Source organism: Limosilactobacillus reuteri, from assembly GCF_034259105.1.
GTDB lineage: Bacteria > Bacillota > Bacilli > Lactobacillales > Lactobacillaceae > Limosilactobacillus > Limosilactobacillus reuteri_G.
In genome coordinates this window covers 950,685-1,008,355 of the sequence record NZ_CP139478.1, presented here as the reverse complement: position 1 = coordinate 1,008,355, position 57,671 = coordinate 950,685, and the positions used below count along the sequence as shown (strand labels likewise).

The window sequence follows — 57,671 nt, the reverse complement described above, 5'->3', positions numbered from 1 at the left end:
CGGTGTTCTTGTCAACCAAGGCCACAAACGGGTTCATATGATGAGAACTAGAATTTCGGCGGCTAGAAAATTCTGTGATTCCCCGACGCAATTCTTGCCGTTCAGGTTGTCGTTCAAGAGCATATTGTCCTGGAACGGAGATAACGTCATAATCATGTTTAGTTAAATCCAGTTGCATTGAAGCAATCTTTTCAATTCGTAATTCTTGATTGCTTGTGTTTACTAACCGTGCATTCCGTGTAATAACCGGCCGTTCGTTATAGATAGTGTACGAAAGAATAAGCTGCGCGCCACTTGTTTCATCAACTAAAGTAACTTCCAACGTTTCTGCTTCTTTATCACTTTTAACATAAGATGCAGGTAACCCAGCTAACTTGGGCTTTCCCGGTAAAATCTTATAAGACTTATAACGGAAATCAGTCAGTCGTGAACCATTTTCTGTTTTGATAATAATTGCAGGTACGCGATAGTCTCCGGTATTATTTCCCGAATATTCCTGTAATAAATCATCTTTCGAATAAGTCCGGTCCATCGATCCAGGAAGGTTCCCTGAAAACCCACGATCAACTCGTGGATATCGACGTTCACCATGGTAGTTGCGAATTGCCGGTCCAAAGTAAAGGTGACTGAGGATATTTCCCTCTTCTACTGAAAATAAATAGGAAATTTCTTTATTCTTTAAGTGAAAAACACGTTGTTGTTCATCAAATGTAATCATTCGTTGTGGCCCCTTTCTTGAAATCGATTCTATAATAAACGTTTAGTTATTTTTCGTCAAGCGCTTTCATTGCTTATGTAACAACAATGGACCGTCATTATTGGTTACTAAACGTTTACTAAAAATATGTTATGCTAGAAATTGATTAAAGGGAGGTTTTCCTATGACTGGTATCAGAAAAATAGCGCGTGAGGCTGGTGTATCTCCTGCCAGCGTTTCACGTGTCTTAAGCAATGATTCATCTTTTTCAGTAAGTGAACAAACAAGAGCACGAATTAAAGAAGTAGCAGCAAAGTATAATTACCATCCCCACCTAAACAGGGCCGTTACTCCGCCGTCAACTCCTCGTTCAATCCTAGTACTTACAACTCATTCGCTCGAAACAGAAGCTCATGACCTTTATTTCATTCAAGTCCATGATGGAATTATTCAGGAAGCTTCCAAGCAAAACATTCAAATCAAAGCTTTTGTTCGTTTTCCCAATAAAGACTTTCAATTTACTGACGCTCAAAAATATGATGGCGTAATTGTTGCCGGAGTTTTTACGCAAGAATTCTACGCTAATTTAGCTAAAAACAATCCCCATATCGTTTTAATTGACGACTATCGATACCTCCCCGCTTACGATATTATCCGTAATTCGTATTTTGAAGCTACTCAGACCGTTCTTGATCAGTTACTAGAAAATGGACATAATAAAATCGCCTTTATCAGTGGAAATATTCATCCCATGAATAATAATGGCGAAACGACAGACTCGTATCAAGATATTCGAGCTAAGGCCTATTTGATGTGGACAAAACTTCATAATATTTCTCCATTGGTTGCCCTTAATGGGTGGACTCCTAAAGATGGCTTTGACAGCATGAATATTCTTTTGAAAGGTAATTTTCAGGCCGCCTTAATAGCCAGTGACCAACTAACTATCGGCGCATATCGAGCCATTAAGCAACATCAGCTTAAAGTTCCCCAAGACCTTCAAATTATTAGCTATAATGATTCGGATATTGCTGAATATTTAGTTCCGTCCCTTTCATCGATCAATCCAGCAAGTTTTTCAATGGGGACAATAGCAGTTCAAAGACTGGTCCACCGTCTGAATAATCCGAATGATATCCCTATTCATATTAATTTGCCCGCCAAAGCCACTTGGCGCGAAAGTTCAGAAATTAATTTGAATTAGTGAAACGTTTTATAAGTAAAAAGAGAGTAATTGTGCTTGTGATACCGTTTTCTAAGGTTTATACTCAAACATGGTTATCAGATTGATAAACGTTCACTTTAATTAAATGAGGTTTTTGATTATGTTATTAGGAAGTATTGAAGCTGGCGGTACTAAGTTTGTCTGTGCTGTCGGTGACGAAAATTTTAATGAAATTGATAAAAAAATCATCCCTACAACCACCCCCGAAGAAACTTTAGGGGCTTCAATTGAATTTTTTAAGCAGTACCCTGAACTAGCTGCACTTTCAATTGCCAGTTTTGGACCAATTGATACTAATCCGGCTAGTGAAAAGTACGGTTATATTACTGATACTCCTAAAGTTAAGTGGCAAAATTGCAATTTTGTCGGCACAATGACTGATGCCCTCAATATTCCAGTCTACTGGACAACGGACGTCAATGGTTCGGTTTACGGTGAATATGTCAATTTAAAAGATAAGTATGATAATCCGGCCTTGGTTTACTATACCCTTGGAACTGGCGTGGGTGCTGGAGCAATTCAAAACGGCCGCTTTATTGGTGGAATTAGTACCCCTGAAATGGGCCACGTTCGCTTACAACGCCACCCAGCTGATCTAAACTTTACTGGTATCTGCCCTTACCACCACGATTGCTTGGAAGGATTGGTAGCTGGACCAACTTTCAAGGCGCGGCTCGGTATTAGCGGCGAAGATGTTCCTGATAATCACCCTGTTTGGGATATCATGGCATATTACGTTGCACAAGCGGCGGTTCAGGTAACTGCCATTTTACGTCCACAAAAAATTATCTTCGGTGGAAGTGTTTCGCGCCCAGCCTTTCTTGAACGGGTTCGGAAGCAATTTGCAATGTTATGGAATGATTATCTTCCGGTTGGATCACTCGATGAATATATTGTCAACCCTTCTGTTCCAGGAAATGGCTCTGCTACTCTCGGCAACTTTGCATTGGCTAAGCACTTAATCGAAACAAATAAATAACCGTCATCGGTCACTATAATGCAAAAATGACTAAGGGACTGTGACATAAGTTAAGTTACTTTCATAAAAAGTAAATACGCAGTACAACAATGGCCTCCAACGTCCGGCAAAAAAGCCGAACGTTGGAGGCCTATTATTGCTTGCGGGGGCTCCCAGAGGCTAGCTTCGCGTCGAAAAACGAAGTCACAAGTGACTTCTGTCTCGCTCCCTAGTCATTTTATTTATTTCCAAAGATAGTTCAATAGACCCGCTTTAGTCATCCCGTTTGCTGTCGTTTCACGCAAGACTGATGCTGAATTAATTAAAGCCTCTTGTTCACGTGAATCTAATGGCAATTCTACTACTTTTTGAATACCGTCTTTATCAATTACAGCCGGTGTCCCGAGGTAAATATCCTTTTCTCCATATTCACCATCTAAATATGCACTGACGGGTAATACTGTATTTTGGTCATATAAAATTGCTTTCGTTATTCTTGCCAAAGCAGTCGCTACTCCATAATATGTTGCGCCTTTCCGGTTAATAATTTCATAAGCCTTATTACGTACTTCTTCTTCTAGTTTTAATAATTCTTGCTTTGTTAACCCATTAGCTAAAACATAATCCATTAAAGGCGTTCCACCGATTGTCCCACAAGAATAAGCAGCAAATTCTGAATCCCCATGCTCCGCTAACATATCAACATGAACATCTCGGGGATCAATAGCTAGCTTTTTACCAATCGCTACTCTTAAGCGTGCTGAATCAAGAGAAGTTCCCGAGCCGATAACTTTATGTGCTGGAAAGCCAGAAATTTTTTGAACAGCATATGTCAAGATATCGACTGGGTTGGCAGCAATTAAGAAGATTCCATTAAACCCGGTATTAACTACTTCTTGAACGATTTCCTTCATAATCTTTAAGTTACGTTCAACTAATTTAAGCCGTGTTTCACCTGGCTTTTGCGCAGCGCCTGCACAAATAGTAACAATATCAGCGTCTTTACAATCTTGATAGCTACCAGCCTTGACCTTTACTGGGGCAGTAAATGGCGTTGCGTCTTCCAAGTCTAGTGCATCCCCAACGCTTCGCTCACTACTCTTATTTATAATAACTAATTCCTCAGCTAAACCTTGCTGGATCACGCTAAAAGCATACGCGGACCCCACAACTCCATCACCAATTAAAACAACCTTTTGATGTTCTTCTATCGCCATACTTCTTTTTCTCTCCCTAATTAAATTTTACATAAAAAGATGAGCATAAATAGGAACCAAAATGTCCATTGCTAACGAAACGATAACAACTGCCACTGCGGCCATTGCTCCTTGAATTGACCCTAGTTGAACCGCCTTAGCAGATCCAACAGTGTGACCAGCAGATCCAAGACCAAGACCAGTTCCGACCTTAGAAATTTTCTTTAGTCTAAAGACCTTAATCAGGAATTCGGCAAGGGCATAAATAATAACTGCATTTAAGATACATGCCATCGCTGTTACCGCGGGATCACCACCGATTCCCTTTGCAATTGGCATCGCAACAGCGGTAGTAGCTGCTTGGGGAAGCATAGCGGCGGTTGAAACACGGGAAAGAGCAAATAATTTAGCTGTTCCTTGAATCAAAAATAATGAAATGAATCCACCCACAAATAATGTGAGAACTACATCAACCCAATATTTCTTAAAAACATCATTCCGACGATAAAGCGGAATCGCAAATGCCATTGTTGCTGGGTTCAGGAACCAAAAAATCAAATTCCCACCTGGCTGGTAAAATTTTTTATAAACTATTGCAGTCGTTGAATTAGCGACCTTGGCCCAGATTGCCAAAATTACAATCCCTAATACCATCCCTACTAACAATGGAGTAAAGAGGAAAAAGCCATTACTAATTTTGAAAAGCCACATCCCAATTAAGTAGACCAGCAATGAAATAAATACCCCGGTAAAAGGTAACGCCAGATTTGTAATAAATACATTAGTCATTATCAGTTTCCCCCTTGTTAGTCTTGAATAATTTATGATGTACCCCAATAAAGAATGCTCCAACATAAGCAATTACTGCTAATAAAATAATTGTCGAAATAATAATAACAATTACATCTTGTAGCCCTTCTTTTTTCATTAAACCAAGGCTCCCAGCAAGTTGAATTCCTGATGGGACAAACAGAAAGGCAATTAAACTAATCATGAAATCTCCAAACTTTTCAACTTGTTCCAACTTAACAATATGGCAAGCTAATAAAATATATAATAAAATCATTCCGATTAATGGTGTAGGAACAACGAAACTCTTAGGAAAAAGATTAGAGATTAATTGTGATACGAATAAAATTGCAGCAAAGATTCCCATTTGAACTAAAATGGGCGCTTCTTTCTTCTTTTCTTCTTTCTTCATAATAATCCTCCTAAACATGATAAATATGTTTAGGCATTAACGTTAATACCATTTATCACAATCTATTTTACTAACTTTTCCCGATTTGTATTCGTTCTCACTATTAAATAACCTAAATTTGCGTTAAAATGCCCTCCAGTTAGCTTAAAATGCCTTACACAAAAAAAGGATTGGTGAAAAGATAAACAATTCACCAATCCTTTTTATAAACCTAATGCTTTTTTGGTTGTATTAACATATGAACGACTTACCGGTAGTTTGCTTCCATCGATTAAAGTCAGTTCATAAGTATGGTTGAAACTTGGTTGAAGCTCTGTTACGCCATTCAAATTGACAATAAAACTACGATGAATCTGTAAAAATTCTGGAGATTTTAATTGGTCATAAATATTAGTGAGCGTCTGTCGACTAATGATTTTATGCTTGTTAAGAGTCCAGATATAAACATAACCTTGCTGTGCCTGTACGTAAAGTATTTGTTTTTTCTGTAAAATAATCGTTCGCTCGTCATTTTGAATCGAAATTCGGGGATTCTGCCTTAATTCCATCTTAGTTTTGGTAGTATCATCATCTGGCGGAATTAATTTTGCAACCCGCATAATTGCTTCGTTGACCCTTTTAGCAGAAAATGGCTTCAAAATATAGTCAACTGCATCTGCTTCAAAGGCATCTAACGCATAGGAATCATAAGCAGTCGCAAAGACAATATGAGGACTATCAGCAAATGATTTTATTTTTTCAGCTAACGCTATCCCATTTCCATCAGATAACTTTATATCTAAGAAAACCATATCTGGGTGTTCATGTTTCACTTGTTCCTCTGCCATAAAAATGCCATCTGCTTCAAGTATTTCTGTAACTTCACTATTTCCCTGAATTAAGTAATGAAGTTCTTCACGAGCAAGCGGTTCATCATCAACGATTAAGACTTTCATTGTCTGCACCTTCCTTAGTGTGATATGGTAAAGAAATTTTGATCTTTGTTCCTTTATTACTACTTGTAATTTGAAGGGCACTATGCTGATCATATAGACCAATTAAGCGCTGATTCAAATTATATAGCGCATTTCCACTTCCCTTTGAAGATGTCAATGGTTCTTTCCCGAGTTTAGGAAGAAGTTCCGGTGCAATCCCTTTCCCATTATCAGCTACTTGAATTTCCAACCGTGCTTCCAGTTTCTTTATTGTTATTTGAACATCATTATGATCTTTACGTGCTCCGAAAGCATGTTTAAGCGCATTTTCAACTAATACTTGAATTGTAAATGGCGGCAAGTAAACATCATTTTCGACTTGTTGATCAAAGGTAATGTTATATTTCTGTGGAAACCTAGTTTGTTCCAGTTCAAGGTATGCATCGACTTGGGTACGCTCCTGTCCCAAAGTAATTTCGGTCTCCCGGGCCCCAATTAAGTTAGCTCGGAAGTAATTACTAAGTTGGAGGAGAAGTTCTCGCGCTTTCTCTTGATCCCGACGTAAAATTGCACTAATTGTATTAATAGCATTAAAAAAGAAATGCGGATTTATTTGTGCTTGTAAAGCTTTTATCTTAGCATCTCGAACTAATTGCGCCTGTACTTCTGCTTCACCCAATGCAATTTGGTTAGCAAAAATCTCACACAGACCGATTGCTAGCTGAATTTCAACCGGTGTTAAATGCCATTGATCAGTATAATACATTTTTAATGTTCCAATAACTTCATTCCCAATTCGCAGAGGGGCAACAATTGCTGCTTCTAAAGGACAATTGGGATCGATACAACCAATCAATTTACTGTTATTTGCGATCTTTATTTGGCCCGTTTTGATCACATTACTAGATAAAGAAGTTTCTAGTCTATTTCCTGGGATATGATGATCATCACCAGCTCCAATATGCGCCAGTATTCTTTGTCTGTCAGTGATACTCACTGCATCAAAATTAGTATATTTTTTAATGATTTTGACTACTTGTTGTGCTGAGCTTTTATTTAATCCTTGACGAAAATAAGGCAAGGTTTCATTTGTTAATTGTAAGACAGAATGAGTTTGCATAGCGCGCAGTTCTTCCTCTTGGTGAAGGTACATTGAAATGATCGATAAGAAAATCGATGTCCCCAGCGAATTAACCAAGATCATTGGCAGGGCAATATATTTAACTAAGACCCATCCCGTTGGACTGAATAGTAAGATAAAAAGCATTTGAATACTTTCCATCAAAATCCCCACAATAAAACCATGCCACGGCGTCATTACCTTAAAATAACTTTTTCGATCATGATACAAAAAACCAGAAAGCGCACCAATCAAAACTGAGCTGGGCACATAAAACCAACTTTGCAGGGGTGCACCTTGAATAATCCGATGGACTCCTGCTACTAATCCTACTAAACTACCAACCCATGGTCCACCAATAATTCCAGCAACTGAAACAGCTAAAATTCGGGCATTGACAATCGAATCATTTGTTGAAATGGCCGTAAGAATGATTTTGTTATGCAACTGGTTATTTGCGTCAATCTCTATTCCAGTCATATTAGCCATAATAGCAAAAATAGAAAAAAGAATCGTTAGTTGAATTTTGGCACTAATGGTTTGATTAAATAACAGGCGGCGAAATAAGGGCACACTAACTAGCAAAAACGCTAGAATAATAATTAAACCAACCCGCTCAGCCATTAAAATTGTTAAATATATCATTTATCCTTGTGTCCCCGTATTTATTACTGGTTGCGTTCCCCGTTCACTAATAATTGCTACCATAATGTTATTGATAATTTGCAAACGTTGCTCATCTGTTAAATCAAGGTTGGCTTCCTTGCTTAGTCGTTCAATTGCTTCTTCAGTAATTGAAACAGCCCCTTCAACGATTATCTTTCGCGCTGATAGGATTGCCGATGACTGTTGCTTTTGCAGCATGGCACTGGCTATTTCAGTTGCGTAGGCTAAGTGGGTTAACCGTGTTTCAATAATTTTGACCCCTGCTACGTTTAGCCGTTCTTGCAGTTCGGCAGTTAACCGCTCTGATACCTCGGTTGGATTTCCGCGAAGGGTAATTGCATCTTGATCTTCAAAACTATCATATGGATATTCACTAGCAACATGACGAACCGCAGACTCACTTTGAATTTGAACAAATTGCTCATAATCATCAACCGAAAAGAGCGCTTTTGCGGTATCGACAACTTTGTAGACAATAACGGCCGCAATTTCGACTGGGTTACCCTTTGAATCATTGACCTTTAAAATCTGGCTATTAAAATTGCAAACACGCAGAGAAACAGTCTCCTTATTTGTAAATGGTACCGTCATAAATAAGCCCGCATCACGAATAGTCCCAATATAATTACCAAAAAAAGTTAAAACTTTGGCTTCATTTGGCTGAATAATTGTCAATGATGTACTAAAAAGAATCACAATCAAGAATAAAATAATTCCAATTGTCAGAAGCACCGGAAAATTACGCGTAAAGCCAACAAACATCAGCCACAAACTAATTAAACCGATAATAATCGCCCCGAGTAACCCGAGGTAGCCGTTAACGTGAAAGGCTGCTTTTTCCTTCATCTCGATAATCCTCCTAATTTAAAAACGTAACCCCTTGGGATAAAAGTTTTTGATTGTTTTACCGACCAATTTTCCAAAACCAGCAGTATGTTCCTCGCATACTAATAAATACCAACCATTCGGAAGGTCAGCATCAATATTGATTACATCCCCATGGACATATTGGTGCCACTGTTCCTGGCTTAGTTCAATGACCCGGTTTGCCTCCTGTGGTAAGCTGGCAAGAGCCCATGCCAACGCTGGTTCAAATCGATTTTTCTTAAAAGTGCCGAGGTGAAGTCCAGGTCGGAGTACATTTAGTCCCTCGATCTTGTCCTCTTCTAATGGCAAATCATAGAGCTGGTTACCAAATAAAATCAATTGGTGTGGTTGATAGTCTGGGAAGACGCTTGTAGCAAACTGGTTAAAGAGTTTGACCTGTTCTTTGTCCGGTTTAACAATCGATTGCTTTTTCCGCTTATTCTTCTTTTTGCGCTTTTTATCTATTGTCTTAGGTTCACCATTTACTAACTTAGCAATGAAATGTCCTTCCCCCTTAAGATGGTGCGGGAATAGTCGAACTGTCTTTTTCAATTCTTCATTGCCATCAGCCCATTCTGGACGGCCATCATCCATTCCGGCCGCCTTTTCGATTGGGATAAGTTTCAAGTCTGGATAGTTATTGAGCAGCCATGAGATATTTTGTTCATCCTCTTCTGGTGCAAAAGTACAGGTCGAATATACTAATGTTCCTCCTGGCTTTAGCATTTTCATTGCGGATGCGAGGATCTTTTGCTGGCGGTTAGCACACTCAGCGGGGTATTCTGGTGACCAATATTCAATTCCAGCGGGCTCTTTTCTAAACATTCCTTCTCCAGAACAAGGCGCGTCAACAAGAATTCGGTCAAAATATTGGGAAAATTGTTTTTCTAAATCTGCGGGACTTTCACTAGTGACAACTGCATTTTTTGCGCCCCATCGTTCCAAGTTTTCGGCCAAAATTTTCGCCCGTTTAGGGAAAATTTCATTAGCAACCAATAGCCCCTGGTTGTTCATTTTAGCGATGAGGTGGGTTGTTTTGCCTCCCGGAGCTGCACACAAGTCTAGCACTCGTTCCCCTGCTTGTGGATTAACCACTTCTCCTACAAACATTGCTGACGGCTCTTGACTATATACCCATCCAGTAACATGGTCTAATGATTTTCCATTCACTTGGCCACAATATCCTGTCGGCACATATGGTACTTTCCCCGTAGCTTTTTCAATTGTTGCAACTGGTTGTCCGTTCTTTAATGGATTCTCGCGAAAACCACTATAACTTGACTGGGCAAGTGCTGATAAAAACTCATCGGCCTCTGCTCCCATTAGTTTTTTGTATTTCGTGACAAATTCATTTGGTAATTGCACGTTATTTTTCGCTCCTCTTTATCGTAATATCTTTATTGTAACGTATTTTTTAGGCTTTTTAAGTCAAAATACTTGGCAAAGCGTTAAGTTTTTGTTTACAATATTATAATTGAATTTTTTATGGAAAGAGAAGTGAGATGGTAATGGATCAACACTTGATTGCGCTTGATCTTGATGGCACAACATTAAATAATCAATCAAAATTAACAAATGAGACAATTACAACTTTACGTGCCCTTGCACGGGATGGTCATATTGTCAGCATCATTACTGGCCGCCCTTACCGGATTGCCAAACATATTTACGATGAAATTGGGATTAAGACCCCGATGGTAAACTTTAACGGGGCCCTAACGCATATACCTCATGAACACTGGGATAAAGAATATGATGTTGAATTAACACGGGAGCTAGCCCTCGATCTCCTAACCCACCGGAAAGAACTAGGAATTAAAACAATTACCGTTGAAAATAAACATCATGTATGGGCTAATCAAGCTAGTAATGATTTACCTGAATTCTTACCAAACAAGTTGCGCGATGATCAAATCCTAACCGCGACTAACTTAACAGGCAATCCAATCGCAATGACAATCCAATATGAACCGGAACACCAAGAAGAAATCATTAAGGCAGTTAATGAAAAATACGGCGATTTCGTTGAACCACGAGTATGGGGGGGCCCTTACAACATCTTAGAATTGATCCATCGTGGCACTCATAAGGAGTCAGGAATGTTTTATATCGCTAAGCAGTACCAAATCGACCGGCAAAATATTATTGCTTTTGGTGACGAGCATAATGATTTAGAAATGCTTGATGCAGCTGGACATGGCGTTGCGATGCATAATGCCATTTCTGAGCTTAAAAGTATTGCTAATGATGTAACGCCAATTGATAACGAGCATAATGGACTTGCAAAATACTTGCGGGATTATTTCAAAGTTACAATATAAAAAGCTAGGAAGAGATAGTTTAAAACTACCAATTCCTAGCTTTTTACATAGTTATTCCTAGTCAACTAGTTTTCCAACAACAGGGATACCTTCAAGGACTGATTCCAGATGGATAGAACGAGGCATCACTGAAGTTAAATCACGACCAGCAAGGTTTCCATGGTGTTTACCATCCTTCCATTGCGGAACGTTAGAGACATCGTAAACAACGCCTTTAACGGCAACGTATGCGGGATGTCCATTTCGACCATCGAACTCAGCGAGCTCGGTTGTTGTAAATGTTTTTTCTGCCATCAATGCTTCACCTTTCTCTGATTCAAGAATAGCTAATAATTACATTCTAGATCAAACAATCCGTAAATGCATTAATTATTAGATGATTATTATTTTTTCTTCAATCAACTTAATAAAATTGTTAAAATTGGCTTTTTAATTGCTCTTCTTACCTTTTTCACTCTTTTCATAAAATAATTTATAGATAAAAAGATAATCTTTATTACATTAGTACAAAAAATTGGTATAATAAAAGGTGAAGGTGATTCTGCAATCACTTTCGCCAACATACTTCTACTGTGGACCATTGATGTTGTCATGTCATCAATGATCCTCTTTTATTTTACAGCATTAGTTTTATTCTGCAATAAATTTTCACAATTATTCCAGCCGTTTATTGAAACTATTTCAGCAAGTGTAAAAAATAACTTTTGGATCTTGATAATTATTAGCAAAAAGAAGATACTGAAGAAGAGATAACTTTAAGAATTAAAGCAGGTTTATTGATGTATAGAGTACTTGTGGCGGATAATTATCCCATCATTCGAATGGCAGTTAAAAATCTGGTTGAACAACTAGATAATTTTAAAGTAATTGCTGAAGAAACAACCGGAATAGATGCCTCATTGCGGGTTGAACAAGGTGACATTGATATCATTATTATGGATTTAGCGATGCCTCCTGGTGAAAATGGTCTGATTACAATTAAAAGAATTCATGAACATTTCCCTAACACCAAAATTATTATTTTTTCTTCTCGTAGTGAACATCAATACATCAATCAGGCAATTTATAATGGCGCAAATAGCTATATACTTAAAAGCTCCTCACTGAAAGAACTATTTCACGCCCTAAGACACGCTATTAATGGCGAAAAATACTTAGACAATAATATTATGGTAACAAAGAAAGATTTACTAGTTATCAAGGGCGGTTCTCCGCACTTCGATTTAGGAAATTACATTGCTCTTTCAAAGCGTGAGCAAGAAATCTTACCGTTAATTGTTCTAGGATATACTAACAAAGAAATTGCTACTAAGATGTTTATATCTCCTAAAACTGTTGAAGCCCATAAGACAAAGATTATGCAAAAATTAAACCTTGCTTCACACGCAGAACTTCTCCACTATGCAGTTAAACATCGGTTAGTAGATCTAATCGAGTAGGAGATAATTGATTAGTTCAATTATCGACCTCTCACACCACCGTACGTACGGTTCCGTATACGGCGGTTCGACAACTTAATCACATTGAATTGACTGGAGCGTCTTGGACATATTCATAAGTCCGAGTTGTTCCAGTTTTCTATTAGTTAGAGAATAGCTCAAGGTCTTACTATGTGCAGTTCGCCAGTAGCCCTTTCGGGTACTAGCGAAGACATATGCATCACGCTGGGACAGCCCCAACTTCTGTAAGTTAGTTACCTTAGTTTTAAACTTTTTCCATTGCTTCCAAATATACTGCCTTATTCGGACCCTCAACCACTTGTCAAGGCGTTGAATAAAGTTAGTTAGTTTCCCAATTGAGTAGTACTGAAGCCACCCACGCATTTTTCGATGAATTTCTTCAAACATTCTTGTCAGAGATATTCCACGATTACGTTTAGTTAATAACTTCAGTGCTTTCTTTACTCGTTGTTGCGATTGTTTAGCTGGACGGGCGTAGGCCCCATTGTGGTCTACACCCAACGAAAAGCCAAGAAACTTCAACCGTAGCGGGCTACCGACTTTGGTTTTATCTGGGTTCACTTTAACTTTCAAGCGCTTTTCTAGAAACTGGGTAATGCTTCGCATTACTCGTTCTCCGGCTCGTTGACTTTTAACATAGATGTTACAATCATCCGCATAGCGCACAAAGTGGTGACCACGTCTAGTCAACTCTTCGTCCAACTCATTTAGATAGATGTTCGCCAGTAGTGGTGACAATGGCCCTCCTTGTGGGGTTCCTTTTTCACTCTTAGCGAAAAGCCCATGGTCTAAGACTCCGCTAGTTAGAAACTTACGAATGAGTCTTAGTGTCCATGGGTCATCAATATATTGTTGGAGATACTTAATCATCAAGTCATGATTAACGTTATCAAAATAGGCTTTTAGGTCTAAGTCGACAACTCTTCGATAACCTTGATTATAAAGATCTACTACTTTTGAAATAGCGTCATGGGCCCCACGGTGGGGACGGAAGCCAAAGCTATTATCAGAGAAAATACGCTCAAAGATAGGCGTAAGAATTTGGGCTACAGCTTGTTGAACCATTCGGTCCACCACCGTTGGTATTCCAAGTCTTCTTACTCCACCATTAGGCTTCGGAATTTCTACCCGTTTGACTGGAGCTGGTTTATACTTGCCCTCACGCAAACTAGCGATCAGTTCCGTCTTATTTTCTCTGAGATATGGCAGAAGGTCATTGACTGTCATATCGTCAACGCCTGCTGCTCCTTTATTTCTCTTAACTCGCAAATAAGCCTGATTAAGGTTATTGCGATCCAAGACCAGGTCTTGGATAGTGACACTCATACCTTTACCTTCACCATAACCGGTACTACGCGCCCTTGTGTACTTTCGGTTTTCCAAACCTATCCTCGACAAGCGGTCAGCTTGTTGTTCTGTTTTCTGCGATTGTCGCACCTGATTACACCTCCGATATAAGTTACAAGTTATTGTCGTTCAGTCCTTCATCTGATTATTCAAACTACTATGACCTCGGCTGACTTCTGGCTTACTCAACACTGCATCACTGCACCGCTTGTTTCTGTGGAAATTAAACTTATTCCTCTTGTCGGAAACGTGTAGGCCAGATCTCCCCGGGTAAGAATATTAGCTTTCGTACCATGTCATCGTTAGCTTTACTGAGACCAACTTCGAGTAGTATTGGACTTCAACTTGTCTAGCAGCCTTATCCAGTTAATTCCAGCCTTATAGCTACTTCTTGTTCATCGATGCAGTACTTTGCCTTAGACTTCCTTCAGATTCCACCTCACGGTGGACACCCTTGTCCTCAGCTCATGGTTCCGACTACTACGGCCCATAGCGGACTTTCACCACCTAGCTAATACCCATGCCGGGCGCACTAGATAGTGGGAGCGAGGCGGAAGTCACCTCTGACTTTTTGCCTCGCTCCCTTTATTTTCATTTATTACTAATCGTCTTATCAAAGTTATTTAACAGAGCAGCTACTTGAACTTCAACAACATTATTTTTATTGAAGCGAGCAAATACTTCTGCTTCAGTTAAAAGGCGGCGTATTTTTTTCGAGTTTTCTCCTAACTCAATTGCATTATTTGCTTCTAGTAATTTAATTCGTGGTAAGAAATAGGTAACATGATTGCTAGCACAGATCTTTATCGTAGCCTCCAAAACTTGGTTACTAACCTCTAGCCGCTTATTTAATGAATGGTACTCGGCAGCGTAGTACATCATCGTTACAATCCGTAGATAATAATTCCGATCAACACCCGCTAAGTCTTCATCAGCCTTTGATCTTAAGAATGCAATAACCTTTGAGAAAAAGAAATCAGCATGTTCCATTGAATTTTGCCGCGCATATAAGATCCCTGATCCTAAATATGCTAATGGCGAAAAGATTGTCCGATGTTGCTCATCCAGTTCATCTAAAATCTTAGTAAAGTTAAAGAGACTTGTCGATGCGTTATTATTAGTTAAAGTATAAATCATCCCTTTTAAATAATAATATTGCATCCGATCTTGTGGCGGTTTTAACTCTTCAAGCCGAATCTTCTTAAGGTTACTAACTGCCTGAGGAAAGTGTTCAATCATTAAAGCCAATTCAATCTGGTTAAGCAGACTTCTCATATAACGAATTGAGGATGTATTGTCTTTGCTTAAATCATCAATCGTTAGTCCTAGACGGTCGCAAAGCTGCGCCAGAATCGTGAGTGATGGTACTTGACCATTGCTTTCAAACTTACTTAAGGTCGACTGGGTACAAATCCCCTTGCTTAAGGCAACTTGTGAATAGCCAAGCCTCTTTCGTTGATAAACAAAGCGTTTAATATCCATGTCTGACCTCCTATATCTAGCCGTGAATTCCTAATGCAATTTTAGCAAACCTGCTCATTCTTGACAAATCCCAAACCGGCTCCCACACAAGATTAATATTACATTTAGTTACACCTTCAACAGAAGTAACTGCCTTGGTAATGTCGCGGTTCAAAATATCGCCTAATGGACAGCCCATTGTCGTTAAAGTCATTGTGACCGTACATTCACCATTATCATCAACCTTAACATCATAAATAAGGCCAAGGTTAACGAGGTCAATTCCCAATTCTGGATCAATAACTTCTTCCAACGCATCCATCACTTTATTTTCAATTGGGGAAAAGGGGGTATCTTTTTCGTCAGCCATAAACGTTCCTCCAAACTTATTTGTTAATTCAATTAACCAATTGAACCTTCCATCTCAAAACTGATCAAACGATTCAATTCAACTGCATATTCCATTGGCAATTGCTTCGTAAATGGTTCCACGAAGCCCATAATAATCATTTCAGTTGCCTTTGCTTCTGAAATTCCCCTGCTCATAAGATAGTAAAGTTGTTCTTCAGAGATCTTAGATACTTTAGCCTCATGTTCCATTGCGACATGGGCATTGTCAATTTCATTATATGGAATCGTATCTGAGGATGATTGGTCATCCATAATGATCGTGTCACATTCAACGTGGGCTTTAGAGCCATCAGAGTGCTTACCAAAGCGGACTGTTCCGCGGTAATCAGTTGAGCCCCCTGTCTTAGCAATTGATTTTGAAACAATCGAACTAGATGTATTTTTAGCATTGTGGATCATTCGTGCCCCTGAATCTTGGTGGATTCCATTGCTGGCAACTGCGATGGAAAGCATGGTTCCCCGTGCTCCCTCACCATTAAGGTAGACGCTTGGGTACTTCATCGTGACTTTTGAGCCAAGGTTCCCATCAACCCATTCCATGGTTGCATTTTCTGCCGCTGCAGCCCGTTTTGTTTCTAGACTATAAACATTATCCGACCAGTTCTGAATAGTTGTGTAGCGGCAGTAAGCATCCTTGCAGACGTTAACTTCAACAACCGCAGCATGGAGACTATCAGAAGAGTAATTGGGAGCAGTACATCCTTCAACATAATCGACACTTGCCCCTTCATCAACAATAATCAAGGTCCGCTCAAATTGTCCAGAGTTTTCCGCATTAAGCCGGAAGTAAGATTGAATTGGCGTCTTTGTCTTAACGCCCTTTGGTACATAAATAAATGAACCACCTGACCATACTGCTGCATTTAGGGCCGCAAATTTATTATCAGTTGGTTGAACTAATTTACCAAACCATTTCTTAAATAATTCTGGGTATTCTTTTAAGGCTGTATCTGTATCAGTAAAAATAATCCCCAGCTTTTCAAACTCATTTTTCATATTGTGATAAACAACTTCAGATTCATATTGAGCAGATGAACCGGCAAGGTATTTTCGCTCTGCTTCTGGAACCCCTAATCGATCAAAAGTCCGTTTTAAATCTTCGGGCACATCATCCCAGTCGCGAAACTTTTTATCGGTCATCTTTTGGTAGTAAAGCATGTTCTTCAGGTCTAATTCTGATAAATCTGGCCCAAATTTTGGCATCGGTAATTCTTTATAAATCTTGTAGGCTTTAAGCCGGTAATCTAGCATCCATTTAGGTTCATGCTTAGCAGCTGAAATTTTGCGGACAGTTTCTTCTGTCAGCCCTCTCCCAGTTGAATATTCCGGCTCAACGTTATCATGAAAGCCGTATTCATACTGGTCATTATTATTTATAATGCTTGCTGCATCATTACTCATTATTTTCTTCCTCCTCGCTATCCTTCAACAGTGCTCGTTGTAATGCCCACCATGAGAGCGTGGCGCACTTTATTCGAGCTGGGAATTCCATAATACTGGTAAGAATCCGGGCATCCCCTAGTTGATCCAAGTCAGCTTCTGAATGTTCTTTACCGATTGCCATATCAGAAAAAGTCTTTGCCATCGCAAGGGCTTCTTCAGTTGTTTTTCCCTTAACAGCGTCGGTCATCATGCTTGCTGATGCTTGACTAATGGTACAGCCATCACCAGTATAGGCAATATTTTTGATCTTGTTATCTTCTACTTCGACCTGAAGATTAATCGTATCTCCACAAGTAGGATTATGAAGGGTCATTGCATTCGTAGTAGTTGCTAATTCTCCCTTATTATGTGGATGATCGGCATAATCGAGAATCACTTCACGGTATAAACCATTTAACTTAGATAGTCCCAATGTTAAAGAACTCCTTTGTTTCTTTGATTGCATTAATTAATTGATCAGCATCTTCTTTAGTATTGTAAAAATAAAAACTGGCACGAGCGGTTGCCGTTACTCCCAAGTCTTCCATGAGTGGCTGCGCACAATGGTGACCTGCGCGGACTGCAACCCCATCCATATCAAGGGCCGTAGCAACATCATGGGGATGAAGGCCTTTGATGTTAAAGGCAATTACCCCAGTATGCTTTGCTGGCGATTGCGGACCATAAACCTCGACATCTGGAATGGCAATTAACTTGGGCAAAACATAGTTAACAAGTTCCTGTTCTTTTTGCACAATCCTATCCATTCCAATACCATTTAAATAATCAATCGCGGCTCCAAGACCAACTGCCCCGGCAATATTTTGGGTTCCCGCTTCAAATTTAAACGGGATATCAGCCCATGTACTCTCATCCCGGTGAACATCATTAATCATTTCCCCACCGTATTGGTAAGGAGGCATCGCTCGTAATAAACTCTCTTTTCCGTATAAACCCCCAATTCCCATCGGGCTCATCATCTTATGACCAGAAAAAGCGTAAAAGTCAACATCAAGATCTTGCACATCGACTGGCATATGCGGAACCGCTTGAGCTCCATCACCAACAACGACTGCCCCATATTGGTGCGCAATCATTGCTAATTCTTTCAAGGGCGTCACTGTTCCTAACACATTACTAGCATGGGCTACTGCCACAATCTTTGTCTTATCGGTAATTTTATTTTTAGCATCTGCAAGATCAAGTTCGCCATCTGGAGTTAATTCAATATATTTCAAGGCAGCACCCTTTTCCTTAGCTAATTGTTGCCAAGGAATAAGGTTACTATGGTGTTCCATGATTGAAATAACAATCTCATCACCAGGTTGAATATTTTGTTCGCCATAGGTTGCAGCGACGAGATTTAATCCATCTGTACACCCTTTGGTAAAGATAATTTCATTAGCACTCGGCGCGTTAATAAACTTTTGCACTTTCTTTCGTGCTTCTTCATAATCCTTAGTTGCACGTTCTGCTAGTGCATGAACCCCTCGGTGAACATTTGCATTATCTTGTTCATAAAAGTTAACAAGTGCCTGAATTACCTGACGTGGGCGCTGAACAGTCGCAGCATTATCAAGGTAGGCTAAGCGTTCATCATTGACTCGCTGATTAAGTGCTGGAAAGTCGGCTAAATAATCATTCGTATTGTTGTCCATCGGCGAGCTTCCTTTCAAGAATCGTAATTAACTTATTCCGTACATCCGCTACTGGGATTGCACTCAAGACTGCTCCTAAGAATCCTCGAATAACCATTCGTTCTGCTTGCGCGCGCGGAATTCCTCGACTCATTAAGTAATACATTTGTTGTTGATCAACTGGGCCAACACTAGCCGCATGTCCTGCCTCAACATCATTTTCGTCAATTAACAGAATTGGGTTAGCATCTCCCCGTGCTTGATCGGACATAATCAATACCCGGTTTTGTTGGTCCGCCTTTGCCCCATGAGCACCATGAATAATTTGCCCAATTCCATTAAAAATCAATTCAGACTTTTCAAGAATGACGCCTCGCTGGTTTATCAATCCGGTGGTATGCTTACCGTGGTTGGTGACGCGGTTATTGACGCCAACTTCTTGGTCACGAGTAGTTACGGCAATCATCTTTGAATTAGCATAACCCCCATCGCCTAGCAATTCGGAATCCATGTCACCAACTGTGTTACCATCATTCATCAAGCCAACTGCCCATTCAACGTGCGCATCCTTGCCAATGTCGGCACGCCGCTTAAAGTAAGTATGGGTATGGGGACCAAATTCATCTAAGGAAGAAAAGTCAATCTCACTATTTTCCTGTGCCATTAATTCAATCATCATATTAGCGGTATTCTCGTGGTCACCAACCGTTGTAAGGTGTTGAATAAACTTAATTCGGCTGCCACGATCGGCAATTACTAGAATATGCGAAATCAAGGGCTCATCTTGAGTGCTGTCCTGAATAATCTCGGCCTCAATTGGCTTTTCAATTTCAACGTTCTTTGGAATATAGAGGAATAAACCGGCATTAAGATAAGCAAGATGATAAGCAGTTAAGAGGTTTTCTTCGGGGTTAATAGCAGTCATGAAGTATTTATTGAAAAGTTCAGGATATTCACGAGCAGCAGTAAAGATATCTGTGAGAATAACCCCCTGATCTTGAAGCTTTTGCGGCAAGTTAACGTGGAGCAAAGTTTGTCCCAACTGGGTTACCTTAATTACTTCATCATCGGCGGCTGGTTTTTCAACTAAGCTGGCATCTGATTCAATCCATTTCAATGGCCGATCCGCAATAAGGGGCCAAGTTCGAAAATCGAACCGTTGCATCCGCGGCAAACGGAGCTTTTCCATCAACTCACGAGCACTAAGCCGGCGATCAATCAATTGCTGAGGTTCATTATTTGCCTTACTAGCAGCAATTATTTGTTCTTTTGCTGAGTTTAATTCTGTCATCAAACTGCCTCCTAGTCTTCATCATCTACAAGTTTGATATCAAGACCTAATTCGTCACGTAAGCCAGCGTAACCTTCATCTTCAAGTTTCTTAGCAAGATCAGGGCCACCAGTTTTTACAATTCGGCCACCCATCATTACGTGAACCGTATCGGGAACGATGTAGTTCAAAAGGCGTTGATAGTGGGTAATAATTAATGAACCAAAGTTGTCGCCCCGCATTGAGTTAACGCCCTTTGAAACCACCTTAAGAGCATCAATGTCAAGTCCAGAGTCAATTTCATCAAGAATCGCAAAACTAGGTTCAATCATTAAAAGCTGCAAAATCTCATTCCGCTTCTTTTCACCACCAGAGAAACCCTCATTAAGATAACGTTCAGTCATGGATTGACTCATATCAAGCAATTCTAAGTTCTTGTCGAGTTTCTTAATAAAGTCCATTACTGAAATCTGATCATCTTCAGGGCGCCGAGCATTGATCGCTGCTCGAAGGAATTCAGCATTAGTAACCCCTTGAATTTCAGCGGGATATTGCATTGCAAGAAAAAGACCTTTGCGTGCCCGTTCATCGACTGGCATGTCAACAATGCTCTCCCCGTCAAGAAGGATATCTCCCTGCGTAACATGATAGTTAGGGTGACCCATGATGGTTTGAGAAAGAGTAGACTTACCAGTTCCATTTGGTCCCATAATTGCATGAATTTCTCCAGTCTTCATCTTGAGGTTAACCCCTTTAAGGATCTCCTTTTCTTCTTTGCTTTCTTCATCTTTAACTGAAACGTGAAGATCCTTTATTTCTAGTGTTGCCATAAAATTCATCCTCCTGACCGAAATATTCCAAAATATTCTCGGTAAATATTCCATAAATATCAATAAATTCTTTACATTCTTATTATATCCGAATAATAAAAAATAAAACTACTCATTTTAATTTATTTCAAGCGCTTTCTCAAGGGGTGATTTAAGTGTATAATGAAGATAGAATATAGTATTTATATAATTTCGGAATATTCAAGGAGGCAGGTAGCAATAATGATTCAGCAAAATTATATTCTTCACTCATTTGACTGTTTAAATACAGCGACTGCCGCCCGATTACATGATATGGGCTTGTGTGAAGGATGTCCGATTAAAGTGGTTCAAAAATATCCCTTTCACGGCCCAGTAATAATCGAAAATGACCACCAACGAATCGGCCTGCGGTACACTGTTTTTACAATGCTTACGGGGGCAAAATAAAATGACAACAGTTGCACTGATTGGAAATCCTAATACTGGGAAAACTACCCTATTTAACTCCTTAACTGATAAGTACGCCTATGTCGGTAATTGGACATGAGTTACAGTCGAAAAGAAACAAGGAACACTTAAGGGAACAGATATTATTATCATTGATTTGCCTGGTGTATATTCACTTGACCCTTTGACAAAAGATGAAGCAGTTGTAACCAACTACTTAATGCATAGTCAACCTAATATGGTACTCAATATTGCAAATGCTAGTCAGTTAAAACGAAATCTGCTATTAACAATCGAGGTATTGGAACTCGGCTATCCTGTCGTATTAGTCCTTAACATGATTGATGACCTTCGCCGATCAGGGTATGAATATGACCTTGACCTGCTTGAAAAAAGTCTAGGTTGTAAAGTAATGACAACAAATGCGCGTGGCCACCAAGGAATTGATCAATTGCGAAAAGAAACTATCAATTGTAATTCGCTCTATCCTACCCAACTAGATTTAGATTATCCCCCGATGATCAAACAGGCAATCAGGCAGGCAAGTACAGCGCTGGAAAGTGATTGTTCTTTTGCGCCCCAAGTTGCGCGTTGGTTAGCGATTCAATTCATAAGTAAGAATAAAGTAATCCGCAAATTTGCCCAGGAAAAAGAGCTAACTCCCCTGCTTTCGCAACAAAAATATTATGATGCGCAAAAGTTTGCTGACCAGATTTTTGAAGTCCGGTTACAGTTTATTGAGGACACACTTGATCAGGCGCGGCATCAACTTAGCAATGGTGGTCAAGTTGAACTAACAAGTCGAATTGACAAAATCGTTACCAACCCGATTCTTGGCTTACCAATTTTTGTCTTAATTTTCTTTATAATGTTTAAACTATCTTTTGATTGGGTTGGCACCCCACTTTCCGATATGCTTGATCAATTTATATCAGGCCCGGTTTCAACTACCGCCGACCAAACCTTAGCTAGTCTCGGGGCAATTCCCGCATTACGGTCGCTAGTCGTTAACGGTATTATTGCCGGAGTTGGAGGAGTTTTAGCCTTTATTCCGCAAATCTTTATGCTCTTTGCCTGTATTTCCCTGCTTGAGGACTCTGGTTACATGGCGCGGGCAGCCTTAGTAACAGACCGGGTTATGCAGATGATTGGTTTAAACGGTAAATCTTTTATTCCATTAATCATCGGTTTTGGTTGTAATGTTACGGGAATCATGGCTGCGCGAACAATTGAACAGCCTAAAGAACGACTGATCACTACCTTAATTATGCCGTTTATGAGCTGTTCAGCCCGCCTACCAATCTATAGCTTATTCGTTGCCGCCTTCTTCCCACGTCATCAAGCACTGATTGTTTTATCGGTCTACTTCTTAGGGATTGTCGTGGCTTTAGCAATGGCAAAATTCTATCAAGTAATCTTTAAAGTAAAAGAAAGTTCAGTTTTTGTAGTTGAACTTCCGCACTATCATCTTCCCCGTCTTGATGTAATTTGGCACGGTACATGGGATAAGGGTAAGGGATTTATTAAAAAAGCTGGGACAATTATTTTTGCCGGAACTGTTTTAATCTGGATATTATCAAGTTTTGGCCCTAGTGGTTTTGTTACTAATTCGGCTAGTAGTTTTGCAGCCGGCCTTGGACACATCCTTGTTCCGGTCTTTAAGCCAATTGGTCTTGACCAGTGGCAGCCAATTAGTGCTTTGTTTACAGGGATCCTTGCTAAAGAGGTTATTACTTCTAGTATGATGGTAATGTTTCATACAAGCAGTAAAGCATTCCTAATCGCTTCACTTGGTCAGTTTATGACTCCGCTTTCTGCTTATACGTTATTAGTCTTTATTCTTTTATATGCACCATGTTTTGCAACGTTAGCAACTATCAAACAAGAAACTGGTTCGACTAAGTGGATGCTTTATTCTGTTGCCTCCAGTTTAGTCGTTGCTTATGGGATTGCATTTATTATCTTTCAAATTGGTCGATTGTTTATTGGGTGATTTAAAATGAAATTAATTATTAACTTTATTATTATTGCTGCAATTATTGCGTTAGCCTTTTACCTCCTTGTTAAGACTTTTCAACGAGGCAAGCAAGGTAAATGTGCAGCTTGTGACTACGATTGTGAAATCAAAAAGCTGGCAAAGAATAAGAAGCAATTATAAAAATCTGGAGACGTGTGGAAGTGGGAAATAATCTCCTCGACAAGGTGGTGGGCTAAACTAGGACGATGATTAGCACGGTACGGGCTGATTAGCGTTCGTACTTAGACTCGAGCCTTGTGACGACGCGAAGCTAGTTCCACGCTTGCTATTGTTCGTAAAAACGAGGCTGGGAGAAAACTTTTGTTTTCTCGGCTTTACAATATCTGGTGTTGATATAGAAATATCACTTTCTATACCAATACTAGATTTTTTGTTTTTAAACTCGCCGTTTGTAAAATTAAGTTAGAAAAATAGAAAAGCCATTTGTGGTAGACTTTTGAATACCCCTAAACAAAAGAAAGGAAACCACAAATGACTTACACCCATCTTACCACAAACGAGCTGACAATCATCGCCCATTCTTTCGTGCAAAAGCTTAAAGCGTACCGAGTGGCCCAAATGATCAACCGTTGCGCCGAAACCGTTTATCGCGTTTATCGTTACCTGGAAACCGGTGCCTCAATTGCTGATTATCAAGATCACTATATGCGCAATAAGCAACGTTGTGGCCGAAAACGTACTCAGTTGTCACTGGCTGAACTCACTTATATCAACGACAAAATTGCCCAGGGGTGGACGCCTGATACCATTATTGGGCGCGCTGAGCGCCCAATTAGTTGTAACCGGCGAACTCTTTACCGGATGTTTGAACGTGGCCAGTTCGGCTTCGATGTCCGTTCCTTGCCGATGCGAGGTAAGTGGCACCCGAATGGCTATGTCGAGCGCCGCGGGAAGGCTGGCCAATTGGGGCGAAGTATTCACGAGCGTGCCAAGGACTTTCCGCACTATGCCACTGAATTTGGGCCCCTTGAAGCTGATACCGTCCAAGGCAAAAAGCACCAAGGGGCGGTAATGACCCTGACCGAACGCCAATCGAAGGTCGAAATTGTACTCAATGTGCACGAAAAGACGGCTAATGCGATTAACCAACACTTAAGTCAGTGGCTTCGGAAATTCCCGCGGCACTTCTTCAAATCGATTACCTTTGACAACGGAAAAGAATTCGCCGGCTGGCGCGAGATTGCCAATCAATTTGACCTTCACACTTACTTTGCTGAGGTTGGTGCTCCCAATCAACGAGGGCTGAACGAAAACAACAACGGTCTTTTACGCCGGGATGGCTTAACGAAACAGCTAGATTTCCGCAATCTTCCTGATGAATTGGTAACCCAACTGATGAGTAAGCGAAATAACCTGCCCCGTAAATCACTAGGCTATCGAACTCCATATGAAGTATTCATGTCTTACGTCACTGATGAGCAACTATTTTCTTTCTAACTTAAATTGACATTTCGGGACTAAAAAAGAGGCATGCCCTCTGATACAATGAAATCGCCAAATCACATAGTAAAGAAGGTAACCTCCATGGATAATGATACAAGGACTCTCCTCAATTTAACAGACCCTCATTTAAATTTTCCTCATCATTGGCTTAAATATAAATCAATTAAAAACGTTCGGGTGGCACAAATATCCTGTACCCTTTCTTATATCCCGCGTGCTTGTCCAAATTGTGGCGTTATTAATCGTGGACAAATCTTAAAATATGGTTTTTATCAAGCTAAATACAAATATGGACAATTTAGGGCTCAACCATTAATGTTGCTTGTTAATACTCAACGTTTTCAATGTCCTGACTGCCATACAACATTTAATGCGACTAGTTATCTTTTTGAAAAGCAACGAACAATTAGTCGTGATTTAAGGCGTGAAATTATTCTTCGGTTAACGCGAATTCAAACAATTAAAGATATTGCCCATGATTTGTTTATCAGTGAAGCTTCGGTCCAGCGGGTCCTTTTGGACCTCGCTGATCAATACAAGCCGAATTTAAACTATCTACCGGAAACACTATGTATTGATGAATTTAAATCAATGCGGAGCGCTAAAGGTAAGATGAGTTTCATCGCTGTTGATGGTGATCGGAGTTGCTTATTTGAACTCCTTGAAGATCGGCGATTACGTAGTTTATTTAAGCATTATCAACAGTTTACACGTGCTGCCCGTTGCCGGGTAAAATATCTGGTAATGGATATGAACGCTGCTTATGATCAACTAGTTAAAACCGTTTTTCCTTGTGCTCAAATCATCTATGATCGCTTTCATATTGCCAAACACCTTAATGATACGATGAATCATGTGCGAATTCATGTCTTCAATCGTTTGCGAAAAGGTGATTCTGCGGAGCAGAAACAAGCTCGGCGCCTTAAACGTTATTGGCGGCTATTTCTTCAAGATCGGGAAAATTTAAGTACAAAAGTTTATTACGAAGGACGTTATTTTAATCGCGTTGTTAATTCCATTATGATCTTAGACTTAATGTTAGCGTATGACCAAGAGTTAAGAGCCACCTATAATTTTATTCAATCCTTGAAGCGTGCTTACAATCAACGTGATTTTACAACTTTCTTTCAATTACTTAAACTCCGGCCAGACAGTGTCAGCCATTATACAATCCACCGTTGTCAAGTTTTAGCGCGCTATAAAGAGGGAATTAAGCGTGGCTTTGAGACGAAGTTCTCAAATGGTCGAACCGAAGGGATTAATAATCGAATTAAAACTATCAAACGAGTTGCCTGTGGTTATCGTTACTTTACGGCATTTAAAACGCGGATTTATTTAATTATTGGCCACCAAATTCAAACTAACTAAAAAGAACCGCCACGAATGACGATTCTAACTAGACCAATTTAATTGGCGAAAATTCATATTTGCGTATCAACACTACTTGACGTAGAGCCGTTTTCTCTCAGCCTCGTTTTTTTACTCATTATTCAATTTTTCTCGTAACATAAATCGGCGAATCTTGCCACTCGCGTTTTTCGGCAATTCTGAAACGAAAATATACTGTTGCGGAACCTTATAGCGCGCCAAATGTTCATAACCATAATTCATTAGCTTGGTTGTAGAAAGACGACGATCACTGACGACAAAGGCAACTGGTATTTGTCCCCAGACAGAATCATTTTGACCAACGACTGCAACTTCATTAATTTGTGGGTAACGTTGGTAGACCTGCTCAACTTCTTGGGGGAAAATATTTTCTCCACCAGAGATCAACATCTCATCTGCGCGGCCATCGATATAGAGGTACCCTTCTTTATCCAGGTGACCAATATCTCCTGTCCGGTACCACCCGTCAATCATTTTAGAAGGCAACTTATCAGGCAGGTTAAGATAGCCCGGAGTTAAAGCCGGTGTTTTCAGCAGAATTTCACCATCTTTACTAAGTTTTAGTTGGGTTGAGAATAGCGGCTGCCCAACTGATCCTAATTTTAGAAGTGCATCGGCTGACCGTAATGCAACAATTTGAGAACATGTTTCCGTCATTCCATAGCATTGAACAACAGGAATTGACCGTTGTAAACATGTTTCGAGTGTTTCCCGATCAATCGTTCCGCCTCCAAGTAACATACAACGAAATGCTGAATTATAGTGCGTATTAGTCTTATTTTGCTGCTGAATGAGCTTTTTCAGCATAAAAGGCACAACCGACATAATGGTGACCGTTTCGTTTGCTAAAATTCGTTCAATTTCTTCAGCACGGAACTTCTCAACCAAGCGAACAGTCATCCCGTAAATTAATCCCCGCATAATAATCGAAAAACCACTAATATGAAAGATCGGCGCTACACACAACCACTTATCTGCGGACGACAAACCTAAATTCAATGCAGAAGAGACTGCTGAATAAAAATGGTTGCCGAAAGTTTGCAAAACTCCTTTAGGCTTACCAGTCGTCCCAGAAGTATACATGATGCTGGCTACCCAGTCTGATTTAAATACCGGAATCAACTCTTCTGGATCAGCATTTATTATCAAGAATGCACTGTAAGACTTAAAAGGATTCGTCATCCCTGATCGCCAGAGAGAATTTTCAACCAAACACAACTGAACTCCACTGTCTTTAATCTGTCGTTCAAGCTCTTCACCAGCAAGCCGCCAGTTTAACCAGACAATCGTGCGACCACTACACATGATTGCTAATGCTAATTTATAGCTCATCAGAGTATTAGTAGCTAGGAGGCCTACCCGCGAACCAGGATTAAGGCGGTCAATTTTTCCCACAAGTACCTCTACTTGTTTTTTTAATTCAGCAAATGACAGGCGCTCATTACCATCATCAATTGCAATCTGGTTCGGCTGAGTTGCCGCTTGCTTTAATAGCCAGTTTTGTGTTTCCATTTAAATTGCCTCTTTTTATGGGAATTTAGGGAACTGGTCAAAATCAGGGTCCCGTTTTTCGTTAAAGGCATCGCGCCCTTCTTTACCTTCATCAGTGGTGTAGAAGAGCATCGTCGCATCACCACCGAGTTGTTGGAGGCCAGCTAGTCCATCAGTATCAGCATTCATCGCAGCCTTAATAAACCGTAATGCCGTTGGTGACTTCTTCAAAATTTCGTTACACCAGTCCAAGGTAACCGATTCAACTTGGTCTAATGGCACAACTTTATTAATCCAGTTCATCTGATAGGCTTCTTCGGCACTGTAGAAGTGGTTTAAGAACCAGACTTCCTTTGCCCGTTTGTGACCGATCACGCGGGCAAGGTAACCAGATCCATAGCCAGCATCAAAACTGCCGACCTTGGGACCGGTTTGCCCAAATTTGGCATTGTCAGCAGCAATTGTTAAGTCACAGACAAGTTGCAAGATATTTCCGCCACCAACTGACCAGCCTTTTACCATCGCAATGACTGGTTTAGGGATAATCCGGATTAAATGCTGCAAGTCAAGGACATTGAGACGGGCAATCTTATCGGGGCCGACATATCCACCGTTACCCCGAACTCCTTGGTCACCACCAGATGAGAAAGCCTTATCACCGGCACCGGTTAGGATAATCACCCCAATTGTGCTATCATCACGACAGATGGTAAACGCATCGATCATTTCTTGAATTGTAACGGGGGTAAAGGCGTTCATTTTTTCTGGACGATTCATTGTAATTTTTGCAATCTCTCCCGCTCGTTCAAAAATAATCTCAGAATAATCTTTAACCGGTTGCCAATTAACTATTGTCATAACTACTCTACTCCTTTTGTGAGGTCAATAATAATGAACCTATTAGAAAATTTAGATATTCAAACTCAATCAGTCACAGCTAACAAATGCGTTATCACTGTTAAAGTAAGTGATAAACTCAAGCAACCTTATGGAATCGTTCATGGTGGGATAAATGCAGTCCTCGCTGAAACCGCAGCTTCCTTAGGTGCCAATCAATGGTTAGCTGATCGTCAACAAGATCAAATAGCTCTCGGAGTTAATATTACCACAGAGCACCTCATTGCGGTATCAAATGGTGAATTAAGAGCCATTGCAACGCCGATTAAATGTGGCCGACGAATCCAAACCTGGCAAGTCGATATCCATTGTAATGATCAATGCACTAGTACCAGTATAGTTACCCTAATCAACCAGCCTCACCCATAAATTTCTGATCAATTCTTTAATTAATATTTGAAAATAAAATTATTTGGAATTATAAAAAATGGTTATGCACCTTTGTTACTATCTTTTTTCGCTTTAACGTTCAATTAATCGTTCTGATTATACAAATTCTGTTATTGTTCTAAAATAAGACATTTGATAAATTAATACCAACGCGAGGCGAACTACGTGATAAAATTAAAACGTTTTATCTTGCCTGAATTAAGGAATGAATCCCTTCTTTTAGGTCGTCAGTTTACCTATTTGGGGAGAAGAAAAATAAATAGGACAAACACTATGATGGGAAGCATGTCGCGTAAATTATAGTTTTAAAGGAGAGCATTTTTGATATGCGCTTCAATGAAGAAGATGAAGAAAAGTACCTTAAGTTGATTAACAATACCCGTCGGGGAAGCAATAAGGACTTTGAAGAGTTATTTCGCCGTTATTGGCCGCTCGTTCGCCGACTGTGGCAACGATATAATATTAGCGGCCTTGAATTGGCAGATTGGGAACAGGAAGCCCGCCTTGTGATGCTAGAAGTTATTCGTTTATACAATAATCAAGGTCCGCGCATGTTTAGCTGCTTTTTTAAGGAATGCTTAACCAACCGGATTCGTGATATCCAACGACAAACTCAGGCTCACAAACGGATCCCAGCAGGCTGTCTTTACGCATTAAGCGATGATTTTGCTGAAACACTTACCGACTTTTTACATCATTCCCCTGATGACATTGTTTATTGCCGGCAGAGTCTTGACCGTTTACTTTGCCATTGTTCTACATTTGAACGAAAAGTACTAGTTTATCTCCATACTGGTTATTCGATAACTGAGATTGCTGGTACCCTTAATTGCTCTAAACGGAGCGTCCAAAGTGCCTTGCATCGTTGCCACGGCAAGCTATTAAAAGTATTAATGAAGTAAGGACTTATAAAGCAAAAATAAGGTGCTGTGACATAAGTTAAGTTACTTTCATAAAAAGCAATGGCCTCTAACGTCCGGTTAAACCGAACGTTAGAGGCCTATTGTTGCTTGCGGGGGCTCGAAAACGAAGTCACAAGTGACTTCTGTCTCGCTCCCTTATTTTTTACGCTTTTCTAATAAACAAACAAGCAATCACTGCAACCAATGCACTGATAACAAGGCCGAAGAAAGCAGCGGAATATGAGCCGGCTGCTTGGACAATCCACCCAATTAAGAGCGGACCAACAAAGCCACCAAGTTGCCCACCAAAGTTAACAATCCCAATTGATGATCCATAAGTTCTCTCCGATAAAATCTGCGCAATGAAACTAAAGATACCAGTAAATGCCAATGATTTAACGAAATAGATCAAGACATCAAAGATCACAACGCCTACTAATGAAGTTGACTTAAAGAGACCGAACATGAAAACCAGGGTCAGGAATGAAGCAATACTAATCATCCACCGTTCATGCTTCTTAAACAAATGCACCATCACAAAGCCAGAAATAAATGCTGCAATACCTCCAGAAATAACTGGTAGTGGTACTAACCAGGCCAAGTTCTTCAAGTTAATTCCTTGTTCTTGTAAGAAATAAACTGGCATCCAGGTTTCAAGGCCTTTAGTAATGATATTCAGGGCAAGCCCAATTATCACAAAAGCCCAGACACGGTGATCAATCTTTTTCCATTCAATCTTGGGACGCGCCTGTCCGTTTTCTTTGCTGCTATTAATTGGCCGTTCTACCAGGTAATAGGCAAGCAAAACAATAAAACCGCCAACCCCAAGCCAAACAAAGGCATTTCGCCAACCACTGCTAGCAATAATTGGCACAATAATTAGTGGAGCTACTGCTGCCCCAGCATAATTCGATGAAATTAAGGCAGAAGTTGCTTGTGATTTCTCACTCTTATCATAATTTTCAGAAATTCGTTTTAAAGCTGCTGCTGGATATGGTCCTTCTGCAATTCCAAATAGAAATCGAATCGCAATCAAGGAAGCAAGGGACCACGCCCAGCCAGTCACCAACGTCATTAACGACCAGGCAAACAGGGAAATAATCACCATTAGTTTACTGCCAAACTTATCAGTTAAGTATCCTCCAGGTATCTGCATTAAAGTGTACCCTAAGAAGAACGCACTAACGGTTGCCCCTAATGCTGCTGCCCCAACATGAAAGTCTTTACCGATGTAAGCAAGGGAAATATTCATCACTGTGCGGTCAGCAAATAAAATCATATATCCTAAATATAGTAGCAGAAAAGATCCCCATCGTTTTGCTACTTTAAAGTTACCTATATTTTCCATAAAATTACCCCTTTAATATAAAGATCTTTTTTATTGTAATTGATCATTTTAGAACTTACCACCCAAATTCTAAGAATGTCCGCTAAAATTAAGAACGTCACTCTTAATATTTTTTTGTTAAAATATTAGAGATATCCTAAAAATGATTGTTAATCCAAGGAGGAATTATGGATTTCTCATTTAAAAAACGACCAGTAAAAAGACTATATGGTGAATATACTATTTTATTCATCTTTTTAGCCTTATGTATTTTCGGAACATATTTAGTTACTGGTCATACTTTTATCCTCAGCAAAGATGCTCTCAACCAACATTTACCCTTACTAGCAAAGTATCGGGAAGCACTGATTAGCTTCGTCCACCATCCCCGCCTAAACTTCTGGTCATGGCAAATGGGGCTAGGCAGTGATACCTTTCAAGTATATTCTTACTATACGATTGGAGACGTTTTCTCTTACCTTGCACTACTTTTTCCCGCGGCAAAGATTACCCTCGCCTACCAGGTAATTAATATTATCCGGATGTATTGTGTTGGCCTCGCTTTCGTCTATTTCGCTCAACACTTTAAGTTTCGTAATAGCGTCATTTTGATGGGGGCAACAACCTATCTGGTCAATTCGTTTTTACTCTATGCCTGTATCGCTCAGCCGTTCTTTACCACGCCATTTATTATCTTTCCTTTAATCGTGGTCCAGATTGAACGGATATTGGAAGAAGGCTCACCCTGGCCGCTTGTTGGTGCCTTTACATGGATGCTAGTAAGCAACTATTACCTTGCTTACGTTTTAGGAATTGGTTCATTCCTCTATCTTGTTCTTCGCGTAGGAACGCATTATCGTCGCACGCTTAATTATGGGAAAACTTTTCTTAAACTTGCTTTTGCAACAATTACTAGTGTCCTCTTATCAGCGGTTTTGCTTGTCCCCGAAATTATCGCGGTCACAAATTCAACCCGGACTGGATCATTATTTGCAAACGGTCTAAAAACCTATCCTCTTTACTACTACCTCTTTTTGCCCAAGTCACTGATTAACGGTGGCCAGTGGTATTTCATGTTCTGGTCTGCTTTAGGGATCATTTCAATTGGTTTTATCGCCCTTGTTTACATTTATTCCCGTCCCCGAAAGTATCCCTTGCTAACGATTAGCCTTGGTCTTGCCTTAATCATGCTGCTAATTCCAGCAGTCGGCTCTTTCTTCAACGGAATGATGTCAGCTTCTAACCGTTGGACGCTCTTGATCTACCTTCCATTAGCAATGGCCGTCTGTATTCTGGCCGAGAACATTCCAACCCTTGATCAAAAAACAATGGCGGTTCTAAGTTGGGCAACAGGGATTTACCTCATTGTCTTGATCGCAACCTTCTTTTTTGAAAATGAAAATGATATTTTTATGCCGGTTATTTTCTTAATCGGCTCCCTAATGGCCATCTGGTTGATCCACTTAAACAAACTGGCTCATCCTTACCGGTGGTTACTAGCGATTACAATGCTTAACGCCGGGGTGAACGCAATCTACGCGGCTTTCCCTTATAATGGTGATTTCTCTAGTAGTATGTTGAGCCGGGGAGAGTATCAGGCAATTACCAGTAACCGTTACGGTAAACTTAATCAGGATTTGAAGAATGATCCTTTTTACCGCGTTTCAACAATTAGCCAAAATAAGATTATTGATGGCCCTAACCTTGATAATGACCTTACTTCCGGATTGCATAACATTGATTCTTACTATTCACTGCAAAATAAATATTTGGGACAGTTTAATACAAGTCTGCAAAATAACCAGTATCAGGCTAACATCCCCATTCGGCAAGCCGATGATCGGACAATTATGAACAATTTCTTTGGGGTTAAATATCTCTTTGTTCAAAGCAATGGTGATAACGCGACAAAGATTCCCGCTGGTTACTTTTTAGATAAAGCAACTGATCCAGTCATCAATTATGATGAAGGACAGCCAAGCAATCCCCAAAGCAAGGATGAGTTTGTACCTACACAGACGATGCGGTATAAAACGAACTATGCCTTCCCATTGCTTTACTGGCAAGACAACTACATTAGCAAAAAAGATTATCAATCACTCTCACCAACTGAAAAAGAACGCGTTTTAGCTACCGGTGTTCTGGTTGATAAGCAAGAAAAGCTCCAAGGAATGAAGGCCGCTAAGCTCAAGACGCATGTCTATCCTCTTAAAAGCGAGTTAGTTTCCAACCGCTTGAATAAGATTAACCCGGCTAAACTGACCTATACCGATAGTGAAGAAACTTATCAATTGCAATTACCAGAGCTGCAAAGTAAAAAAATGCAGCAAAAATTAAAGGGCAGCGAGTTGCATATTGAATTTTCGAAGATTAAGTACACCCCTTTCTCCATGAAAGAACAGATTGCCTACGAACAAGCACATCTCAAGGAAACTGTCCTTAATCCCGGAAATGTTATTAATCAGCGCTATACCCACTATCGCTATTGGCGTTACCACGTTTTAAATGGTTCACCTGATATTAGTTTTAAGCTTAATATCGGCAGTAAGTTTGGAACCGCCACGATTGAACAGGCACGGCAAAGTACCCTTTCCTTGTTTAAGCACGTTACTAATTCGACACTTAATATTGGTTATTATGATGGCAAGCTTCCGACTTCACTCACCTTCCAGCCTTCAAAACTCGGAACTTATGAGCTCAAATACCGGGTAGTAGCAGAAAAAATAGATAATAATTATTATCGTGAAGTTAAAACATTACAACGCCACCGCCTAGAGGACGTTAAATTTAAACGCAACCAAGTTCAGGGAACGATTAAAACGACTCGTCCTGGCGTCCTTACCTCTTCGATTCCTTATTCTACCGGCTGGTCAGTGAAAGTTAATGGTAAAAAGGCAACCACTCTACGAACAAACCAGGCTTTCTTAGGAGTATACTTACCTGCCGGAACTCACCATGTGATCTTTAGTTATGAGTTACCAGGAATCAGATTAGGTGCGTTACTCAGTTCGATTGGACTTGGTTGGACCATTCTTGCCGGAATCATTACGGTCGTCTGGAAACGGAAGCGCAAGTAAAGTAGAATAATTCTTGCATCCCTTTTAAGAGACGCTTAAGATAAAATTAAATCTATCGGCAGGAGAAAAAATCGTGCATAAGAAGTTTACCTACATTGTCTACCAAATTATTATGGCTATCTTAGCCGTTATCTCAATTGGAATGCTGATTGCATATTACGCCAAGCGGATCAATATTGATACCTACCCTTACAATATGATTGACAATGGAATATGGTTAGTCTTCTTTACTGATTACATTATCCGGCTGATTATTTCACCAAATAAACGCGAATTTGTTAAAGATAATGTCTTTGATCTTCTTTCAATCATTCCTGCCAGCAGTTTGTTCTTTCTCTTCCGAATTGGGCAAATTGGTAGAACCTTTCAGATGCTTAAACTCATGCGCATTATGCGGTTAGTTGGTTTTACCGGTCGGCTTGGCGTCTTCTTTGAGCGCAATGAGCTGCTCTACTACTTGTACATTACGATTGCTGTCATAATGGTAGCCGCTGCAATGTTTTGTATCTCAGAGAAAGTCTCTTATGAAACAGCCCTATGGTGGGCAATTACAACTGCTACTACGATTGGTTACGGGGATGTGATTCCTAAGACCGGAATTGATCGGGCAGCCGCGATTGTCTTGATGCTCTTAGAAATTGGTTTTATTGGGATGCTTACCAGTACAATTACTGAGTTCTTTGCCAAAAAAGACGAACGGAAGATTTCCGCCCAGTTAGTCAAAATCCAACATGAAAATCGCCAACTAAAAGCTGAGTTAGACGAAATCAAGCGTTTGATTCAGAAAAATAAACGTTAGCAAATAGGGACTGTGACATAAGTTAAGTTACTTTCATAAAAAGCAAACAAGTACACTAATGGCCTCCAACGTCCGGCAAATGACCGAACGTTGGAGGCCTATTGTTGCTTGCGGGGGCTCCCAGAGGCTAGTCGAAAAACGAAGTCACAAGTGACTTCTGTCTAGCTCCCATTTTTAATTTATTTGTCGATTTAACGAAATCATCTCTAGTAAGCTTTGTGCAGTGATCGCTCCTTCATTACCCGCTTTTAGTCCCGCTCGTTGCATTGCCTGTTCAATGTTATCGGTAGTAAGGATGCCAAATGTAATTGGAATATTGCTCGTTAAGTTAAGATTCATTACGCCGCTAGCAACATTTTGACAAATCAAATCGTAGTGATCTGTTTCACCTTTGACAATAGCGCCTAACGTCAAAATGCCGTCGTATTCCTTTTTTATCAATAATTGTTTCGTCATAAACGGAATTTCAAATGCTCCCGGGACATGGTATACATCAACGTTTTCAAGGTCAAACTTAGCTAACATCTCGGTAGCTCCCTGCACTAATTGTTTAGTAACAGTTTCGTTAAAATTAGCAACAACAATCCCGATTTTTGCACTCTGAACATTAAATTTCCCAGTAAATTCTTTCATGATTAAGCCTCCAGATTCAGTAAATGATGAAATTTATTTTTCTTTGTGATCAAATAATTCTCGTCGTAGTTATTAGGTGCGATTTCTAATGGCATCCGTTCATTGATTTCAATATCGCCAAGTTGTAATTGTGCAATTTTATCGGGATTATTAGTAAGTAGGTTAATCTTGGTTATCCCTAATTGATGTAAAATCGTAACTGCTTGGTCATACTGCCGTTCATCAGGCGCAAAAACTAATTTTTCATTGGCCTCGACAGTATCATAGCCGTGTTCTTGCAAATGATAGGCCCGCAGCTTGTTTGCTAAACCAATTCCACGGCCTTCTTGACGCAAATAAATAATAATCCCGCTGCCGTTTTTCTCAATTCGGCGCATTGATTCATGAAGTTGAGGACCACAATCACAGCGAAGGGAACCAAGAACATCGCCAGTAAAGCATTCTGAATGCAAGCGAACCATTACAGGAGTAGTTGGATCAATATCTCCCTTTATTAGCGCTAGATTATTGCCATCAAACCACCGTAAGCGAAAGTCACCATACTGAGACGGGAGGTGCACCTCTTCTACTGGTTTGCTCGCTAGACTTTGCCGGTATTCCTGAAGTTCTTTGATCGTAATGATGGGTAAGCTAAATTCGGCTGCTTTCTCATGGAGTTCAACTGATCGCGCCATTTCACCATTGTCTTTTAAAATCTCACAGATATAAGCAACTGGTTCTACCCCAGCTAAGCGTGCAAGGTCAACAGCAGCTTCAGTATGTCCATTTCGTTCTAATACTCCATTTTTCTTTGCAACTAAAGGAAAGATATGACCTGGCTTGTAGAAGTCTTCGTTTTTAGCAGTCGGTGCGGCAAGATGAGTAATAGTGCGCCAACGATCAAAGGCTGAAATTCCCGTTGTTGTCGAATGATGGTCAACGCTGATCGTAAAAGCCGTACCAAAAGGATCTGAATTATCAGCAGTCATCTGAGGTAATTTCAATCGTTCAGCTACTTCCGGTGCCATGGGAACACATATCAATCCACGGGCATACTTAGTCATGAAATTAACCTTTTCGGGAGTAGCTTCACTAGCAAGCCCCACCAAATCGCCTTCTGCTTCGCGGTCTGCATCATCCATGACAATTGCTAAACCACCTTCTTGCAAATGCTTAATCGTTGCTTGAATTTTCTTTACATCCATTATTTTCGGCCTCCTAGTACATTTGCGACTACATATTTGCCTAAAATATCGGTTTCTAGATTAACTTCATCCCCTACTTTAAGCGTATCTAAGTTAGTCACGAGTTGAGTGTGCGGAATCAGCCCAACCGTAAACCAGTCGGCACCAGTTTCCATCACGGTTAAACTTACGCCATTAATCGCGACACTTCCCTGCGCTACCACTTGACCATGCAGGCGTTGTGGCAGACTAAATTGCACTTCAATAGCATTTTCATTGACAGTCCGCTTTAAAACTCGTGATAGTTCGTCAACATGCCCCGTTGCAATATGACCTTCTAGTCGTGCGCCAACTTGCAATGAACGTTCAAGATTTACAAGAGACCCTTTTTCCAAGTTTTTGAACGTTGTCTTTTCAAAGGTTTGCGGCATTAATGTCGTCGTAAATTGATTATTATTGATTTCTACGACCGTTAAACATGTCCCATTTACCGCAATTGAATCGCCAAGTTGCACGGTAGTTAAAAAATCATCACTATGAGGTTCAACCACCAATTCAATCGTTTCGCCATCCTGGGTAACTTTTACTATTCGTCCCGTTTCCGCAACTAAACCACTAAACATTTTCAATCTTCCTTTCTGCAATCCTAATATTATTTTCTAAGATTTTAATTTCCTGATGGGTAAAATTCATTGAGCAAGCTAGTTCCATGCCGCTAACACCTTTTTTGCCAAGCATGTGGGGAGCTACGTATGTAATAAGCTCTTCAAATAGGCCTTCCTGTAAAAATGCTTGATGAACTGTCGGGCCACCTTCTACATAAACAGATTGAATTTCTTGTCGACCAAGTTCATGTAAAATATCAGCAATTGACCACGTTTGTCGGTAAAATACCCGCACATCTTTAGCAAACTGGCCTTGTAGCGAACTATTTTCCGTAAAAATCCAAGTAGGTGCCTGCCCGTCAGTCAACAAGTGTAGGGTTGGATTATCTTTTAAACGTCCCCGGCGGTCAAGAACAATTCTTACAGGTGGAAATTCTGTAGGAGCAGTCGTTAATAAAGATGGATTATCAATAATTGCTGTCTGACTCCCAATCAAAATCCCTTGAAAATTACCACGCTCGATATGAACAACTCTTGCCACAGCAGAATTAGTAATCGCCGTTCGTTGACCTTTTTCTGCGGCCACGCGATAGTCAAGACTTACTGCTTGTTTTAAAGTTACCCATGGTCGTTGGTACCGATAGAAGAAATTGTAATGCGGATTTAAGGCTTGGGCTGCTTCTTTAAGGACGCCCGTTTTGACAATAATATTTTGCTGTTGAAGGGTAGCAATTCCTTTTCCAGTGACAAGCTGGTGCGGGTCTGTTTCTGCAATCACAACCCTCGTGATACCTGCGTCAATAATCGCCTGACTACATGGCGGTTGTTTTCCATAGTGATTGTAGGGTTCCAACGTGACATAAAGAGTTGCTCCCTGTAACTGTTTCGGCGTAAGTTTACCTATTGCATCCCGTTCAGCGTGAATTCCGCCATATTCGTGAGTATGACCTCGCGCTAAAACTTGACTATTCTTAACAATAACTGCCCCAACACGAGGATTTTTCCAGGTTTCATTGCCAGCCTTTGTTGCTTCAGTGATTGCCATTTGCATGAAATGAACATCTTCCACTCTAATCATCCTTTCCAAAATAAAAACGCCCTAAGATTTTCTCTCGGGGCGTTAAATGGTTACTAAAAAAACAGCTCGGCAAAATAAAACCGGATAACATCACTGCTATCCGGGGATTTACGTTTAAACTGATTGTGTAATTTTTCATTTTCTTCTCCCATCCAGACTATACTGTCGGTACCAGATTTTCACTGGTTCAACCGTTAACACAAATGCTAACGGGTCACGGACTCCAAGTGTACTTGTTACCGTCGGTTGGGAATCTCACCCTGCCCCGAAGAAAATTAGATTGTTAAATTTACATATAGTGTAACTCTTCACTTTCTTTTTGTAAACAGCAAATTTATTTCTGTGAGAAACTTTGCAGGGTATCCATGATCAATTGGATGAATTTCTCACGGTCAATATCAAGGAGGACTTCAGTATTTTGGGGCTTATCAGTTAACTGATAGTAGTCACAAACCGTCTCTCCCCGTGTAAGATCGCCCTGAGTTTCAACATCTACATTCATTTTGTCAGTACCGAACATAGTAGGATCAATCAACCAAGCAATCGTACATGGGTCATGGAGTGGCGCACCTTTAAAGCCCCACTTAGGATTTTCATGGTACTGTTCAAAGAAGTTTAGGAGACCATAGAAAGCCTGGGCAACTGGATTGTCGATTTGCCCGATTTGCTCAATTTCATCCTTCATAATCTGCGCTTTATGGGTCACGTTCAACGGTGCCATTACCAGAGGCAGCCCAAAGTTCATTACAATTTTAGCTGCTTCTGGATCAACAAAAATATTAAATTCAACTGATGGCCGCCAATTGCCAAGTCCCATTGCCCCACCCATGAAGACAATTTGATCAATCTTTTCTTTTGCCAAGTCGGGATAGACCCGCAAGAATAAGGCTGCATTTGTCATTGGACCGGTAACTACTAAGGTAACTTTCTCATCACTTTCACGAAGAGTTTTAGCGATCAATTCAATAGCCGGAATTGGTTGAACTTTGAAATCGGGATCAGGAAGGTTAGCACCATCTAAACCCGTCTCTCCATGAACTTCCGGTGCAGTTTCAAGCGGCTCGACCAGCGGAGTTTGATTTCCCTGAGCAACCGGGATATCTTCTCGATGAAGTAAGGTTAACATCCGCATTGCATTATTTAAAGTTTTGTCTGGTGTTTGATTACAGGCAGAAGTTGTTACGGCAAGAACATCAAGCTTTGGTGAAGCAACGGCCATCGTTAACGCCAATGCATCATCATGTCCGGGATCACAATCAAGAATTATCTTTTTGGTCATTTGTTATCGGCACCCTTTCTTTGTGAATTATTAGTATAGCGGTTACATTAATTATAACAAATGAACATTATTCCGCTTAATGGCGATCAATAAAAATTTAAAAAGACATAATAAAAGGACCACCTAATCGTGATCCTTTTCAATATAAGTTATAATCTTACGCTTTCTTTACTAAATAAATTGGTAAAGCAATAGCGCCAGCTAAAAGGGCTAAAATAGTAAACTTCTTCTTTGAATGCTTCTTAGGTTGTGTAGTTTTGTTTTCAGTTTTATCTTTCTTCATAAGAATCTACTCCTTTGTTCAAAAACCTATCACTACCTACACTCTTATTTTAGCCCCATTTTGCCTTTACGTAAAAATATATGGGCCAGGTAATTAAAGCAATTATAAATAACCAAACAATTATCTTTTGAAATAAGTTAAGTTTCCAAATATGTTTCATAAGTTCACCTTATTTCTTTTTAAGCCAGCTAAATATCCCATGGCGGTGTGCTTGCTTTTCTTGTGCCTCCGTTAACCGGGTAAGCAATTCAGTCACCTTTGCATCAGTATTTACCTTTTGAGCGTCCCGAGCTACCTCGCTGCTATTATACTTTTGCTGAAGGGTATCACTGTTAAGCCACCGATCAAAATTGGCAACATCGACAATAAAACCGGTACTAGTATATTGATAACTAATCCGATACTTTCGCGGCAAGTATTGGAAGTACCGTTCCATCATCATTGAACCATTATTTCGCGCCGTACTATCTGAAACCTTATTAAAAAGCTGCTTATTAATCTGTGCTTTTAACTGACCATCCTGCTGAATAAACGTTAGATCAGCACCCACTTCCGCCTGGTTAATCAGCATTGTCCAATCATTCCGACCGACAAAAAGTGAATAGTCATAATTATCGTCAAAGTAGTCTTTAATAAGCTCAAACATCCCAAATTGGTCCATCGCTTGTTTCAAGACATATTTGATTGGATAAAGGTAATCCTTCTCAATCTTTTGTTCTGTCTCCGGCGACACATCATTGAAGAATTTTGCAAGTTCAACTTGGCAATAACGATAAAGCTGATCGTTAGCGCGCTCAAGCAAGTCATTTAATTTAGCTTCACGTTCATCCTCATCTCCGGCAAAAGTTGATTCAAAGCTAAGGTACCATAAACGACGCATAATTTCCGGTTTAAGGGAAAATTGCGATTTACTATCACCCTCACGATGATTCATCGTAAAAATAAATGATGGGAGGGGCTGAGTTAAACTACGATTGTTAGTAATTTCTTTAATGAAGCGATCAAAATATGGCCGTGTCGTTAAGTCAGGACTAATATCATCAATCATCATCGGATTAACGGGCCCAGCACTATACATATAATCACTTAAAACCGTTGTAATAGTCATATTGATATTTGATTTTCCTAATGCATAATTTTTAGCATCAAAAACACCGCCATCAAGGAAGTTGCCACTCCCCGTTAGCTTGGCTGCTAGCCGCTTTCCCAACGTCGACTTTCCTGTTCGTCCTTGACCAATCAAGGCTACTCCGAGGGGAACATCTTCGCGCGATTTACTACTTGGTGATAATTCATACATATTCCGGATTTTCCATAGCCAGGGCGCTTCAAATAGGAAACACATGAAATCACATGCCTGCCATCCCTCGCCAACTTCTTTGTAATTATCGTACTCATGCGCAATATCGCTAAATAATTGAAGCTGTTCACGGAGACGGTCACCCGTTAAATTCGATGTTATTAATTCCGACTTTACATTATCGCCAACGCGGGGCGCTTCAAATAACTGACCATTGTTATAAAATAAGACCGGCTTAGGGTAGAGATCTTCTTCACGGGTAATCTTTCCTGAGTTATCATCGTTTCGAGACACATGTTTAACTACTTGAGTAAGGCTGTAAAGTTCTTTCCCGATATTTTCAAGGTTGCGTTTCTTATAGCCAGCATTACCAAAGAGCTTGACAGTTTGGGCAACACTCAACTTTTCTTGGGCTGATAGTTTCTTTAATTCCTCGTCAGAACTATACCGGTTCTTATATCCTTTTACTTCTTCCGCCGGGATAATTACCGCATCTTGCTCACCGGTATCCTTGTTTTTCACCATATTCACCGTATCGGTATAGACATTAACCTGAAGTTGCTCTTTATTTTTCGCCTTAATGAACCCGGCCATTTTCTTTGCGTCCAGATAGGTAGTCGCATGGTGAAGGTTATCATTGAACATCTGGACATGGCATTGATAAAGCGGATCCGTCTGCGTTCCATAGTCACTGTCGAGCTGTTCTAAATTATGATGAATTGCTGCTTCAGTTAAATTCATTGAACCGGCAAATGAGAGATACCGGTCGTCACTTGTCATTAAGTACATTTTGGTATGAATTAATTCTTGCTTTGTGAATAAAAGTCGCAAGCTCCCATCTAAAATTCGCTTTGTAAATTCACTATCAGGGTGTTCATAACCATAATTGACAAATTCAGTCCGGTCATTTAACTGCCTCATCCGTTTGCCAATTGATTCTTTTCCATTATCGCTTAAGCCAAGGATCAAAGTGACCTTATCATAACGCGATAATAGTTGCTCCTCAATAAACTTAATTGAAGAAACAAATGAAACGCCCCTAAATTCGGTTGGCTTTTCAAGATGCTCGCCCGCAAATTTCCAAAAATCAGCATCAGAAATTAATTCTTGTTTAGTGTAATCTAGGATATCTAACATGTGACTCGCCTCCTTTTAGTTAACTTTCAAATTATATCATGAAAAAAAGAACCACCCGCAAGTGATTCTTCGTATAGAAATTAGTTTTTCTTTGCCAGCTTATATAGCAAGTACATTGGCCAAATTAAAGCCCCTGCGACAAGGGTTAATAAAACAATCTTTTGGTTCTTTGATAAGTTATGACATGGACACTTCATATTTAATCGCCCCTTTGTTGATCAGTTAAGTTAATTATAACGCATTTGGGCGATAATGTAAGGAAGCGATTTCAGGTTTAAAGAAGATTTAGTATCTATAAAGCTAACCAAATTACTACTTTTTTCCAGGGTTATCGTTAAATTTTATAAAAGTATAAATTAACTTCTAATGGGAGCAGCGTAAGTTAGGAGAAATATCTACTAGTTTTTCAGGTGGAACTCCTTCTGTGAAAAATAAAAGTTACTACGGAGGAAAAATACCATTTATTAGGTCAGCTGAAATTCATAAAAATAAAACTGAATTATTCATTACTGAGAGTGGATTAAAAAATTCATCAGCAAAGCTTATTAAAAAAGGTACTTTATTATATGCACTATATGGTGCGACAAGTGGAGAAGTAGACGTTTCTAATATTGATGGTGCTATTAATCAAGCGATTATGGCTATCTTTTTACAAAAAGACAATGTAAGCTTTATAAAATATTATTTAGAGAAAAATAAAGATAAAATTATTGCAAAATATTTACAAGGAGGGCAAGGAAATCTTTCTGCAAGTATTATAAAATCAGTTCATATTAATCTTCCATTTACTGAAGAACAATTAAAAATAAGCAATTTAATAAAAAAAGTTGAATCTCTTATTTCTCTCCAGCAACGAAAATTGGAACAGTTAAAACAGCTTAAAAAGGCGATGTTACAACAATTATTTGTTGATAAAAATAGCAAACAACCTAACCTAAGATTTAAAAACTTTAATGGTGAGTGGGAGCAGCGTAAGTTGGGAACAGTAGGTAAAACTCAATCTGGAATTGGATTTCCTACTAAGGAACAAGGTGGTCAAAAGGGAGTTCCATTTTTTAAGGTTTCGGATATGAATAATAACGGAAATGAATTTGAAATGACTACTTCGAATAATTATGTTACTGAACAACAAATTATCAGTAAAAAATGGAAAACAATAACAAAAGTTCCAGCAGTTATTTTTGCAAAAGTTGGAGCTGCTTTAATGCTGAATAGAAAAAGACTTGTTACAGTTCCGTTTTTGATTGACAACAATACAATGGCATATATGTTCGGCAAGAACTGGGATCCATATTTTGGTAAGGTCCTGTTTGATACACTAAATTTACCTAAATATGCACAAACAGGTGCTTTGCCTTCATTTAATGGTTCGGATATTGAAAATATCAAAGTAATGTTTCCCACCCAAGTCGAACAACAAATAATTGGTTGCTTCTTTGAAAGTATTAATGGACTCATCACTCATCAGCAAAATAAACTTACTCAACTAACTACCTTGAAAAAGTATCTTTTACAAAATCTTTTCATCTAAAAAGCGATATCAGTGTTAACTTCACTGGTACCGCTTTTTGTTTAATTCAGTTGAGATAGATGATGGAGAACCTTATCATTATCTTTATTTTCGAGCTCCTCAATAATATGGATATAGGTTTCTTGGGTCGTTGTAGTGTTGGCGTGACCTAGTCTTTTGGCAACACTAGCAACTGACACTCCTTCGTAAAGTAATAATGAGGCATGGGTATGGCGTAAACCATGAACCGAAATAGTTGGTATATCTAATTTATAGCAATATTTTTCTAACAAGCCATTAACAGTTGAATTAAATACTCTTTTATTGTGTGGCACAAAAATTGGCCAGTCACTTTCTTTATTTTGAATAAGTGACTTAAATTGATTCATAAGGTGCCAATCAACCATGACAGCGCGGTTTGAAGATTCATTCTTAGTTTTTTGAAAATTACCAATTGGCGTTTTATAATTCCAAGATTTATTAACGATAATTTGTTGCCTTTCAAAATCAAAATCTTCTGGAGTTAAGGCTAACGCTTCCGCAAATCGTAAGACAGTCTTTGATACTAGTAAGATAAACCAATCCCAGTTTAATTCGTCACCTAAATCAAGATGGCGGAGTAGTTTTTGTAATTCATAAAGGTTCAAAAATTTATTCTTTTTATTGCTAGGATCAACTCCCTTTATAATTGCTCGCCGTGTAGGGTCATGTTCCAGCAATCCTTCGTCTAGTGCATCAACTAAGGCTGCTTTTAGGTGATGATGAAAATCAAGAGTAGTTTGTTTTTCGTGAGTAGCAGCATAGTTATTTAATAATTTCTGATATAATTGGCGAGTAAGTTCATTCATATGTAACTCTGGTGCAAGTTCTTTAATTTTTCGATGCGTTAAATAATATTTATCCAACGTTACTTTTCGAACTGCTTTTTCCTTATAAAGCTTAATCCAATCCATATAGTATTTATAAAATAACTTTGTACTGTAGTGTTTCCGAGACATAATAAAACCTCCAATAAATAATTTAGTGTCAAAAACACAAATGTATTATTTATTGGAGGTTACGCTTTATGCAATTAATTAGATAAAGAGCTTTTGGAGGAGGTATTTTTTTAAGGTCATAAGATTATGATAATAATTAGATTCGTCATTCTTTAATTCCTCTATTTTAATCAATAATTTAGCGATTTTATTCTGCGAATTTAAGTTTGTTGTTTTTATTTTTGGTGGATTATAGAATGAAGTTAGCCACCCAGTTGGTGGTAAATAAAAAACGCCATTCGGCGTGACATCAGGTATCATATTAAGTGAACCAAACCTATATGAAAGGATGTCCGTCAAATGACGCACTTAAATGATACCATGTCTACTAGTTTATTGACTACTCATAAAAAGAATGCTCATCTTACTAAAGAAGAACGTGTGATGATTGCGACTTTAAAGTCGCAAGGACTTTCCAATCGCGCAATTGGTCGCCAATTAGGAGTTAATCATCAAACAATTAATAACGAGCTCAACCGTGGTACGGTCCGCCAACTTCGTCGTCAAAAATCTAATGGTAAGATTTACGAATATTCTTACTACATCTATAGTTATGAAGCTGGTCAGGCCACATATCTTGAACATCACCGCCATTCTGGTCGTCGTCGCTTATATTATTCTTCAAAGCAATTTTTACGATTAGCTGATCAGCTAATGCTTGGTGAGTTTGACGACCACCATTACTCCCCACAAGCGGTTATTTATAAGGCTCGAGATTTAATGAATGATGGCACCCTGATCCCAAAGTCGGTTGTAACTTTATATCAATGGATTAATGAGGGTGTGCTTCGTACGTCCAATTTAGACCTCTTTGAAAAACCTAAACGTAAGCATCATCGAACTCATCCGCAAGCTAAAAGGTGCTTAGGGCCTAATATTGCTCAACGACCTCAAACTGCGGACCAACGGTCCGAAATTGGCCATTGGGAACTAGATACAGTTCAGGGACAGAAAAACGGTAATGACAGTGTTGTACTAGTAATGACTGATCGCCTTTCACGAGTTAATATCACGAGTAAAATTGCTGGTAAAACTGCGCATGCAGTAAATCAGTTCTTTATAAATTTACGCCAGAAAATGGGCACAGATGCTTACTATCGCATCTTTAAGACAATAACCTCTGACAACGGTTCAGAATTTAGTGAGTTAACACAAGTTCACGATCATGTTTTCTATGCTGATCCGTATTCCCCTTGGAAACGTGGATCCAATGAGATCAATAACCGGTTTCTCCGCAAGGAGATTACCAAAGGTGAAGCTATAAATAACTATAGTAGTGCTCAGATCATAGCGACTAATGATTGGATGAATCACTATCCACGAGCTATGTTTAATGGACATTCGTCAATGGATATCTATCGTAAGGCCTTCTACCAAGAGATATCACAGCTCCATCAACCAATAATCAATTGGTCAGTATTATTTATTTGAGTCCAGTGGCTAACTTATTCTTGAAATTTAGGTGTTTTTATTTTTATATGTTGCAACTGATTAAATTTTAGATTCCAAGTATCAGAGGTTAAGCCTTGAGAATTTCGTTGGAAAATGTGAAGCATATCAATATTTTTAAACATAAACTCATAAAAAATTGAATTCTGATTAGCTAGCGGTTTTAAAACGGTATATGCCGGACTAACTATTCCCTCATAATTTGATACTCCTAAGGCGCCTTGCCATAAACGCATTGAATTATACGCAATATCATTTTGAAAAACTTTTTTGTAGTTATGTTTGTCATTGCTAGAATTATTTTTTCTCTTGGATTCATCAAATGGGTATACCCCATCAGTAATTGATACTGAGAGCAGTTTTTCACTACTTCCTTTATCTACTCTCTCAGTAAAAACTTCTCCGATATAACTATTCCACCAAGAATTATCACCATGTAATATTCGTAATAATGGTTTTTCCTGAAAACTATTTGGGAATAGTTTTTGTTGAAGTGCCTTTTTTAGCTGTGTAAGTTGTTCCAATTTTCGTTGCTGGAGGGTGATAAGGTTATCTAGCTTAGTTAGTAAGTTTCCAATAGAATTTTGCTCTTTTATTTTATCCGGGAATTTCATAATCATGCTAGATAAATTTTTACCTGAAGTTAGTGCTCTAGTTGTAATAGTACTTTTACGCATCATTTCCTGTCTAAAAGTTTTAGTATAAAAAACGTATTTTTTAAATAATAGGTCTAATGGATCGCCACCTATAGGTCTTACTCTAATTAAAAAGCCACTAAAAACAGTATCATTACTTGCGCTTAATAAAATGGCAGGAAAACCAATCTCATCAATGGTTTCAGAAGTTCTAGTAAAGAAAAGATCGCCTGTTTTGGCAGAATTATTCTTAACCTCATTAGATGTAAGTTCAACTTTCCCTTTTAAATCTTTTAACTCTAAGGATCTGTGATGATATACATCTGTGTAATTAACAATTGGAACTCCATGTCCAAAGTATTCTTTACCTTTATTCAATCCGTTCTTAAAAGAGTAAAACTCCCCCAACTTACGCTGCTCCCAATCATCAGCAAATCCTTTAAAACGGACTTCAGGCACCAATTTTTCGGGCTTTTTATCCATTACGCTTTACCTCGTTTTCTAACATTTTGATAAATTCGTTTAAGTCGTTTTGGGTCTTCTCGTCTTTTGAAGTTAGCTCTTTCATCATCCCCAAAAGCTCACTTTGGGTCTGTTCAATCTCTTTTTGAGTCTCTTCCATTTCTTTTGTTAACTTCCCAAGATCAACTGGCGGTTCGGGTTCAAATGTGTCAACATATCGCGGAATATTAAGGTTATAGTCGTTTTCTTTAATTTCATCGATTGTTGCCACATGAGCATACTTATCAACATCTTTTCTTTCCTTATATGTATCGATTATCTTATCAATATCTTCTTTTCGTAAGACATTTTGGTTCTTACCCTTTTCAAAGTTTTTGCTTGCGTCAATAAACAATACATCTTTATTTTCTTTATCCTTCTTTAAAACAAGTACAACTGTCGGAATTCCAGTTGAATAGAATAGGTTTGCTGGCAACCCAATAATTGCATCAATCTGATTTTTCTCTAATAATGCTTTACGAATCTGAGCTTCCTTAGCACCACGGAATAGAACTCCGTGTGGCAAAACAATTGCCATCGTTCCATCTTGTTTTAAGTGATATAAACCATGCAAAAGAAAGGCATAGTCAGCTTTTGTCTTCGGTGCTAATGCTCCATACTCCTTAAAACGCGGATCTTTTAGCTTATTATCATTGTTATCCCACCGTGCAGAGTAAGGCGGATTAGCCACAACCATATCAAAACTATGTGGATGATCTACCCCATGTTCGTCTACTCCATCAGGCCAATCTATTTCAAGCGTGTCTGCATTTTTTAGCGTCATGTTTTGATAACGAACATCATGCATCATTAAATTCATCCGCGCCAAATTATAAGTTGTCGTGTTTAATTCTTGTCCGGCATACTTTAACTTCTTCTGTGCAACTTTATTCTTGAGCTGATCTTTTACTGTTAATAGTAGCGATCCACTTCCACAAGCAAAGTCATACACTTCTGGAGATTCCAATTCAGGATCTAAACTTGATGTAGCTAATTTAGCTAATACTTCAGAAACCTGGTGTGGGGTATAGAATTCTCCAGCTTTTTTTCCTGAATTTCCGGCAAATTCTTTAATTAGATATGTATAAATATCTCCTAAAATATCTTTACCATTTTCATCTCTATATTCAACTTGGTCTACTAAATTAACAATATCAGTTAATGCCTTTGCCCGCGCTGATGTTGAATTACCTAGACGAGAATTACCTAGATTCATATCATCAAATATCCCATGAAAATCTACTTTAGCATTCCGATTAAGGCTTAGATTATGGTTAAAACTATCTAACATATCCTGATAGTCTGAGGGAGCAATTGTATTACTATTAACTTTATCAACAATTGTTGCCCATGTATATTCAGGGGCAATCGCATAACCAAGCGAAGACGCAATTTCTTCTAAATAATCATTTAAGTCTTCACCACTTGCTTGTTCTTTATATGCGTCATTTACACTCTGACCCTCTGCGACATCGATCAATTTATTTTCAACCATACTTTTTTCTTGGTGTTCTGAGAGATACCGATAAAACATAAAACCTAAAATGTAATTTCGATATTCGCTGGCATCCATATTGCTCCGTAAGCGGTTTGCCATTTCCCATAATTGACTTGTTATTTCTTGTGCTTTATTCACTTCAAAAAACTCCTAAAACTTTTTCTTTAATTCATCTGCAAACTCATTGATAGAATGACGTAATTTCGTTCGATATTTTATCCTTGAAAGTCCCTTAACCTCTTCAGCTTCAGCATCTGTCTTATATACCGCTTGGCCTTCCATGACGATGTTGTCGAGCTCTCCATTTCCATTTAGGTCATCGGCACCAATGACATGCTTGTCTAAGATTTCATTTATTAAATGTGAATCTTCAATATCAGCTAGTCCCCACTTTTTCTTATACTCAAAAATAGCAGAACGTTGCTGACCTTCATTGTTTTGCGCAATCAGTTTCTTAACGTGCTTTTGCTGAACTGGATATTCAAATTTAACCTTTCCTTTGAAGAGATCCTTAATAAATCTTAGAATTTTGGCCGCATATCCTCGATCTTCTAATTTATCGGAAATAATCTTTACTTCTTCAGCGGATTTTTTAGCGCCCTCAATGTCGTTATCGTGATACTTATTCATTACCTCGACAATTAAACCTTCAAGATAATCCCAATTAACCTTCACTTCCTTAACATGTTCCATTTGAAGGTCAACTTGTGAGAAATCAATATGATGTCTTTTAGCAATTTTTGTTTTTAGCCGATTTGCTAAAGTGGTTGTTAAGATTTCTTCATCATCCAAGCTCATTCCCAATGAAGTTAATAATTTTTCAGGATGTGTATCATCATATTTATCATCTTGCTTAGCAATTGCCATCAAATGGTTGTATTGGCGTAAGTCTTTGTACATTTGTTCTTGTGCATTTTCGCTTGCTGGAATATCAGTAAAATCTTCTGAAAAACCAGCTAACCTATTTACAACCTTATGCAATTCTTTCTTAACTTCACCGTAGGAAGGAGCAATAACACCATCGTTTTTACCTTCATCGTTAAAAAGTTCTTCTTGAATGTTAGCGGAGTTACGATTTGCATATTTTGCTAATGCATTTTTCATTAACTTTTCCGTGTGTTTAGGCCATCGGTAATTTACAATTCGGCCGAATGGCTTGGTTTGCATATCTTGAACTCGATTTGTTCGCGAATATGCTTGAATTAAAGCTGCACCCTTTAATGTCCGATCTACATAAAGAGTATTCAATTGTGGTGCATTAAATCCTGTTAATAATTGGTCAACAACGATAACAAGATCAAAGTATTTGACATCATCAATTGTCCGATTCAATCGCGAAACTACTTGTTCTGTATATTCTTTAACCTGCTTATCATTAAAGCTCGTACCAAACATTTCATTGTAGTCTTGCATTGCTTTACGCAAAGAATCATTTGTCTCTAACTGATTATCACCATTGGACGTATCTTGACTAAAGGTAATTCCGATTCGTAATGGATGTTCCTTTTTAGCATTTTGCTTCTTAAATTCGTTATAATACTCCATCGCCATTGGAGTGGATGCTTTCCCGCCGCCAACATGAGTAGTAAGAATTGCATTGTACTTACCATTAACGGAGCGCTTATTCCAATTTCTCAAGATATCCTCAACAACCAACTCAATATGTTTATGATTTTCATCATAGACACTTGGCTCAACCTTATCGTCCATATCATTTTCATTCATATTGGCGATTCGTTCTTGAATTTCCTCATCTGTCATCTTAGGATAGCGAGCCTTAAAATACTCTGGCAGATACTGTTCTCGCAGTACTTTTTCAGTTAATGTTGTTTCAAAATCCACCTTGAATCCAAGAACATTACCATCTTTAATGGCATCTTGAATTGTATAAGTATGAATAACATCCCCAAAGATATCACGAGTTGTCGGCGCTTTAGACTTACCATTTTCTTCTGGAAAGACAGGAGTCCCAGTATAACCAATCCAGGCCGATTTAGGAAAAGCTTTCCGAATTCTTTGCAGCATTTCCCCAGAAGTTGATCGGTGAGCTTCATCAACAATAAAGACAAGATTCTTATCAACAGGCTTAAAGTCCTTGCTTCGAACCATTGCATCCATCTTTTGAGTAGAAGTTACAATAATTCCGTTTCCTTTACGCTTCAATTTATTAGCTAATGCCCACCGATTAGCAGTATCAGTAACTACTCCCCCATTACTTCCTTCAGTATTTTCAGGATCATACGCCATATATTCATCAACTGTTTGGTTAGTTAAGGCCACTCGATCAACCATAAATACAACTTTATCAACATTAGGTAATCGTGATGCAAGCCAGGCAGCCTTAAATGAACTGATGGTTTTACCAGATCCAGTTGTATGCCAAACATATCCGATTCGTTGATCATCAATCCCAAACGTATGCTCACGAATTTTGTTAATGACTCGTTTTGTTGCATAAACTTGATATGGACGCATAATCTTTATCATTTGATGACGGGGCGTTCCATCTAAAATCATATAGTTTGTTGCCATTTGATGGGCCATCGGAATTGATAACATTAGATCCGCAAATTGCATTGCATCTAGCACTGGTTTATTATCCTTTGCTCGTTGCCATTGAAATGCAAAATCGGTATTAAACTTGTCAGCAGTTGCATTAGCCATGTAACGAGCATCATGTGGTGTTAAGGCCACCAAGATCTGAAGAGTGCCAAAAATATCTGAGTATTGGTCTTCTTCGATATATTGATGCATTTGGTTTAACGCTTCTTTAGCATCCCGACCATCAGCTTTTTCCTCAATTTGGATAATTGGTAAACCATTTATTAACATTGTTACGTCAAAACGACGATTCTTCCGTCCTGGAATTACTGCTGGACGTTCAACTTGGTTAACAATTTGATAAACAGTATTCCCAGCACCTATTTGATCCTGGTCAAAAACTGTTAAATATACATGTTTACCATCATCACGATCAATTTCAATTTGCGATATTCCATTAGTCCCATATAGAAACTGCCCTGCTTCATAGGGAGTATTTAATTTGTTGATTATCGCCTTCACTTGATTAAATTCCGTTGGCGATAACGGTTTCTCTAGGCGGTCTTGATTATGTTGCTCAAGAATACGCTTAAAGTTGTCCCACAATTGATCTGTTGTTTTAATCTGTGGTAAGTATTCCCATTGCTTAGTTCCACCTAAATTACTAAGATGGTTAATTAATTCATTTTCAAATGCTAGTTCGCTCTTCCAAATAGTCATTTAATAACCCACTTTAACTTTATATTCTTTAACATTATAAGAAAAATTAACACTCCTATGCAACGTAAGTAAAAACATTTAAGCATTTTACCAAATTTTAGCAAAAAAGTATCCTTTTATTTTTAATTTGTGCAATAATTAACTTGTTGTTAGAAAGTAAGGTTGTATTTAAAGGAGATTTTATTATGACTGAACAAAAAGTTGCTGTTATTACTGGTAGTAGTCGTGGTATCGGAAAGGGCATTGCGGAACAACTAGGAAAAGATGGCTATGAAATGGTCATTAATGGTTATCATAAAGAAGAAACAGACAAGACAACCAAAGAATTAGCTGACAAAGGATATAAGGTTGTGGCAGCTCCTGGTGACGTTTCAAAAAAGGAAACTCATGAAATGCTTGTAAAAGCTGCTGTGGATAACTTTGGACGCCTTGACACTTACATTAACAATGCCGGAATTGCACAAATCGGTAATCTCCTAGACGAATCAGCCGAAGAATTTCATAAAATTTACGCTACTAATGTTGATAGTGTTCTGTTTGGGATTCAAGCTGCTGCTGAACAATTCAGGAAGCAAGATGATGGAGATAAAATCCGTAAAATCATCAATGCTTCAAGTATCGCTGGACACATTGGTTATGAACAATTAGGAGCATACTCTTCAACTAAATTTGCTATTCGTGGATTAACACAAGTAGCTGCTAAGGAATTAGCTAAATTTAATATTACGGTTAATGCCTATTGCCCAGGTATTGTGGGTACCGATATGTGGGACTTTATCGACGAAAAGATGGTTGAAGAAAATGGTGGTGAAAAAGGTCAATACTTAAAGGCCGCTATTGACGGAATTGCTCTTGGTCGTGTTGAACATCCATCAGACGTCGCTAACTTTGTCTCCTACCTCGCTTCAGACAAATCTGACTACATGACTGGTCAAGCTGTCCAAATTGACGGTGGAGTTCAATTTATCTAATTTAGTTTTCAATATAAAATAGTAATTCCCTAACCTTGATAAAAAATTACCAAGGCTAGGGATTTTTTCTCCTCCCCAAATCATAAGTCAATCTACATCCCCGCAAAAATGCTATAATCAAAGCAAACCTATCAAAGGAGGAGAATTGTATGTTTGAAGCTTACAAATACTACTGGGAAAACGCCTTTAAGTACCGGGCTACTTCAACGCGGGCGGATTTTTGGTGGCCAGTATTAGTTAATTTCATTATTTTTGTTATTTTATATTTCTTACTAGCAATCGCTGGTTTTGCTTCTGTCACTTCGATTATGAATGGCTATAATCGTGGCGTTGGATTCTTAATTTTCTTGCTTTTCGTTATTGCAGTATTCGCTATTGCTATTATTATTCCCGGAATTGCTATCTGTGTCCGGCGGGTTCGTGATACCGGTTTGACTGGCTGGACTGTCTTAGTTTTCTGGTTACTTTCCCTTATTTTTACAAGTAACGACAATGCAGTGATGGAAACTATTTCCTCAGTCATCGAGATAATCTTCTTAGTTATTCTTTGCTTGCCAACTGGTTACGTCAATAAACAAGGTTGGTGGAGTGCTAACTACGAAAACGATGTTAAGGTTCTATCGTTACGAAACAATAACTAAATTAAAAGAGCTGGTGCCTCAAATGCAGCATCAGCTCTTTTAATTTAGTCAATTTTAATTATCCCTTGTAAATAGGTTGGTATGAACCCCGCAAAGTGATCTTATCAAGTCCGTTATCGAGGTTGTACTTGTCGTCGCTAAGCTTCTTTTCCCGGTAACCTGCCCGTGAAAAAGCTTCGACTAAGCGCGCCATAAATTCTTGACCACCTTCTGCAGTTTCATAAATCATGTGGTCAATGTATTGTGGCATATTTGTACTCTTCCGCAATAAAGTGATTAAGTACACCTGCTTATTAGTCTTGTTAATTTCTGAGGTATTTTGCATCAATGACATATCTATTTCCTCCTATTCAATTCAAGAATTCTCTTCCTACTCATATTATAAATTATGTACAGGATTAGTCAAAACTGTTTATCAAAATTTTCGCTTGTTTTGATAAACACTTGTCAGACTTAATGAGAATAAGGCTAATCCAAGCAAAACTAACCCATCATTATTATTTGATCCTGTTTGTGGTAACTGCTTTTCTTTTGTTGATTGCAATTTCCTGGCATTCACTTGTTGCGAAGTTTTTACTACATATTTCGGACTAACATTATCTGAAATATTAAGTTTACTTGAAGCAGTTTGGAATTCATAAACTGATTTTTTGCCTAAATTATGGACAACAACTTTTGAGATATTTGCTGCGTCTTCATTTTGTGGCTCACTAGGCTGGACATCATTATTTAACTTTTGGTAATCACTTAGGAAGATTAGTTTACCTTTCTCTTCAAATAATTTCCCTAATGCTAATAAAATCAGATCACTGCCCTTTTCTCCTTCTAACTGAATCCCTAATGGCAATCCTTGTGCGTTAACATAGGTTGGCAAACTTAATGCTGGCTCTCCTGCTAAATTAGCTAATTGCGTAAATGGCGTTTTACTTAATCCATGATACCAAGCATTGTAAATAACATCCATTTGTTGATCAAAAGGCATCTTGGCCATTTGCAAAATTTTAGCAACATCTGCTGGTAAAAATGCTGGATCAGAATTTAATGGTGCAACCGTTGCGGTAGTTGGCGTTAAATAAATCGGATATTCTTCATGAAAACTCTTCATCTGAGCAGCAACTAACGCTAATTCATTATTGTAAGTTTGCTTTATTTCTTTGGGTGCTTTTTTACTAGCTTCATACAACGCATATGTCATCGGACTAACCAAATGCTCTGTGACATCGCTAGCCTGCAGATTACGGTGCAGTTTTTGTTGAGCCAGATAATTAGCAACTGTTCCGTCACTCAAAGCCCCTAAATAATAAGCACGCATCAGTTTTACCCCATCAACCGGACTATCCTTTTCGACTACTTGAAAGCCCTGTTGCCGTAAGAAGGTTACTGCATTTAAAACAGCTGTTTTAGCGTCCACACTAACAACAGAACCTACTGGTGATTTTAATGAATATGCAATTTTTAGGTCTTGGAGCTTAAGCGGAAATTCCTTCAATAATGATTTCCGTTTTGGATCTAGTAAGCCCTCAAATAACTTGATCGTGTCATCAATCCGCCGCGTTTCTGCAAAGTTAACCACTGAAGGCGTTAATGAATCTCCAAGAATAATTCCCTGAGTAGGTTTTAACCCAATTACACCTGACCACGAAGCAGGAATTCTTAAGGAACCACCAGCATCATTTCCGGTTGCAAGCGGTACTATTCCAGCAGCCACACTTGCCGCCGCTCCACCAGAAGATCCGCCAGCATTTCGCGTGAGGTCCCATGGATTATGCGCTGGCCCATATAAATTGGAATCTGTAACATTAATTAATCCTAACTCAGGATAATTTGTTTCACCAACAATTACAAATCCCATTTTCTGCAACTTTGCCACAAAATTTTTAGTATAACCATAACGATTATCTTCCATATACGGAAGTCCATTCGTATTCGGATATCCTTTATATGCTTGGCCTAACCCTTTAATTAGAATTGGCACTCCGTAAAAAGGCTGCTCTGAAGTAGTGTTTGTATCTGGCAAAGCATTTACCTGTTGCCGTGCATTTACTGGATCTTGATAAATCACACTATTAAGATCCTTATTTTCCGCCATTTTTTGATATGTATCATTAACTAGCTGCTGACTATCGATTTGTTGATTCTTAACTTGTTGTGCAATTGCAAGGGCCGATTGATCCTCATCATTTTTTATCGTTTTTGAACTTTGAACATCAACTTTAACATCAGCTTGAGTGTTATCCTGCATTACTACTGATGCATTAGTGGGAGTAGGATGAGATAAGCTAAGCCCTAACGGAACTGCTAAACAAAGAATAAAGCCTAATTTCCGATGCTTTTTCATTACAAATCCTCCAATTTTGGATATTATATTTAAATTATACGCCATTTGAATCCGCTTTCGGAAAAGAAATTAAAAAAGGCATCTAAAATCACTTACAACTAATCATCCGTTGAACACAATTATGAGATAAATCATGGCGTAGTTTGATTTTTTGACTATCTAAATTGCTTCTCTTGCCCAAGAGTTCTAAAATTAGAGATAAATTGAAAGATAAGGGGCTCTTATTTATGATGAACATTTTATTAATCATCTTAACAGCAATTTTTATTATCGAAAGTATTTTTGAAGTTCGTTATTTTTACCAAATTCGGACTATTTTTAACCAATCCGGCCGTATTGAACCTACTAAACGAGTTCAGCGAATCGTCACAATTGAAACTCAGTGGTCATGGATTTCATGGATCTTCTTACTCTTACTGTTTGTTTTACCAGACATGTATACCGCTATTCTCATCTGTGTCATTACCCTTATTGAAACCTGGGTAGTCTACGAACTTTACAACGCTCGCGAATACGCTAAGAAAATTAATGAAAAATAGTGAAATTAAAGGGACTATGACATAAGTTAAGTTACTTTCAGAAAAAAACAAATAGCGCAGTACAACAATGGCCTCCAACGCTCGGCAAAAAAGCCGAACATTGGAGGCCTATTGTTGCTTGCGGGGGCTCCCAGAGGCTAGCTTCGCGTCGAAAAACGAAGTCACGAGTGACTTCTGTCTCGCTCCCTTTTTTATGCTACACGCACTTTTGTTAACAGTTCATAAACATAAGACAACTCACTTGGACGAAAAGCTCCATGGAGGGTCCCTACCTTTTTAAAGCCGCTCTTAGTTGCGATCCGTTGCATTGCCATATTATTTTCATTTGTACTTAAACGAATTGATTTGATCTCTGGACGTTTAGTCTCCAAATACTCAATCAAACTCAAAAATAATTTGGATGCGTATCCTTTTCCTGCATGCCGTGAATGAATAGCTACGCGGTGGATTACAACATAATTTTCAGTATTAATTAGCCATTCCCCGTTGAGTTTATCATAAAAATGATCCGGTGCTTCAACAATTGCTAACGTGCCAACTGTTTGTCCATCATCTGCTTTAACGATATAAGCATAACCATTCTTAATATCTTCTTTTACATGGGTAACGTTCGGATAATCCCCCTGCC

General features: G+C 39.0%; 51 protein-coding genes, 2 pseudogenes and 1 riboswitch (2 of these 54 cut by a window edge). Of the genes and pseudogenes, 19 read left to right on the top strand and 34 right to left on the bottom strand.

The window, feature by feature from the left end; genetic code table 11:
* Window positions 1–718, bottom strand: partial view of an alpha-galactosidase gene (locus SH603_RS05815; protein WP_321534211.1) — the beginning only. The gene continues 1,472 nt to the left of window position 1, outside the view; the window shows 718 of its 2,190 coding nt (coding positions 1–718); the start codon lies at window positions 716–718; the stop codon falls past the left edge of the window.
* A gap of 163 nt (window positions 719–881) precedes the next feature.
* Between SH603_RS05815 and SH603_RS05810 the strand changes: the two genes are divergently transcribed.
* Both SH603_RS05810 and scrK read left to right on the top strand, forming a co-directional pair.
* Window positions 882–1,901: a LacI family DNA-binding transcriptional regulator gene (locus SH603_RS05810; protein ID WP_321534210.1), complete on the top strand. Its 1,020-nt coding sequence runs from the start codon at window positions 882–884 to the stop codon at window positions 1,899–1,901.
* A 121-nt stretch (window positions 1,902–2,022) separates the two neighbouring features.
* Window positions 2,023–2,901: a fructokinase ScrK gene (scrK, locus tag SH603_RS05805; RefSeq protein WP_019253600.1), complete on the top strand. Its 879-nt coding sequence runs from the start codon at window positions 2,023–2,025 to the stop codon at window positions 2,899–2,901.
* Window positions 2,902–3,122: 221 nt separating this feature from the next.
* Here the strand turns inward: scrK and SH603_RS05800 are convergent, their stop codons facing one another.
* The 7 genes from SH603_RS05800 to SH603_RS05770 all read right to left on the bottom strand — a co-directional run bounded on the left by SH603_RS05800 (window position 3,123) and on the right by SH603_RS05770 (window position 10,209).
* Entirely contained in the window at window positions 3,123–4,097 is a 975-nt protein-coding gene (locus SH603_RS05800) for an L-lactate dehydrogenase (RefSeq protein ID WP_169471204.1), read from the bottom strand.
* Window positions 4,098–4,124: 27 nt separating this feature from the next.
* Window positions 4,125–4,865 carry an LrgB family protein gene (locus SH603_RS05795; protein WP_132139843.1) on the bottom strand — a complete coding sequence of 247 codons (741 nt, stop codon included), beginning with the start codon at window positions 4,863–4,865 and terminating at the stop codon, window positions 4,125–4,127.
* The gene (locus SH603_RS05790) at window positions 4,858–5,277 is read right to left on the bottom strand and encodes a CidA/LrgA family protein (RefSeq protein WP_003666169.1); all 420 of its coding nucleotides are present in this window, start codon (window positions 5,275–5,277) and stop codon (window positions 4,858–4,860) included. The genes SH603_RS05795 and SH603_RS05790 overlap by 8 nt, the downstream gene beginning before the upstream one ends.
* Before the next feature lie 203 nt (window positions 5,278–5,480).
* Window positions 5,481–6,212 carry a LytR/AlgR family response regulator transcription factor gene (locus SH603_RS05785; protein ID WP_169477756.1) on the bottom strand — a complete coding sequence of 244 codons (732 nt, stop codon included), beginning with the start codon at window positions 6,210–6,212 and terminating at the stop codon, window positions 5,481–5,483.
* Window positions 6,193–7,956, bottom strand: coding sequence for a sensor histidine kinase (locus tag SH603_RS05780; RefSeq protein WP_321534209.1), 1,764 nt, complete (start codon window positions 7,954–7,956; stop codon window positions 6,193–6,195). The genes SH603_RS05785 and SH603_RS05780 overlap by 20 nt, the downstream gene beginning before the upstream one ends.
* The gene (locus SH603_RS05775) at window positions 7,957–8,823 is read right to left on the bottom strand and encodes an SPFH domain-containing protein (RefSeq protein WP_020843095.1); all 867 of its coding nucleotides are present in this window, start codon (window positions 8,821–8,823) and stop codon (window positions 7,957–7,959) included.
* Between the two features lie 18 nt (window positions 8,824–8,841).
* Window positions 8,842–10,209, bottom strand: a complete 1,368-nt coding sequence (locus SH603_RS05770; RefSeq protein WP_169473073.1) for an RsmB/NOP family class I SAM-dependent RNA methyltransferase — start codon at window positions 10,207–10,209, stop codon at window positions 8,842–8,844.
* A gap of 143 nt (window positions 10,210–10,352) precedes the next feature.
* Between SH603_RS05770 and SH603_RS05765 the strand changes: the two genes are divergently transcribed.
* Window positions 10,353–11,165: a Cof-type HAD-IIB family hydrolase gene (locus SH603_RS05765; RefSeq protein ID WP_321534208.1), complete on the top strand. Its 813-nt coding sequence runs from the start codon at window positions 10,353–10,355 to the stop codon at window positions 11,163–11,165.
* A 57-nt stretch (window positions 11,166–11,222) separates the two neighbouring features.
* Here the strand turns inward: SH603_RS05765 and SH603_RS05760 are convergent, their stop codons facing one another.
* Window positions 11,223–11,459: a cytochrome b5 domain-containing protein gene (locus SH603_RS05760; protein WP_003666157.1), complete on the bottom strand. Its 237-nt coding sequence runs from the start codon at window positions 11,457–11,459 to the stop codon at window positions 11,223–11,225.
* Window positions 11,460–11,944: 485 nt separating this feature from the next.
* Between SH603_RS05760 and SH603_RS05755 the strand changes: the two genes are divergently transcribed.
* Window positions 11,945–12,604, top strand: coding sequence for a response regulator transcription factor (locus SH603_RS05755; RefSeq protein WP_321534207.1), 660 nt, complete (start codon window positions 11,945–11,947; stop codon window positions 12,602–12,604).
* Between the two features lie 75 nt (window positions 12,605–12,679).
* Here SH603_RS05755 and ltrA read toward each other — a convergent pair whose 3' ends face one another.
* The 8 genes from ltrA to sufC form a co-directional block, all read right to left on the bottom strand.
* A complete protein-coding gene (gene ltrA, locus SH603_RS05750; protein ID WP_321534165.1) occupies window positions 12,680–14,062 on the bottom strand; it encodes a group II intron reverse transcriptase/maturase in 1,383 nt (460 codons plus the stop codon).
* Window positions 14,063–14,563: 501 nt separating this feature from the next.
* Window positions 14,564–15,454 (bottom strand): helix-turn-helix domain-containing protein, encoded by an 891-nt coding sequence (locus SH603_RS05745; RefSeq protein WP_169473129.1) that lies wholly within the window; start codon window positions 15,452–15,454, stop codon window positions 14,564–14,566.
* 16 nt (window positions 15,455–15,470) lie between these two features.
* Window positions 15,471–15,803, bottom strand: a complete 333-nt coding sequence (locus tag SH603_RS05740) for a metal-sulfur cluster assembly factor (protein WP_003667917.1) — start codon at window positions 15,801–15,803, stop codon at window positions 15,471–15,473.
* A gap of 32 nt (window positions 15,804–15,835) precedes the next feature.
* The gene (gene sufB / locus SH603_RS05735) at window positions 15,836–17,245 is read right to left on the bottom strand and encodes a Fe-S cluster assembly protein SufB (protein ID WP_066035282.1); all 1,410 of its coding nucleotides are present in this window, start codon (window positions 17,243–17,245) and stop codon (window positions 15,836–15,838) included.
* Entirely contained in the window at window positions 17,238–17,699 is a 462-nt protein-coding gene (gene sufU, locus SH603_RS05730) for a Fe-S cluster assembly sulfur transfer protein SufU (RefSeq protein WP_003674144.1), read from the bottom strand. Before sufU ends, sufB begins: the two co-directional genes overlap by 8 nt.
* Window positions 17,686–18,924 carry a cysteine desulfurase gene (locus tag SH603_RS05725; protein ID WP_321534206.1) on the bottom strand — a complete coding sequence of 413 codons (1,239 nt, stop codon included), beginning with the start codon at window positions 18,922–18,924 and terminating at the stop codon, window positions 17,686–17,688. Before SH603_RS05725 ends, sufU begins: the two co-directional genes overlap by 14 nt.
* Window positions 18,905–20,194 carry a Fe-S cluster assembly protein SufD gene (gene sufD / locus SH603_RS05720; protein ID WP_321534205.1) on the bottom strand — a complete coding sequence of 430 codons (1,290 nt, stop codon included), beginning with the start codon at window positions 20,192–20,194 and terminating at the stop codon, window positions 18,905–18,907. Before sufD ends, SH603_RS05725 begins: the two co-directional genes overlap by 20 nt.
* 11 nt (window positions 20,195–20,205) lie before the next feature.
* Entirely contained in the window at window positions 20,206–21,003 is a 798-nt protein-coding gene (gene sufC, locus SH603_RS05715; RefSeq protein ID WP_003666143.1) for a Fe-S cluster assembly ATPase SufC, read from the bottom strand.
* 222 nt (window positions 21,004–21,225) lie between these two features.
* Between sufC and SH603_RS05710 the strand changes: the two genes are divergently transcribed.
* From SH603_RS05710 to SH603_RS05690, 5 genes and pseudogenes are all read left to right on the top strand, one after another.
* Window positions 21,226–21,432: a FeoA family protein gene (locus SH603_RS05710; protein ID WP_124216063.1), complete on the top strand. Its 207-nt coding sequence runs from the start codon at window positions 21,226–21,228 to the stop codon at window positions 21,430–21,432.
* Window positions 21,371–23,425 (top strand): annotated as a pseudogene (gene feoB / locus SH603_RS05705) (ferrous iron transport protein B). Before SH603_RS05710 ends, feoB begins: the two are co-directional and overlap by 62 nt.
* Window positions 23,426–23,431: 6 nt before the next feature.
* Window positions 23,432–23,590 (top strand): FeoB-associated Cys-rich membrane protein, encoded by a 159-nt coding sequence (locus SH603_RS05700; protein ID WP_124216061.1) that lies wholly within the window; start codon window positions 23,432–23,434, stop codon window positions 23,588–23,590.
* A gap of 351 nt (window positions 23,591–23,941) precedes the next feature.
* Window positions 23,942–24,907 (top strand): IS30 family transposase, encoded by a 966-nt coding sequence (locus tag SH603_RS05695; RefSeq protein ID WP_321534204.1) that lies wholly within the window; start codon window positions 23,942–23,944, stop codon window positions 24,905–24,907.
* Between the two features lie 87 nt (window positions 24,908–24,994).
* On the top strand, window positions 24,995–26,281 hold the full coding sequence (locus tag SH603_RS05690) for an ISL3 family transposase (RefSeq protein WP_321533655.1): 1,287 nt from the start codon (window positions 24,995–24,997) through the stop codon (window positions 26,279–26,281).
* Between the two features lie 111 nt (window positions 26,282–26,392).
* Here the strand turns inward: SH603_RS05690 and SH603_RS05685 are convergent, their stop codons facing one another.
* Both SH603_RS05685 and menB read right to left on the bottom strand, forming a co-directional pair.
* Complete coding sequence (locus tag SH603_RS05685) at window positions 26,393–27,814, bottom strand: o-succinylbenzoate--CoA ligase (protein WP_169477765.1); 1,422 nt, start codon at window positions 27,812–27,814, stop codon at window positions 26,393–26,395.
* 15 nt (window positions 27,815–27,829) lie between these two features.
* Entirely contained in the window at window positions 27,830–28,651 is an 822-nt protein-coding gene (gene menB, locus SH603_RS05680; RefSeq protein WP_321534203.1) for a 1,4-dihydroxy-2-naphthoyl-CoA synthase, read from the bottom strand.
* Between the two features lie 33 nt (window positions 28,652–28,684).
* On the opposite strand from menB, the gene SH603_RS05675 reads away from it, so the two are divergent.
* Both SH603_RS05675 and SH603_RS05670 read left to right on the top strand, forming a co-directional pair.
* Window positions 28,685–29,059 carry a PaaI family thioesterase gene (locus tag SH603_RS05675; RefSeq protein ID WP_003667940.1) on the top strand — a complete coding sequence of 125 codons (375 nt, stop codon included), beginning with the start codon at window positions 28,685–28,687 and terminating at the stop codon, window positions 29,057–29,059.
* A gap of 347 nt (window positions 29,060–29,406) precedes the next feature.
* Window positions 29,407–29,982: an RNA polymerase sigma factor gene (locus SH603_RS05670; RefSeq protein ID WP_035169539.1), complete on the top strand. Its 576-nt coding sequence runs from the start codon at window positions 29,407–29,409 to the stop codon at window positions 29,980–29,982.
* Between the two features lie 163 nt (window positions 29,983–30,145).
* Here the strand turns inward: SH603_RS05670 and SH603_RS05665 are convergent, their stop codons facing one another.
* The gene (locus SH603_RS05665; protein WP_321534202.1) at window positions 30,146–31,330 is read right to left on the bottom strand and encodes an MFS transporter; all 1,185 of its coding nucleotides are present in this window, start codon (window positions 31,328–31,330) and stop codon (window positions 30,146–30,148) included.
* Window positions 31,331–31,497: 167 nt separating this feature from the next.
* Here SH603_RS05665 and SH603_RS05660 point away from each other — a divergent pair, with 167 nt between their 5' ends.
* Together SH603_RS05660 and SH603_RS05655 are read left to right on the top strand one after the other, a co-directional pair.
* Window positions 31,498–34,386 (top strand): YfhO family protein, encoded by a 2,889-nt coding sequence (locus SH603_RS05660; protein WP_169483260.1) that lies wholly within the window; start codon window positions 31,498–31,500, stop codon window positions 34,384–34,386.
* 73 nt (window positions 34,387–34,459) lie between these two features.
* Window positions 34,460–35,185 (top strand): potassium channel family protein, encoded by a 726-nt coding sequence (locus SH603_RS05655; RefSeq protein ID WP_321534201.1) that lies wholly within the window; start codon window positions 34,460–34,462, stop codon window positions 35,183–35,185.
* A gap of 174 nt (window positions 35,186–35,359) precedes the next feature.
* On the opposite strand, the gene ribH is transcribed toward SH603_RS05655, so the two are convergent.
* The 7 genes from ribH to SH603_RS05620 all read right to left on the bottom strand — a co-directional run bounded on the left by ribH (window position 35,360) and on the right by SH603_RS05620 (window position 42,663).
* Entirely contained in the window at window positions 35,360–35,818 is a 459-nt protein-coding gene (gene ribH / locus SH603_RS05650; protein ID WP_321534200.1) for a 6,7-dimethyl-8-ribityllumazine synthase, read from the bottom strand.
* A 2-nt stretch (window positions 35,819–35,820) separates the two neighbouring features.
* Window positions 35,821–37,002, bottom strand: a complete 1,182-nt coding sequence (gene ribB / locus SH603_RS05645) for a 3,4-dihydroxy-2-butanone-4-phosphate synthase (protein ID WP_321534199.1) — start codon at window positions 37,000–37,002, stop codon at window positions 35,821–35,823.
* Window positions 37,002–37,604 (bottom strand): riboflavin synthase, encoded by a 603-nt coding sequence (locus tag SH603_RS05640; RefSeq protein ID WP_321534198.1) that lies wholly within the window; start codon window positions 37,602–37,604, stop codon window positions 37,002–37,004. The genes ribB and SH603_RS05640 overlap by 1 nt, the downstream gene beginning before the upstream one ends.
* The gene (ribD, locus tag SH603_RS05635; RefSeq protein WP_406565501.1) at window positions 37,597–38,655 is read right to left on the bottom strand and encodes a bifunctional diaminohydroxyphosphoribosylaminopyrimidine deaminase/5-amino-6-(5-phosphoribosylamino)uracil reductase RibD; all 1,059 of its coding nucleotides are present in this window, start codon (window positions 38,653–38,655) and stop codon (window positions 37,597–37,599) included. The genes SH603_RS05640 and ribD overlap by 8 nt, the downstream gene beginning before the upstream one ends.
* A 145-nt stretch (window positions 38,656–38,800) precedes the next feature.
* Window positions 38,801–38,941: riboswitch (FMN riboswitch) on the bottom strand.
* Window positions 38,942–38,998: 57 nt separating this feature from the next.
* Window positions 38,999–39,943: a pyrimidine-specific ribonucleoside hydrolase RihA gene (gene rihA, locus SH603_RS05630; RefSeq protein WP_321534197.1), complete on the bottom strand. Its 945-nt coding sequence runs from the start codon at window positions 39,941–39,943 to the stop codon at window positions 38,999–39,001.
* A 157-nt stretch (window positions 39,944–40,100) separates the two neighbouring features.
* Window positions 40,101–40,226, bottom strand: a complete 126-nt coding sequence (locus SH603_RS05625) for a hypothetical protein (protein ID WP_263850997.1) — start codon at window positions 40,224–40,226, stop codon at window positions 40,101–40,103.
* Between the two features lie 169 nt (window positions 40,227–40,395).
* On the bottom strand, window positions 40,396–42,663 hold the full coding sequence (locus SH603_RS05620) for a phospholipase D family protein (RefSeq protein WP_321534196.1): 2,268 nt from the start codon (window positions 42,661–42,663) through the stop codon (window positions 40,396–40,398).
* Between the two features lie 379 nt (window positions 42,664–43,042).
* Between SH603_RS05620 and SH603_RS05615 the strand changes: the two are divergent.
* A pseudogene (locus SH603_RS05615) lies at window positions 43,043–43,528 on the top strand (restriction endonuclease subunit S); the annotation flags it as partial.
* A gap of 24 nt (window positions 43,529–43,552) precedes the next feature.
* Window positions 43,553–44,194: a restriction endonuclease subunit S gene (locus SH603_RS05610; protein WP_191994572.1), complete on the top strand. Its 642-nt coding sequence runs from the start codon at window positions 43,553–43,555 to the stop codon at window positions 44,192–44,194.
* Window positions 44,195–44,235: 41 nt separating this feature from the next.
* Here SH603_RS05610 and SH603_RS05605 read toward each other — a convergent pair whose 3' ends face one another.
* Window positions 44,236–45,171 carry a site-specific integrase gene (locus SH603_RS05605; RefSeq protein WP_169472905.1) on the bottom strand — a complete coding sequence of 312 codons (936 nt, stop codon included), beginning with the start codon at window positions 45,169–45,171 and terminating at the stop codon, window positions 44,236–44,238.
* Between the two features lie 339 nt (window positions 45,172–45,510).
* Here SH603_RS05605 and SH603_RS05600 point away from each other — a divergent pair, with 339 nt between their 5' ends.
* Entirely contained in the window at window positions 45,511–46,641 is a 1,131-nt protein-coding gene (locus tag SH603_RS05600; protein ID WP_321534195.1) for an IS30 family transposase, read from the top strand.
* A 14-nt stretch (window positions 46,642–46,655) separates the two neighbouring features.
* On the opposite strand, the gene SH603_RS05595 is transcribed toward SH603_RS05600, so the two are convergent.
* Genes SH603_RS05595 through SH603_RS05585 form a run of 3 tightly spaced genes read right to left on the bottom strand, consistent with a single transcriptional unit; the run spans window position 46,656 to window position 52,554 of the window.
* Complete coding sequence (locus SH603_RS05595) at window positions 46,656–47,777, bottom strand: restriction endonuclease subunit S (RefSeq protein WP_321534194.1); 1,122 nt, start codon at window positions 47,775–47,777, stop codon at window positions 46,656–46,658.
* Entirely contained in the window at window positions 47,770–49,392 is a 1,623-nt protein-coding gene (locus SH603_RS05590) for a type I restriction-modification system subunit M (protein WP_419182123.1), read from the bottom strand. Before SH603_RS05590 ends, SH603_RS05595 begins: the two co-directional genes overlap by 8 nt.
* A gap of 51 nt (window positions 49,393–49,443) precedes the next feature.
* Window positions 49,444–52,554, bottom strand: coding sequence for an HsdR family type I site-specific deoxyribonuclease (locus tag SH603_RS05585; protein ID WP_321534192.1), 3,111 nt, complete (start codon window positions 52,552–52,554; stop codon window positions 49,444–49,446).
* Between the two features lie 182 nt (window positions 52,555–52,736).
* On the opposite strand from SH603_RS05585, the gene SH603_RS05580 reads away from it, so the two are divergent.
* Together SH603_RS05580 and SH603_RS05575 are read left to right on the top strand one after the other, a co-directional pair.
* Window positions 52,737–53,525 (top strand): acetoin reductase, encoded by a 789-nt coding sequence (locus SH603_RS05580; protein ID WP_169472917.1) that lies wholly within the window; start codon window positions 52,737–52,739, stop codon window positions 53,523–53,525.
* A 149-nt stretch (window positions 53,526–53,674) separates the two neighbouring features.
* Window positions 53,675–54,166: a DUF805 domain-containing protein gene (locus SH603_RS05575; protein WP_321534191.1), complete on the top strand. Its 492-nt coding sequence runs from the start codon at window positions 53,675–53,677 to the stop codon at window positions 54,164–54,166.
* 58 nt (window positions 54,167–54,224) lie between these two features.
* On the opposite strand, the gene SH603_RS05570 is transcribed toward SH603_RS05575, so the two are convergent.
* Window positions 54,225–54,500, bottom strand: a complete 276-nt coding sequence (locus SH603_RS05570) for a hypothetical protein (protein WP_321534190.1) — start codon at window positions 54,498–54,500, stop codon at window positions 54,225–54,227.
* Between the two features lie 81 nt (window positions 54,501–54,581).
* Entirely contained in the window at window positions 54,582–56,504 is a 1,923-nt protein-coding gene (locus tag SH603_RS05565) for an amidase family protein (RefSeq protein WP_321534189.1), read from the bottom strand.
* 227 nt (window positions 56,505–56,731) lie between these two features.
* Between SH603_RS05565 and SH603_RS05560 the strand changes: the two genes are divergently transcribed.
* A complete protein-coding gene (locus SH603_RS05560) occupies window positions 56,732–57,043 on the top strand; it encodes a hypothetical protein (protein ID WP_003666102.1) in 312 nt (103 codons plus the stop codon).
* A gap of 191 nt (window positions 57,044–57,234) precedes the next feature.
* On the opposite strand, the gene SH603_RS05555 is transcribed toward SH603_RS05560, so the two are convergent.
* A protein-coding gene (locus tag SH603_RS05555) for a GNAT family N-acetyltransferase (RefSeq protein WP_169472911.1) crosses the window boundary here: on the bottom strand, window positions 57,235–57,671 show its 3' portion. The gene runs 97 nt beyond the window's last position; the window shows 437 of its 534 coding nt (coding positions 98–534); its start codon lies off the right edge, out of view; it ends in the stop codon at window positions 57,235–57,237.

What these genes read in the sequence shown, in the direction of transcription:
- SH603_RS05810 (WP_321534210.1), top strand. Translation starts at nt 882, where the DNA reads ATGACTGGTATCAGAAAAATAGCGCGTGAGGCTGGTGTATCTCCTGCC.
- scrK (WP_019253600.1), top strand. Translation starts at nt 2,023, where the DNA reads ATGTTATTAGGAAGTATTGAAGCTGGCGGTACTAAGTTTGTCTGTGCT.
- SH603_RS05800 (WP_169471204.1), bottom strand. Translation starts at nt 4,097, where the DNA reads ATGGCGATAGAAGAACATCAAAAGGTTGTTTTAATTGGTGATGGAGTT.
- SH603_RS05795 (WP_132139843.1), bottom strand. Translation starts at nt 4,865, where the DNA reads ATGACTAATGTATTTATTACAAATCTGGCGTTACCTTTTACCGGGGTA.
- SH603_RS05790 (WP_003666169.1), bottom strand. Translation starts at nt 5,277, where the DNA reads ATGAAGAAAGAAGAAAAGAAGAAAGAAGCGCCCATTTTAGTTCAAATG.
- SH603_RS05785 (WP_169477756.1), bottom strand. Translation starts at nt 6,212, where the DNA reads ATGAAAGTCTTAATCGTTGATGATGAACCGCTTGCTCGTGAAGAACTT.
- SH603_RS05780 (WP_321534209.1), bottom strand. Translation starts at nt 7,956, where the DNA reads ATGATATATTTAACAATTTTAATGGCTGAGCGGGTTGGTTTAATTATT.
- SH603_RS05775 (WP_020843095.1), bottom strand. Translation starts at nt 8,823, where the DNA reads ATGAAGGAAAAAGCAGCCTTTCACGTTAACGGCTACCTCGGGTTACTC.
- SH603_RS05765 (WP_321534208.1), top strand. Translation starts at nt 10,353, where the DNA reads ATGGATCAACACTTGATTGCGCTTGATCTTGATGGCACAACATTAAAT.
- SH603_RS05760 (WP_003666157.1), bottom strand. Translation starts at nt 11,459, where the DNA reads ATGGCAGAAAAAACATTTACAACAACCGAGCTCGCTGAGTTCGATGGT.
- SH603_RS05755 (WP_321534207.1), top strand. Translation starts at nt 11,945, where the DNA reads ATGTATAGAGTACTTGTGGCGGATAATTATCCCATCATTCGAATGGCA.
- SH603_RS05745 (WP_169473129.1), bottom strand. Translation starts at nt 15,454, where the DNA reads ATGGATATTAAACGCTTTGTTTATCAACGAAAGAGGCTTGGCTATTCA.
- SH603_RS05740 (WP_003667917.1), bottom strand. Translation starts at nt 15,803, where the DNA reads ATGGCTGACGAAAAAGATACCCCCTTTTCCCCAATTGAAAATAAAGTG.
- sufB (WP_066035282.1), bottom strand. Translation starts at nt 17,245, where the DNA reads ATGAGTAATGATGCAGCAAGCATTATAAATAATAATGACCAGTATGAA.
- SH603_RS05725 (WP_321534206.1), bottom strand. Translation starts at nt 18,924, where the DNA reads ATGGACAACAATACGAATGATTATTTAGCCGACTTTCCAGCACTTAAT.
- sufD (WP_321534205.1), bottom strand. Translation starts at nt 20,194, where the DNA reads ATGACAGAATTAAACTCAGCAAAAGAACAAATAATTGCTGCTAGTAAG.
- sufC (WP_003666143.1), bottom strand. Translation starts at nt 21,003, where the DNA reads ATGGCAACACTAGAAATAAAGGATCTTCACGTTTCAGTTAAAGATGAA.
- SH603_RS05710 (WP_124216063.1), top strand. Translation starts at nt 21,226, where the DNA reads ATGATTCAGCAAAATTATATTCTTCACTCATTTGACTGTTTAAATACA.
- SH603_RS05700 (WP_124216061.1), top strand. Translation starts at nt 23,432, where the DNA reads ATGAAATTAATTATTAACTTTATTATTATTGCTGCAATTATTGCGTTA.
- SH603_RS05695 (WP_321534204.1), top strand. Translation starts at nt 23,942, where the DNA reads ATGACTTACACCCATCTTACCACAAACGAGCTGACAATCATCGCCCAT.
- SH603_RS05690 (WP_321533655.1), top strand. Translation starts at nt 24,995, where the DNA reads ATGGATAATGATACAAGGACTCTCCTCAATTTAACAGACCCTCATTTA.
- SH603_RS05685 (WP_169477765.1), bottom strand. Translation starts at nt 27,814, where the DNA reads ATGGAAACACAAAACTGGCTATTAAAGCAAGCGGCAACTCAGCCGAAC.
- menB (WP_321534203.1), bottom strand. Translation starts at nt 28,651, where the DNA reads ATGACAATAGTTAATTGGCAACCGGTTAAAGATTATTCTGAGATTATT.
- SH603_RS05675 (WP_003667940.1), top strand. Translation starts at nt 28,685, where the DNA reads ATGAACCTATTAGAAAATTTAGATATTCAAACTCAATCAGTCACAGCT.
- SH603_RS05670 (WP_035169539.1), top strand. Translation starts at nt 29,407, where the DNA reads ATGCGCTTCAATGAAGAAGATGAAGAAAAGTACCTTAAGTTGATTAAC.
- SH603_RS05665 (WP_321534202.1), bottom strand. Translation starts at nt 31,330, where the DNA reads ATGGAAAATATAGGTAACTTTAAAGTAGCAAAACGATGGGGATCTTTT.
- SH603_RS05660 (WP_169483260.1), top strand. Translation starts at nt 31,498, where the DNA reads ATGGATTTCTCATTTAAAAAACGACCAGTAAAAAGACTATATGGTGAA.
- ribH (WP_321534200.1), bottom strand. Translation starts at nt 35,818, where the DNA reads ATGAAAGAATTTACTGGGAAATTTAATGTTCAGAGTGCAAAAATCGGG.
- ribB (WP_321534199.1), bottom strand. Translation starts at nt 37,002, where the DNA reads ATGGATGTAAAGAAAATTCAAGCAACGATTAAGCATTTGCAAGAAGGT.
- SH603_RS05640 (WP_321534198.1), bottom strand. Translation starts at nt 37,604, where the DNA reads ATGTTTAGTGGTTTAGTTGCGGAAACGGGACGAATAGTAAAAGTTACC.
- rihA (WP_321534197.1), bottom strand. Translation starts at nt 39,943, where the DNA reads ATGACCAAAAAGATAATTCTTGATTGTGATCCCGGACATGATGATGCA.
- SH603_RS05625 (WP_263850997.1), bottom strand. Translation starts at nt 40,226, where the DNA reads ATGAAGAAAGATAAAACTGAAAACAAAACTACACAACCTAAGAAGCAT.
- SH603_RS05620 (WP_321534196.1), bottom strand. Translation starts at nt 42,663, where the DNA reads ATGTTAGATATCCTAGATTACACTAAACAAGAATTAATTTCTGATGCT.
- SH603_RS05610 (WP_191994572.1), top strand. Translation starts at nt 43,553, where the DNA reads ATGTTACAACAATTATTTGTTGATAAAAATAGCAAACAACCTAACCTA.
- SH603_RS05605 (WP_169472905.1), bottom strand. Translation starts at nt 45,171, where the DNA reads ATGTCTCGGAAACACTACAGTACAAAGTTATTTTATAAATACTATATG.
- SH603_RS05600 (WP_321534195.1), top strand. Translation starts at nt 45,511, where the DNA reads ATGACGCACTTAAATGATACCATGTCTACTAGTTTATTGACTACTCAT.
- SH603_RS05595 (WP_321534194.1), bottom strand. Translation starts at nt 47,777, where the DNA reads ATGGATAAAAAGCCCGAAAAATTGGTGCCTGAAGTCCGTTTTAAAGGA.
- SH603_RS05590 (WP_419182123.1), bottom strand. Translation starts at nt 49,392, where the DNA reads ATGGCAAACCGCTTACGGAGCAATATGGATGCCAGCGAATATCGAAAT.
- SH603_RS05585 (WP_321534192.1), bottom strand. Translation starts at nt 52,554, where the DNA reads ATGACTATTTGGAAGAGCGAACTAGCATTTGAAAATGAATTAATTAAC.
- SH603_RS05575 (WP_321534191.1), top strand. Translation starts at nt 53,675, where the DNA reads ATGTTTGAAGCTTACAAATACTACTGGGAAAACGCCTTTAAGTACCGG.
- SH603_RS05570 (WP_321534190.1), bottom strand. Translation starts at nt 54,500, where the DNA reads ATGTCATTGATGCAAAATACCTCAGAAATTAACAAGACTAATAAGCAG.
- SH603_RS05565 (WP_321534189.1), bottom strand. Translation starts at nt 56,504, where the DNA reads ATGAAAAAGCATCGGAAATTAGGCTTTATTCTTTGTTTAGCAGTTCCG.
- SH603_RS05560 (WP_003666102.1), top strand. Translation starts at nt 56,732, where the DNA reads ATGATGAACATTTTATTAATCATCTTAACAGCAATTTTTATTATCGAA.